General features: G+C 71.0%; 56 protein-coding genes and 1 pseudogene (1 of these 57 only partly in view). 30 read left to right on the forward strand and 27 right to left on the reverse strand.

Annotated features, from left to right (window positions below; all coding sequences use genetic code 11):
* Positions 1-234 precede the first annotated feature (234 nt).
* The 8 genes from AB0M54_RS12090 to hemL all read right to left on the reverse strand — a co-directional run bounded on the left by AB0M54_RS12090 (position 235) and on the right by hemL (position 8669).
* Positions 235-1581, reverse strand: coding sequence for an extracellular solute-binding protein (locus AB0M54_RS12090; protein WP_364470596.1), 1347 nt, complete (start codon positions 1579-1581; stop codon positions 235-237).
* A 111-nt stretch (positions 1582-1692) separates the two neighbouring features.
* Positions 1693-2670 (reverse strand): LacI family DNA-binding transcriptional regulator, encoded by a 978-nt coding sequence (locus tag AB0M54_RS12095; RefSeq protein ID WP_364470598.1) that lies wholly within the window; start codon positions 2668-2670, stop codon positions 1693-1695.
* A gap of 54 nt (positions 2671-2724) precedes the next feature.
* Positions 2725-3678 (reverse strand): c-type cytochrome biogenesis protein CcsB, encoded by a 954-nt coding sequence (gene ccsB, locus AB0M54_RS12100; protein ID WP_364322306.1) that lies wholly within the window; start codon positions 3676-3678, stop codon positions 2725-2727.
* Positions 3678-5192: a cytochrome c biogenesis protein ResB gene (locus AB0M54_RS12105; RefSeq protein WP_364470836.1), complete on the reverse strand. Its 1515-nt coding sequence runs from the start codon at positions 5190-5192 to the stop codon at positions 3678-3680. The genes ccsB and AB0M54_RS12105 overlap by 1 nt, the downstream gene beginning before the upstream one ends.
* A 113-nt stretch (positions 5193-5305) precedes the next feature.
* On the reverse strand, positions 5306-6109 hold the full coding sequence (locus tag AB0M54_RS12110) for a cytochrome c biogenesis protein CcdA (protein ID WP_364322304.1): 804 nt from the start codon (positions 6107-6109) through the stop codon (positions 5306-5308).
* Entirely contained in the window at positions 6109-6663 is a 555-nt protein-coding gene (locus AB0M54_RS12115; RefSeq protein WP_364322302.1) for a TlpA disulfide reductase family protein, read from the reverse strand. The genes AB0M54_RS12110 and AB0M54_RS12115 overlap by 1 nt, the downstream gene beginning before the upstream one ends.
* Before the next feature lie 3 nt (positions 6664-6666).
* Complete coding sequence (locus AB0M54_RS12120) at positions 6667-7320, reverse strand: histidine phosphatase family protein (protein WP_364322300.1); 654 nt, start codon at positions 7318-7320, stop codon at positions 6667-6669.
* Entirely contained in the window at positions 7317-8669 is a 1353-nt protein-coding gene (gene hemL, locus AB0M54_RS12125) for a glutamate-1-semialdehyde 2,1-aminomutase (RefSeq protein ID WP_364322297.1), read from the reverse strand. The genes AB0M54_RS12120 and hemL overlap by 4 nt, the downstream gene beginning before the upstream one ends.
* 113 nt (positions 8670-8782) lie before the next feature.
* Here hemL and AB0M54_RS12130 point away from each other — a divergent pair, with 113 nt between their 5' ends.
* The 4 genes from AB0M54_RS12130 to AB0M54_RS12145 all read left to right on the forward strand — a co-directional run bounded on the left by AB0M54_RS12130 (position 8783) and on the right by AB0M54_RS12145 (position 10479).
* Positions 8783-9124, forward strand: coding sequence for an STAS domain-containing protein (locus AB0M54_RS12130; protein ID WP_364322295.1), 342 nt, complete (start codon positions 8783-8785; stop codon positions 9122-9124).
* A 158-nt stretch (positions 9125-9282) separates the two neighbouring features.
* Positions 9283-9663: a MerR family transcriptional regulator gene (locus AB0M54_RS12135; RefSeq protein ID WP_364470600.1), complete on the forward strand. Its 381-nt coding sequence runs from the start codon at positions 9283-9285 to the stop codon at positions 9661-9663.
* Entirely contained in the window at positions 9645-9992 is a 348-nt protein-coding gene (locus AB0M54_RS12140; RefSeq protein ID WP_364322291.1) for a thioredoxin domain-containing protein, read from the forward strand. Before AB0M54_RS12135 ends, AB0M54_RS12140 begins: the two co-directional genes overlap by 19 nt.
* A gap of 10 nt (positions 9993-10002) precedes the next feature.
* Complete coding sequence (locus AB0M54_RS12145; protein ID WP_364322289.1) at positions 10003-10479, forward strand: NUDIX domain-containing protein; 477 nt, start codon at positions 10003-10005, stop codon at positions 10477-10479.
* A 232-nt stretch (positions 10480-10711) separates the two neighbouring features.
* On the opposite strand, the gene AB0M54_RS12150 is transcribed toward AB0M54_RS12145, so the two are convergent.
* Genes AB0M54_RS12150 through AB0M54_RS12160 form a run of 3 tightly spaced genes read right to left on the reverse strand, consistent with a single transcriptional unit; the run spans position 10712 to position 16397 of the window.
* Positions 10712-11464 (reverse strand): arginase family protein, encoded by a 753-nt coding sequence (locus tag AB0M54_RS12150; protein WP_364470602.1) that lies wholly within the window; start codon positions 11462-11464, stop codon positions 10712-10714.
* The gene (locus tag AB0M54_RS12155; RefSeq protein ID WP_364322285.1) at positions 11464-12012 is read right to left on the reverse strand and encodes a response regulator; all 549 of its coding nucleotides are present in this window, start codon (positions 12010-12012) and stop codon (positions 11464-11466) included. The genes AB0M54_RS12150 and AB0M54_RS12155 overlap by 1 nt, the downstream gene beginning before the upstream one ends.
* Before the next feature lie 2 nt (positions 12013-12014).
* Positions 12015-16397 (reverse strand): HAMP domain-containing protein, encoded by a 4383-nt coding sequence (locus tag AB0M54_RS12160; protein WP_364470604.1) that lies wholly within the window; start codon positions 16395-16397, stop codon positions 12015-12017.
* A gap of 62 nt (positions 16398-16459) precedes the next feature.
* On the opposite strand from AB0M54_RS12160, the gene AB0M54_RS12165 reads away from it, so the two are divergent.
* From AB0M54_RS12165 to AB0M54_RS12175, 3 genes are read left to right on the forward strand one after another with little or no spacing between them, the layout of a single operon-like run.
* A complete protein-coding gene (locus tag AB0M54_RS12165) occupies positions 16460-18532 on the forward strand; it encodes a SpoIIE family protein phosphatase (RefSeq protein ID WP_364470606.1) in 2073 nt (690 codons plus the stop codon).
* Between the two features lie 32 nt (positions 18533-18564).
* Positions 18565-19116: a dihydrofolate reductase family protein gene (locus tag AB0M54_RS12170; RefSeq protein WP_364470608.1), complete on the forward strand. Its 552-nt coding sequence runs from the start codon at positions 18565-18567 to the stop codon at positions 19114-19116.
* A 45-nt stretch (positions 19117-19161) separates the two neighbouring features.
* Positions 19162-19791, forward strand: a complete 630-nt coding sequence (locus tag AB0M54_RS12175) for a dihydrofolate reductase family protein (RefSeq protein ID WP_364322277.1) — start codon at positions 19162-19164, stop codon at positions 19789-19791.
* 4 nt (positions 19792-19795) lie between these two features.
* Here the strand turns inward: AB0M54_RS12175 and AB0M54_RS12180 are convergent, their stop codons facing one another.
* Entirely contained in the window at positions 19796-20314 is a 519-nt protein-coding gene (locus tag AB0M54_RS12180; RefSeq protein ID WP_364470610.1) for a GNAT family N-acetyltransferase, read from the reverse strand.
* A gap of 17 nt (positions 20315-20331) precedes the next feature.
* Positions 20332-21513, reverse strand: a complete 1182-nt coding sequence (locus tag AB0M54_RS12185; RefSeq protein ID WP_364322273.1) for an FAD-binding oxidoreductase — start codon at positions 21511-21513, stop codon at positions 20332-20334.
* A gap of 139 nt (positions 21514-21652) precedes the next feature.
* Between AB0M54_RS12185 and AB0M54_RS12190 the strand changes: the two genes are divergently transcribed.
* The gene (locus AB0M54_RS12190; protein WP_364470612.1) at positions 21653-23716 is read left to right on the forward strand and encodes a S9 family peptidase; all 2064 of its coding nucleotides are present in this window, start codon (positions 21653-21655) and stop codon (positions 23714-23716) included.
* Between the two features lie 138 nt (positions 23717-23854).
* Here AB0M54_RS12190 and AB0M54_RS12195 read toward each other — a convergent pair whose 3' ends face one another.
* Entirely contained in the window at positions 23855-24208 is a 354-nt protein-coding gene (locus tag AB0M54_RS12195; protein ID WP_364322269.1) for an STAS domain-containing protein, read from the reverse strand.
* A 145-nt stretch (positions 24209-24353) separates the two neighbouring features.
* Here AB0M54_RS12195 and AB0M54_RS12200 point away from each other — a divergent pair, with 145 nt between their 5' ends.
* Genes AB0M54_RS12200 through AB0M54_RS12225 form a run of 6 tightly spaced genes read left to right on the forward strand, consistent with a single transcriptional unit; the run spans position 24354 to position 29884 of the window.
* Complete coding sequence (locus tag AB0M54_RS12200; RefSeq protein ID WP_364470614.1) at positions 24354-25193, forward strand: STAS domain-containing protein; 840 nt, start codon at positions 24354-24356, stop codon at positions 25191-25193.
* 1 nt (position 25194) lies between these two features.
* Positions 25195-25602: an STAS domain-containing protein gene (locus tag AB0M54_RS12205; RefSeq protein ID WP_364470616.1), complete on the forward strand. Its 408-nt coding sequence runs from the start codon at positions 25195-25197 to the stop codon at positions 25600-25602.
* Positions 25599-25994 carry an anti-sigma regulatory factor gene (locus AB0M54_RS12210; protein ID WP_364322263.1) on the forward strand — a complete coding sequence of 132 codons (396 nt, stop codon included), beginning with the start codon at positions 25599-25601 and terminating at the stop codon, positions 25992-25994. The genes AB0M54_RS12205 and AB0M54_RS12210 overlap by 4 nt, the downstream gene beginning before the upstream one ends.
* A complete protein-coding gene (locus AB0M54_RS12215; protein WP_364322261.1) occupies positions 25991-27022 on the forward strand; it encodes a SpoIIE family protein phosphatase in 1032 nt (343 codons plus the stop codon). Before AB0M54_RS12210 ends, AB0M54_RS12215 begins: the two co-directional genes overlap by 4 nt.
* On the forward strand, positions 27015-28352 hold the full coding sequence (locus tag AB0M54_RS12220) for a sensor histidine kinase (RefSeq protein ID WP_364470618.1): 1338 nt from the start codon (positions 27015-27017) through the stop codon (positions 28350-28352). Before AB0M54_RS12215 ends, AB0M54_RS12220 begins: the two co-directional genes overlap by 8 nt.
* On the forward strand, positions 28349-29884 hold the full coding sequence (locus tag AB0M54_RS12225; protein WP_364322257.1) for a SpoIIE family protein phosphatase: 1536 nt from the start codon (positions 28349-28351) through the stop codon (positions 29882-29884). Before AB0M54_RS12220 ends, AB0M54_RS12225 begins: the two co-directional genes overlap by 4 nt.
* Here AB0M54_RS12225 and AB0M54_RS12230 read toward each other — a convergent pair.
* Both AB0M54_RS12230 and AB0M54_RS12235 read right to left on the reverse strand, forming a co-directional pair.
* On the reverse strand, positions 29881-30495 hold the full coding sequence (locus AB0M54_RS12230; RefSeq protein WP_364322255.1) for a TetR/AcrR family transcriptional regulator: 615 nt from the start codon (positions 30493-30495) through the stop codon (positions 29881-29883). The genes AB0M54_RS12225 and AB0M54_RS12230 overlap by 4 nt on opposite strands.
* Positions 30496-30517: 22 nt before the next feature.
* Positions 30518-32086, reverse strand: coding sequence for an MFS transporter (locus tag AB0M54_RS12235; RefSeq protein ID WP_364322253.1), 1569 nt, complete (start codon positions 32084-32086; stop codon positions 30518-30520).
* A 151-nt stretch (positions 32087-32237) separates the two neighbouring features.
* Here AB0M54_RS12235 and AB0M54_RS12240 point away from each other — a divergent pair, with 151 nt between their 5' ends.
* From AB0M54_RS12240 to AB0M54_RS12255, 4 genes are all read left to right on the forward strand, one after another.
* Positions 32238-32771, forward strand: coding sequence for a SigE family RNA polymerase sigma factor (locus tag AB0M54_RS12240; RefSeq protein ID WP_364322251.1), 534 nt, complete (start codon positions 32238-32240; stop codon positions 32769-32771).
* On the forward strand, positions 32768-33532 hold the full coding sequence (locus AB0M54_RS12245) for a hypothetical protein (RefSeq protein ID WP_364470620.1): 765 nt from the start codon (positions 32768-32770) through the stop codon (positions 33530-33532). Before AB0M54_RS12240 ends, AB0M54_RS12245 begins: the two co-directional genes overlap by 4 nt.
* A 165-nt stretch (positions 33533-33697) precedes the next feature.
* Complete coding sequence (locus AB0M54_RS12250) at positions 33698-34486, forward strand: hypothetical protein (RefSeq protein ID WP_364470622.1); 789 nt, start codon at positions 33698-33700, stop codon at positions 34484-34486.
* A 234-nt stretch (positions 34487-34720) separates the two neighbouring features.
* On the forward strand, positions 34721-34861 hold the full coding sequence (locus tag AB0M54_RS12255) for an SEC-C metal-binding domain-containing protein (RefSeq protein WP_364322245.1): 141 nt from the start codon (positions 34721-34723) through the stop codon (positions 34859-34861).
* Positions 34862-34988: 127 nt separating this feature from the next.
* Here AB0M54_RS12255 and AB0M54_RS12260 read toward each other — a convergent pair.
* Positions 34989-35219 (reverse strand): annotated as a pseudogene (locus tag AB0M54_RS12260) (IclR family transcriptional regulator C-terminal domain-containing protein); the annotation flags it as partial.
* A 444-nt stretch (positions 35220-35663) separates the two neighbouring features.
* Between AB0M54_RS12260 and AB0M54_RS12265 the strand changes: the two are divergent.
* A complete protein-coding gene (locus AB0M54_RS12265; protein WP_364470624.1) occupies positions 35664-36536 on the forward strand; it encodes a shikimate dehydrogenase in 873 nt (290 codons plus the stop codon).
* Positions 36533-37933 carry an Nramp family divalent metal transporter gene (locus tag AB0M54_RS12270; protein ID WP_364470626.1) on the forward strand — a complete coding sequence of 467 codons (1401 nt, stop codon included), beginning with the start codon at positions 36533-36535 and terminating at the stop codon, positions 37931-37933. The genes AB0M54_RS12265 and AB0M54_RS12270 overlap by 4 nt, the downstream gene beginning before the upstream one ends.
* A 67-nt stretch (positions 37934-38000) precedes the next feature.
* On the opposite strand, the gene AB0M54_RS12275 is transcribed toward AB0M54_RS12270, so the two are convergent.
* On the reverse strand, positions 38001-38225 hold the full coding sequence (locus AB0M54_RS12275) for a DUF397 domain-containing protein (RefSeq protein WP_364322239.1): 225 nt from the start codon (positions 38223-38225) through the stop codon (positions 38001-38003).
* Positions 38226-38317: 92 nt separating this feature from the next.
* Positions 38318-39100: a hypothetical protein gene (locus AB0M54_RS12280; RefSeq protein WP_364470628.1), complete on the reverse strand. Its 783-nt coding sequence runs from the start codon at positions 39098-39100 to the stop codon at positions 38318-38320.
* A gap of 50 nt (positions 39101-39150) precedes the next feature.
* On the opposite strand from AB0M54_RS12280, the gene AB0M54_RS12285 reads away from it, so the two are divergent.
* Positions 39151-39684: an N-acetyltransferase gene (locus tag AB0M54_RS12285; RefSeq protein ID WP_364470630.1), complete on the forward strand. Its 534-nt coding sequence runs from the start codon at positions 39151-39153 to the stop codon at positions 39682-39684.
* On the opposite strand, the gene AB0M54_RS12290 is transcribed toward AB0M54_RS12285, so the two are convergent.
* From AB0M54_RS12290 to AB0M54_RS12300, 3 genes are all read right to left on the reverse strand, one after another.
* Complete coding sequence (locus tag AB0M54_RS12290) at positions 39676-39975, reverse strand: hypothetical protein (protein ID WP_364322233.1); 300 nt, start codon at positions 39973-39975, stop codon at positions 39676-39678. The genes AB0M54_RS12285 and AB0M54_RS12290 overlap by 9 nt on opposite strands.
* Positions 39947-42106 (reverse strand): EAL domain-containing protein, encoded by a 2160-nt coding sequence (locus tag AB0M54_RS12295; protein WP_364322231.1) that lies wholly within the window; start codon positions 42104-42106, stop codon positions 39947-39949. The genes AB0M54_RS12290 and AB0M54_RS12295 overlap by 29 nt, the downstream gene beginning before the upstream one ends.
* A gap of 266 nt (positions 42107-42372) precedes the next feature.
* A complete protein-coding gene (locus AB0M54_RS12300; RefSeq protein WP_364470632.1) occupies positions 42373-43608 on the reverse strand; it encodes an MFS transporter in 1236 nt (411 codons plus the stop codon).
* Between the two features lie 97 nt (positions 43609-43705).
* Here AB0M54_RS12300 and AB0M54_RS12305 point away from each other — a divergent pair, with 97 nt between their 5' ends.
* From AB0M54_RS12305 to AB0M54_RS12320, 4 genes are read left to right on the forward strand one after another with little or no spacing between them, the layout of a single operon-like run.
* Positions 43706-44392 (forward strand): response regulator transcription factor, encoded by a 687-nt coding sequence (locus AB0M54_RS12305; RefSeq protein ID WP_364322227.1) that lies wholly within the window; start codon positions 43706-43708, stop codon positions 44390-44392.
* A gap of 41 nt (positions 44393-44433) precedes the next feature.
* Positions 44434-46167, forward strand: a complete 1734-nt coding sequence (locus tag AB0M54_RS12310; protein WP_364470634.1) for a HAMP domain-containing sensor histidine kinase — start codon at positions 44434-44436, stop codon at positions 46165-46167.
* Positions 46164-47120, forward strand: a complete 957-nt coding sequence (locus AB0M54_RS12315) for a TIM barrel protein (protein WP_364322223.1) — start codon at positions 46164-46166, stop codon at positions 47118-47120. The genes AB0M54_RS12310 and AB0M54_RS12315 overlap by 4 nt, the downstream gene beginning before the upstream one ends.
* A complete protein-coding gene (locus AB0M54_RS12320) occupies positions 47105-47671 on the forward strand; it encodes a hypothetical protein (protein ID WP_364470636.1) in 567 nt (188 codons plus the stop codon). The genes AB0M54_RS12315 and AB0M54_RS12320 overlap by 16 nt, the downstream gene beginning before the upstream one ends.
* Before the next feature lie 69 nt (positions 47672-47740).
* Here the strand turns inward: AB0M54_RS12320 and AB0M54_RS12325 are convergent, their stop codons facing one another.
* The 4 genes from AB0M54_RS12325 to AB0M54_RS12340 are packed head-to-tail and all read right to left on the reverse strand — an operon-like array spanning position 47741 to position 50797.
* Positions 47741-48679 carry a 2,3-dihydroxyphenylpropionate 1,2-dioxygenase gene (locus AB0M54_RS12325; RefSeq protein ID WP_364470638.1) on the reverse strand — a complete coding sequence of 313 codons (939 nt, stop codon included), beginning with the start codon at positions 48677-48679 and terminating at the stop codon, positions 47741-47743.
* Positions 48676-49545 carry an alpha/beta fold hydrolase gene (locus tag AB0M54_RS12330; protein WP_364470640.1) on the reverse strand — a complete coding sequence of 290 codons (870 nt, stop codon included), beginning with the start codon at positions 49543-49545 and terminating at the stop codon, positions 48676-48678. Before AB0M54_RS12330 ends, AB0M54_RS12325 begins: the two co-directional genes overlap by 4 nt.
* A complete protein-coding gene (locus tag AB0M54_RS12335; protein WP_364322215.1) occupies positions 49542-50036 on the reverse strand; it encodes a cupin domain-containing protein in 495 nt (164 codons plus the stop codon). Before AB0M54_RS12335 ends, AB0M54_RS12330 begins: the two co-directional genes overlap by 4 nt.
* Complete coding sequence (locus tag AB0M54_RS12340; RefSeq protein WP_364470642.1) at positions 50036-50797, reverse strand: SDR family oxidoreductase; 762 nt, start codon at positions 50795-50797, stop codon at positions 50036-50038. The genes AB0M54_RS12335 and AB0M54_RS12340 overlap by 1 nt, the downstream gene beginning before the upstream one ends.
* Before the next feature lie 39 nt (positions 50798-50836).
* Between AB0M54_RS12340 and AB0M54_RS12345 the strand changes: the two genes are divergently transcribed.
* From AB0M54_RS12345 to AB0M54_RS12355, 3 genes are all read left to right on the forward strand, one after another.
* Entirely contained in the window at positions 50837-51607 is a 771-nt protein-coding gene (locus AB0M54_RS12345) for an IclR family transcriptional regulator (protein ID WP_364322211.1), read from the forward strand.
* 81 nt (positions 51608-51688) lie between these two features.
* Positions 51689-52156, forward strand: coding sequence for a cupin domain-containing protein (locus AB0M54_RS12350; protein ID WP_364470644.1), 468 nt, complete (start codon positions 51689-51691; stop codon positions 52154-52156).
* A 3-nt stretch (positions 52157-52159) separates the two neighbouring features.
* A complete protein-coding gene (locus AB0M54_RS12355; RefSeq protein WP_364470646.1) occupies positions 52160-53650 on the forward strand; it encodes an NAD(P)/FAD-dependent oxidoreductase in 1491 nt (496 codons plus the stop codon).
* On the opposite strand, the gene AB0M54_RS12360 is transcribed toward AB0M54_RS12355, so the two are convergent.
* The gene (locus AB0M54_RS12360) at positions 53593-53940 is read right to left on the reverse strand and encodes a VOC family protein (RefSeq protein WP_364322205.1); all 348 of its coding nucleotides are present in this window, start codon (positions 53938-53940) and stop codon (positions 53593-53595) included. The two genes, AB0M54_RS12355 and AB0M54_RS12360, sit on opposite strands and share 58 nt — an antisense overlap.
* Positions 53941-54105: 165 nt before the next feature.
* Here AB0M54_RS12360 and AB0M54_RS12365 point away from each other — a divergent pair, with 165 nt between their 5' ends.
* Entirely contained in the window at positions 54106-55611 is a 1506-nt protein-coding gene (locus AB0M54_RS12365; protein WP_364470648.1) for a protein kinase, read from the forward strand.
* Between the two features lies 1 nt (position 55612).
* Positions 55613-55641, forward strand: the start of a protein-coding gene (locus AB0M54_RS12370) for an alpha/beta hydrolase (RefSeq protein WP_364470650.1). Its footprint extends 967 nt past the window's final position; the window shows 29 of its 996 coding nt (coding positions 1-29); its start codon is at positions 55613-55615; its stop codon lies beyond the right edge, outside the window.

A 55641-nucleotide genomic window follows, 5' to 3' on the forward strand; every position in this document is an offset into this window, starting at 1 on the left:
CAACGGCTCTCTCGCCACCGCTCTGAGCGCCTATAGGCAACACCCCGCGACCACTCTGAGCAGGCGCAACGGCTCTCTCGCCACCGCTCTGAGCGCCTATAGGCAACACCCCGCGACCACTCTGAGCAGGCGCAACGGCTCTCTCGCCACCGCTCTGAGCGCGTATAGGCAACACCCCCGACGGCGCGGCGATCACGACCGCCGCCGCCACGGTGGCGGCGAGGAGGCTCGTCATCACGCCGCCCCCAGGATCTCGTTGACCTGCTTCTCGGCCGCGGCCAGCAACTGGTCGACGTCGGCGTTCCGGTCGGTCAGCACCTTCTGCATGGGCACGTCGAGGACGGCGTAGATCTGCTGCGCGAGCGGCGGTTCGAGCTTGAGCGGAATCTTCTCGACCGTGGCCGCGAACGGCGCGAAGTTCTCGGCCGGCACGTTGCCGAACCGCTTGCGGGCGGCCGTCAGCGCCTTGTCGGGTGCAGAGCCGGCCACCCAGAGGTTGGGCTGCGGCAGGCCGACCGGCTCCTTGTTGGCCGAGGCGCGCCGGGCAGTCTCGGTGATCCGGGCCGGGTCGAGGTTCTTGAAGTTGAGCCAGGCGAGCCCGGCCTTGATCTTGGCGGGGCTGAGCCCGGCCTTGAACAGGTAGCCGTCGCCGCCGCCCAGGGTGGCCCGGCCGTCCGGCATCGGGCCGAGCCCGAAGGTCGCGAAGTCGCCCTTGAACTGGTTGACGATGTTCACGATGTCGCTGCCGGTGCCCAGGTACATGCCGAGCTTGCCGCCGCCCATCAGGCGCAGCAGGTCGGAGTATTCGAGCAGTTGTTTCTCGCCCATCGACCGGTCGGTCCAGCGCAGGTCGCGGAGCTGCTGGAGGACCTGCCGGCCCTGGGGACCGTTGAAGGCGGCCGTCCAGGCGTCGCCCTGCTGGACCGCCACGTCGCCGCCGAGCGAGTACGTCTCCGCGGTGAAGTGCCAGCCCCCGGTGTTGGACTTGCTGTAGTCGCCGTACCCGGTCACGCCGTTGCCGAGGGCGGCCAACTTCTTGGCCGCCGCGCGTACCTCGGCCCAGGTCTTCGGGGGTTCGGCCGGGTCGAGGCCGGCCTTCTGGAACAGGACCCGGTTGTAGACCAGGCCCATCGAGTAGTTCTGCGACGGCAGGCCGTAGACCTTGCCCGCGTCGTCGGAGAAGACCCGCATCAGCTCGGGCCGGATGTTCTTCACCGCCGGCACGTCGCCGAGGTGCTCGCTGATGTCGGCGACCTGGCGCTTGCGGATCAGCGCCTGCGGGTCGGTGAAGTAGACGTAGAAGACGTCTTCCAGCTGGCCGCCGGCGAGCTTGGCCGAGAACGTCTGCGGGTCCATCATGCCCTCGCGGGCGTCGATCGTGATGGTCGGGAACTTCGCCTGGAACGCCTGCACGTCCTTCTGGAAGTTCGCCCGGTTGATCGGGTCGGTGTCCGGCGGCAGGCCGTTGACCACGATCGTCACCGGGGCGCCGGCTTCGGCCTGGTCGGCTGGGTCGTCGGTGGAGCACGCGCCGGCCAGGAGCACGGAGGCCGAGGCACTGAGGAATAGGCGTCGTCGCATGAGGGGGGTCCCTCCATCGGAGCGTTCGGTGGAAGCGCTGCGCACGCCGATGTTAGGACCGTCGATGTGATGTAGTCCATAGTTCTGTGCAAGAACTAGATACTTAGGGGCCTATTTGTTTGCACGAGACTGCAAGGGCGCGGTGCTGCCGCGGAGAACCAACTCCGGATCGAAGGTGATCTCATCGGTGACCAGCAGCCGCCCGTCCAGCTGGGCGACCAGCGACGACACCGCCGCGGTGGCCATCTCGCGGATCGGCTGGCGCAGCGTGGTCAGCGGCGGATCGGTCATGGCCATGAACGTCGAGTCGTCGAAGCCGACCACCGAGACGTCGGCCGGCACGTCCAGACCCTGGCGCCGGACCGCCCGGATCGCGCCCAGGGCGAGCGCGTCGCTGGCACAGACGATGCCGGTGACCTGCTGCTCCAGGAGCCGCCCGGCCGCCGCCCGGCCACCCTCGACGCTGAACACCGTGTGTTCCACCGGACCGGCGAACCCGGCCAGCTTGCGCATCGACGGCAGGTGACCCCACGGGCCGAGGACCAGCCCGATCCGCGAGTGGCCCAGGCCGGCCAGGTGGGCGACCGCCTGCCGGACCGCGGCCGCGTCGTCGATGCTGACCTGCGGCACGCCCAGGTTCTCGTCGGCCGCGTTGATCAGCACCATCGGCAGCTTGCGTTCGGTCAGCCGGCGCACCTGCTCCGGGCCGGCGTCGGCGAAGCTGCTGCCGACGAAGACGATGCCGCCGACCTGGGTCCTCAGCAGCATCTGGATGTAGTGCGCCTCGGACACCCCGTCGGAGGTGCGCGTGCACAGCACCGGGACCAGGCCGCGCCGCACCAGCGACACCCCGATCACGTCGGCGAACGCCGGGAAGACCGGGTTGGACAGGTCGGGCAGGACCAGGCCGACCAGCCGGGCCCGCTCGCCGCGCACCGGCCGGGGCCGGGGGAAACCGAAGACGTCCAGCGCGGTCAGCACGGTGTCGCGGGTGGCCTGGGCGACGCCCGGTTTGTCGTGCAGCACGCGGCTGACCGTCGCCTCGGACACCCCCGCGTACGCGGCAACGGCCGCGAGCCTGCTCGTCACGCGCTACAACTTACGCTTCATGCAAATCCTTGCAAGAAGTCATGCAAACAAGGGTCAGCCGGCGTTGGCGTACGAGTGCAGGCCCTCGAAGAACAGGTTGACGCCGAACAGGTTCATCAGCATCGTGGCGAAGCCGATCAGCGCGATCCAGGTGGCCGTGGTGCGCTTGACGCTCGGGGTCGCGCGGGCGTGCAGGTAACCGGCGTAGACGATCCAGGAGATGAACGCCCAGACCTCCTTCGGGTCCCAGCCCCAGTAGCGGCCCCAGGACGCCTCGGCCCACAGCGGACCGGCGATCAGGGCGCCGAACGTGAACAGCGGGAACGCGAACGCGTGCAGCCGGAAGGTGAGCCGCTCGAGCGTCTCGGCGGCCGGGACGCGCCGGCCCAGGGGGTACGGGAACCTCGTCCGGCCCTGGTCGTACCCCGACTTGATCAGGAACAGGGTGGCCGGCACCGCGCCGAACAGCAGGATGCCCGACGCCAGGATGATCGTCGAGACGTGGATGACGTACCAGTACGAGTTCAGGGCCGGGACCAGCGGGCCCACCGGGGTGTACGCGATCAGCCCGTTCGCGCCGAGCAGGACGACCATGGCCAGCGTCACGAACAGGCCCAGGTGCCGGATGGCCGGTCGCCGGCTGAGCACGCCCAGCCACACCACGGAGCCGACGAAGGACACCGACAGGATGAACTCGTACATGTTGCCCCAGGGCATCCGGTCGGCCGCGACCGAGCGGGTGACCAGGGTGCCGAGGTGGAGGGCCAGGGCCAGCGCGTTGACACCGACGCCGATCCGGCCGATCAGGGCGCCGCGGTCGGTGACCGCCTCGTCCTTCCACGCCTCGCGGGCGGTCACCGGCGGTCCGCCGGCGCCGACCAGTTCGCGGGCGGCCGCCCGGCCGATGTGGCTCCGGTTGCCGAAGGCGTACTCGGCGGCGAAGCAGACCATCGCGGCCAGGTAGGCCAGCACGGTGATCGCCATCAACTGGTTCGACAACTCCGCCATCACGCGGTCCCCTCGTCCCCTCGGGCGGCCTTCACGACACCCCGGAACTCGTCGGCGAAACCGGGATAGTCGGTACGTGGCAGGCCGCCGGCCTCCATCACGGTACGCCCGCCCGGGGCACCCTCGATGGCCAGGGGCGACATCCGGAAGAAGACCCGCCGGCGCCGCCCGTAGAGCGACGCCATCAGCCCGAGCAGGCCGAGGACCGCGCCGGCCAGCACGACCGGCAGGGTCGGATCGTCCCGGACGGCCAGCGTGGCGAACCGCTTGGTGCCGAGGAACTCCAGCTTCGTGCCGTCGTCCAGGGTCCAGGCCTGGCCCGGCTTCAGCTCGTGGGGCCGGCCGTCGCCGCTGACCCGCTTCAGCTTGCCGGTGGCGATCTGGCCGCGGTCCAGGGAGTACACCGATCCAGGCACGCCCGCGTCGACCCCGAGGTTCCCGCGGTACGCCGTGAGGAACAGCACCGGGTTGTTCTCGGCCGGGAACACCGACGTCGGCCGGTTGTCGTCACCCACCGTCGGCAGGTAGACGCCCTCGAAGCCGACCTGCAGGTTCTCGTCCCGCCGGTCGGTCTTCGGGTCGATGTTCACGTCCGGGAAGGTCGCGACGCCCTCGCTGGTGAACATGCCGTCGCGCGGCAGGAACGGCACCACCTTGGTCTGCTGCCGGCCGAACCGGTCGGTGTAGCGCAGCATCGGCGCGTACCCGTGGCCGATCAGGCTGACCGTGGCGCCCGAGAGCCGCAGCGGGTGGTTGACCCGGAAGTCGCGGGTGGTCTCCTTGCCGTCCTCGTCGACCAGCACGGTGGCGCCGAACGTCTTGGGCTGCCCGGTCGGCTGGAAGGTGACCGAGAACCTCTCCAGTTCCAGGCAGAACGTCGGAAGATCTTCCGGCCCGACGCGCGCCCCGAGCTTGGACTCGTCGTACTGCGTCACCGCGTTGCAGAAACCACGGTCCTTGCCCTCGACCAGGAGGCGGTTGCCGTGCCAGCCGTACCAGGCGCCGAACCCCACGCCGATCAGCACGGCCAGCAAAGCGACGTGGAACAGCAGGTTGCCGGTCTCCTTGAGGTAGCCCTTCTCGGCGCCGACCGTCCACACGCCGCCCTCATGCTCCCGGAGCCGGGCCCGCCAGAGCCGCTTGCGCAAGCTTTCCGCAACGGTTGCGGCGACGGCCGCGGGCTCACCGGCCTGGTCCGCCGCCGGGGCGTGTTGCGGCAGGCGGTCCAAACGCTTCGGAGCATCCGGGGGTACGGAGCGGAGCGCGCGAAAGTGTTCCAGCAGCCGCGGCGCCACGCAGCCGACCAGCGACGTGAACAGCAGAAGGTAGACCGCGGCGAACCAGACCGACGCGTACACGTCGAACATGCCCAGCCGGTCGAGGAACGGGGCGAGGTCGGGGTGGGCGCGGAAGTAGCCGGCCACCCGCTCGATGTTGACCGAGCGCTGCGGCAGCACCGAGCCCGGGATGGCCGCGATGGCGAGCAGGAAGAGCAGCACCAGCGCGGTACGCATGCTGGTCAGCTGGCGCCACGAGTTGCGCAGGAAGGCCCACACCGGGTTGGCCCGGCGCGGCGGCGGCGCGTCCTGGGCTGCCCGGTCCTGCACGGCGGTCCGTTGCTTGATGGTCACAGCAGCGTCCCGGCGTCGTAGTTGAACGTGGTCAGCAGCCAGATCAGGAAGCCGTTCCAGCCGCCGGTGACCAGCGCCAGCCCGACCAGGATGAGCAGGCCACCGCCGATCCGGGTGACCCAGCGGCTGTGGCGCCGCACCGCCTTGAACACCCCGATGAGCTTGCGGAAGAACAGCCCGAACAGCACGAACGGCACACCCAGGCCGAGGCTGTAGGCCAGCGCGAGCACCACCGCCCGGTCGGTCTGCCCGGTGGTGGTGGCCAGGCCCATCACCGCGCCCAGGGTCGGGCCGGTGCACGGCATCCAGGACAGCCCGAAGATCGCGCCGAACACCGGGGCGCCGGCCAGCCCGGCGTTCGGCAGCTTGTGGATCCGGAACTCGCGCTGCATTCCCGGGACCACGCCGAGGAAGGCCAGGCCGAGCACGATGATCAGCACACCGAGGACGATCTCGAGCTCGCGCTTGTGCTGGAGGGCCACACCGATGTTCGCGGCCAGGGTGGCCAGCAGCGTGAAGACGACCGAGAAGCCGAGCACGAAGAGGCTGGTCCCGGCGAGCACCCTGCCCTTCGTACGCACCGGGGTGGCCACCGCGACCGACCCGGAGTTCTGGGTGTCCGAGCGATCGTTGGTGTCCTCCAGATCAGAACCGGCCAGACCGGTCACATAGGACAGATAACCCGGCATCAGCGGCAGCACGCACGGCGACAGGAAGCTGACCAGGCCGGCGATGGCCGACACGGCGATCGCGAGGATCAGCGGGCCGCTGCCGGCGATGCCCGCGAAGGTCTCGCCCATCAGGGCGTCCTCTCGGCGGCCACCCGCTCGACCAGCGGCCGCAACTCGGTGACCACGGTGGCCCGGCGCAGCGCGACCGCGATCTTGCCCTCACGGTCGAGGATCAGCGTCTGCGGGGTGCTCACCTGGTTGACGTCGAACTTCAGCGCGACCTTGCCGTCCGGGTCGAAGACGCTGGGGTACGTGACCCGGCCCCGCTCGAAGTCCCGGGCCGCGTCACGGTCGTCGCGCGAGTTGACGCCGATGAACGAGACACCCTTGGCCTTGGTCGCCTGGAACGTCTGCTCCAGGTCGTCCGCCTCGGCGCGGCACGGGTTGCACCACGAGCCCCAGAAGTTGACCACCACGACTTTGCCGCGGTCGGCCGCCACGTCGTAGGTGCCGCCGTCCAGCAGCTCGCCGGTGACGTCCTCGACCTGGGGGCGCTGGCCGGCCGGGCACTCGATGACGCCCTGGGTGGTGACGCAGTCGTCGACCCAGCTGTCGCTGCCGCAGCCCGCCAGCGCGCCGCCGGCGAGGACGGCCGTGGTGAGCAGCGCAACGAGGCGGCGCATCGGTCAGGCCCCCTTGGCCGTCCGGGCGCCCGGGGACATGGCAACCAGATGGGCGGCGGGTTCGGAGTAGTCGATGCCGGCGATCTTGCTGCCCTCGAACCGGAACGTCGTCAGGCTGGCCAGGCCGCACTGGCGGCGGCGCGGGTCGTGCCAGAGGCGCTTGCGTTCCACGTACCGCCGGAGGGTCCAGATCGGCAGCTGATGTGAGACGCAGACCGCCTCGTGTCCCTCGGCCGCCACCCGCGCGGCCTGGACCGCCTCGAACATCCGCTTGGCGATGGCCAGGTAGGCCTCGCCCCAGGACGGGGTGATCGGGTCGCGCAGCACCCACCAGTTGCGCGGGTCGCGGAACGAACCGTCGCCCGGCGACACACCCTTGCCCTCGAAGTAGTTGGCGCTCTCGATCAGCCGCACATCGGTGGCGACGTCCAGCTTGTACTGAGCCGCGAAGGGTTCCGCGGTCTCCTGCGCGCGTTCCAGCGGGCTGGCCACGACATGGGTGACGTCGCGGTCCTTGAGCACCTCGGCGGCCGCCTTGGCCATCTGCACGCCCAGTTCCGACAGGTGGAAGCCGGGCAGCCGCCCGTACAGAATCTTGGTCGGGTTGTGCACCTCACCGTGGCGCAGCACATGGACGACGGTGGTGGACTCGCTCATCGACTCTCCCCCATGGCGGCCGCCGCGGCCCGGGCGGCGGGTGGCAACGCCTCCGCGATCGTCTCCAGCGCGGCCTCGTCCAGCGCCGCCGACACGAACCACGACTCGAAGGCGCTCGGCGGCAGGTAGACGCCCCGGGACAACATCTCGTGGAAGAACGCCTTGAACGCCCCGGCGTCCTGGGTCTTCGCCGTCTCGTAGTCGTGCACGTCGGCGCCGGTGAAGAAGATCGAGAACATGTTGCCCGCGTACGAGAGCCGGTGTGGCACCCCCGCGACGGTCAGCGCGTCGGACGCCAGCGCACCGACGGTCGCGGACAGCTCGTCGAGGCGCTTGTAGACGCCGTCGTCGGCCAGCCGCAGCGAGACCAGGCCGGCGGCGCAGGCCAGCGGGTTGCCCGAGAGCGTGCCGGCCTGGTAGACCGGGCCGGCCGGGGCCAGCCGGGACATGATCTCGGTGCGGCCGCCGAACGCCGCCGCCGGCAGACCGCCGCCCATCACCTTGCCGTACGTGTAGAGGTCGGCGTCCACCGGATCGAGGCCCTGCCAGCCGTTCCGGGTGACCCGGAAGCCGGTCATCACCTCGTCGACGATCAGCAGCGCGCCGTCGGCGTGGGCGATCTCGGCCAGCCGCTGGTTGAAGCCGTCACGCGGCGGCACCACGCCCATGTTGCCGGCCGCCGCCTCGGTGATCACCGCGGCGATCTGGCCCGGCCGCTCGGCGAACACCGCCTCGACCGCCGCGACGTCGTTGTACGGAACCACCACGGTGTCGGCCGCCGACGCACCGGTCACACCGGGCGAATCGGGCAGGCCCAGCGTGGCCACCCCGGACCCGGCCGCGACCAGCAGCGCGTCCACGTGACCGTGGTAGCAGCCGGCGAACTTCACGATCGTCGACCGGCCGGTGAAGCCGCGGGCCAGCCGGATCGCGGTCATCGTCGCCTCGGTGCCCGAGTTGACCAGCCGGACCTGGTCGATCGGCGTCCGGGCGACGATCTCGGCCGCCAGCTCGACCTCGCCCTCGGTGGGCGTACCGAAGCTGGTGCCCTTGGCCGCGGCGGCCTGGACCGCCGCGACCACCTCGGGATGGGCGTGGCCGTGGATCAGCGGCCCCCACGAGCAGACCAGGTCGACGTAGCGGCGGCCGTCGGCGTCGGTCAGCCACGAGCCCTTCCCCGATCGCATGAACCGGGGCGTGCCGCCGACCGCGCGGAACGCACGCACGGGTGAATTGACCCCGCCCGGCACGATGGCGCGGGCGCGGTCGAACAGGGCCTGGGAAACCGGGGCGTCCTCCGAGTAGGGGAACGGCTCGGCGCGGTATGAGGTGGTCACAGCGTCATCCATTCTGGCAGCGGCGTACGACGGAAGTGGCAAGAGGGTTGTTCATGTCACCTTGGGTGACCCGCGTGGGGCGCTCTCAACAGGAAGTCCGTGGCGGCTCGCGATAGGGTGAAGCGGTGGAGCGACCGGAGCTGTCCATCACGGTGCAGCGTGCCCCCGACGAGCTGACTTTCGTGCTCGCCGGTGAGATCGACGTGCTCACGGTGGCCAAGCTGAGCGCGCTGGTGAACGAGGAACTGGCCGACCCGCCCGCCCGGATGGTCCTCGACATGGCCGGTGTCACCTTCTGCGACAGCCAGGGCCTGGGCACCCTGGTGGTGCTCAGCCGCAAGGCCCAGCATGCACGCTCGGTGCTCAGCCTGGCCAACGTCGGCGACTTCCTGATGCGCGTGCTCGACATCACCGGCCTGCGTTCCGCCCTGATGATCAGCAGCGCTGTTCCGCCACTCCGGCCCTAATCGCGCGGGGAGATGTTCTGGGAGTGTCCGGGCGGTGGGTTGATGCGCTGAGTGCGCGGCCGCCCCGGTGGGGTCGCTTTGGGCCTTGCTTGGGCTCCCCTTTCTTTTCTTGGGGTTGTTATTGCCTTGACGTTGGTGTCACGGCATAACGTCGACGCATGCTGATCGGGGAGCTGGCCGCTCGGGCCGGGACGTCGGCCCGCACGCTGCGTTACTACGAGCAGCACGGGCTGGTGCGAGCGTCCCGGGACGCGCGCGGCTACCGCTGCTACGACGACGCCGAGTTGCGGGTGGTTGGCGAGATCCGGTCGTTGCTCGACTCCGGGTTCGCCCTGGACGACATCCGGCCCTTCGTCGCCTGCCTGCGCGCCGGCAACGAGGCCGGTCACGTCTGCCCCGACTCGGTGGCCGTGCTGCGCCGCAAACTGGCCGAGGTCGACGGGGTTCTCGATCAGCTCCACGTCGTCCGCGACCGGCTGCACACCCAGCTGGCCGAAGCAATCGAGGAGCGCACCATCCGATGCCAGATGACCTGCTGAAAGTCGTCACCGACGCCACCTTCGCGGACGAGGTGCTGCTCAGCACCACCCCGGTCCTGGTCGACTTCTGGGCCGAGTGGTGCCCGCCCTGCCGCCCCCTGGCCCGGACACTGGCCACCCTGGCCCCGTCGTTCGCGGGCCGCATCGTCTTCGCCAAGCTGAACTCCGACGAGAACCCGGAATCGACCCGCGCCTACCGCGTGATGTCCATGCCGACGCTCCTGCTCTTCCGGGCCGGCCGCCCGATCACCACGATCGTCGGCGCCCGTCCCGCGGCCTACCTGCGCGCCAAACTCACCGAGGCCGTCGAGCCCTACGCCAACCACTAACGTTGGCCGGGTGTATGCCCGCCGATCCGCTCGTGTGCTGCTCGTCGACGGCCACGACCGGTTGCTGCTGCTCGGCAACCGGTTCTCGCACGGCGAGGTGTGGCTGACGCCCGGCGGCGGCAAGGGCCGGTTCGAGCCGCTGGCCAAGGCGGCCGCGCGCGAGCTGTTCGAAGAGGTCGGCCTGACCGTCGACCGGCGCGACCTGGGTGCGCCGGTCGCGTTCACCTCCGGGTACGCCGACCTGAGCTTCGCCAAGGGCACGTTCCGCGACGACTTCTTCTTCCACCGCGTCGACCACCACGACATCGACACCAGCCGCATGGAGGACCTGGAGCGCGGCTTCCACACCGGCCACCGCTGGTGGAGCCTCCCCGAACTCCGCTCCGCGACCGAGACCATCTACCCGTTCGGCCTGCCACCCCTGCTGACCGACCTGCTGGCCGGCCGCCGCCCCACCACCCCGGTCCAACTCCCCTGGCACCACTAGCGAGCTTCCAGCGTGGAGGTCCCGCCGGCCGCCGTTCGTGGCAGTGGTAGGCCCTGACGGCATTCCGGGCCGCAACGCCGCGCTGCTCTACCACCGTTCGTGGCAGTGGTAGGCCCTGACGGCGCCGCCGGTCCCCACACCGCTCGCGTCCCTTACCGCACCACCCGTTAGCCAGAGGGAGCCGGCGACGGTGAGGACGAGCATCAGCGCAGACCGCCGCCCGGAAAGCTCTCTAGAACGCGCGGGTCAGGTCCTCGATGAGGGCGGCTCGGGTCTGTTGGACGGCCGGGTCGGAGGTGGGGTGCCAGGGGCAGGCGATGTCGAGGGCGACCACGCGGTTGGTGTCGACGATGCGGCGGACCGCGTGCAGGACGTCGGCGGCGGCCGGGCCGTCGGGGGCCTCGAAGAGCAGGCCGGGCAGTTCGCCGGGGTCGATCACGTCGAGGTCGACGTGGACGATCAGCGGGCCCTCGGGGAGTTTCGCCACGTCCAGGTCGGTCACGCCGGTGCGGAGGATCGCGCTGGTGCGGAGGAACTCGGCCTCGGCGGGATCGAGGTCGCGGGCGTCGACCAGGACGCTGCGGGCCTCGGCGACCGGGCGTACGCCCAGCGGGGTGGCCAGGCGGTCGGCGTGGGCGCCCTGGAGCAGGCGCAGGGACAGGCCGCCCAGGTAGCCGGAGGTGCTCGTCTCCAGGGTGTGGACGTCGCCGTGGGCGTCGAACCAGATCACCGCCGGGTCGTGGCCGGCCCGCTGGGCGCCGGCCAACGTGGCCATCGCGACCAGGCAGTCGCCGGAGAGCACGATGGTGTCGCCGTCGGCCTTGATCTCGGCGGCGATCGCGTCGGCGGCCGTGTCGTGCAGGGCGACCAGGCGGGACCAGAGGTCGCCCTGGGGCAGCTCGGGGGTGATCGCCGAGACGGCCGCGGTCACCGGCAGCAGGTCGTCGGCCAGGCGGTGGTCCTGGTGGTACGGAACGAGGATCATCAGTGGCCCCAGCGCGCCTTCTCCAGCAGTTCCAGGGCCTCGACGGCGGCGTTGTCGCCGTTCGCGCGCAGCACCCGGGCGGCCTCGTCGACCGTCTCGGTCAGTTTCTGCCACTGCGCGTCCCGCTCGCGGGTCGCCTCGCCCTGGGCCTTGAGCTGCTGGGTCTTGGTCCACAGCTCGACGAAGATGGACACCTTGGCCCGCAGCACCCACGGGTCGAACGGCTTGGTCAGGTAGTCGACCGCGCCCACCGCGTACCCGCGCAGGGCCAGCTGGGCGTCCCGGTCGGCCGCGGTCAGGAAGAGGATCGGCACGTGCCGGGTGCGTTCCCGCCGCTTGATGTGGCTGGCCGTCTCGAAACCGTCCATGTTGGGCATCTGGGCGTCCAGCAGGATCACCGCGAAGTCGTCGGTGAGCAGCTGTTTCAGTGCCGCCTCACCGCTCTCCACGGCCACCGCCGTCACCGGCAGGCCCTGCAGGATGGCCTCCAGGGCGAGCAGGTTGTCCCGCCGGTCGTCCACCAGCAGCGCTTTGGCCCGGTCAGCCACGCTCAGCCACGCTCCGTCTCGGTCTTGTCGGCGTTGACCCAGCGGGCCATCAGCTCGATCAGCTCATCCAGGTCGACCGGTTTGGTGATGTAGTCGCTGGCGCCGGCGGCCAGCGCCGACTCCCGGTCGCCGGGCATCGCCTTCGCGGTCAGGAAGACTACCGGCAGGTCGCGGAAGCGCTGGTTGCGCCGGATCCCGCGGGTCGTCTCGTAGCCGTCCTGGTCGGGCATCATCGCGTCCATCAGCACGATGTCCACCTCGGGGTGTTCGGCCAGCTTGCGGACGCCGTCCACGCCGTTGTCGGCGTAGAGCACGTTCAGCCCGTGCATCTCCAGCGCGCTGGTCAGGGCGAAGACGTTGCGTACGTCGTCGTCCACGATCAGCACGGTCGCGCCGTCGAGCTGGCGGCTGGCCGGGGTGACCACGTGCTTGTCCTCCGGCCGCGAGTTGATCAACGGGAAGTCGAAGGTCGGCGGCGAGGTGCGGGGCGGGGTCACCGCGGCCGGTGGCGGCAGGAGCGGCGCGGGCATGGCATCGGGTACGAACGAGTCGGGCATGAACAGCGTGAAGGTGGAGCCCTCGTTCGGCACCGACTGGACCACGATCTCGCCGCCCAGCAGCGCGGCCAGTTCCCGGCTGATCGACAGCCCGAGCCCGGTGCCGCCGTACTTGCGGCTGGTCGTGCCGTCGGCCTGCTGGAACGCCTCGAAGATCAGGCTGAGCTTCTCGTCCGAGATGCCGATGCCGGTGTCGGTGACCGCGAACGCGACCACCTGACCGGCCTGGCGCAGCGACGGCATGTCGAAGTCGGTGCCCGCCTCGGCCGCCGTGATGCTCAGCGTGACCAGGCCGTTGTCGGTGAACTTGACCGCGTTCGCGAGCAGGTTGCGGAGGATCTGCTGGAGCCGCTGCGAGTCGGTGACCAGCACCGCGGGCAGGTCGGTGGCCAGGTCGACCCGGAACTCGAGGCCCTTCTCGTCGGCCTGCGGGCGGAACGCCTGCTCGACGTAGCTGCGCAGGCCCTCCAGGTCGACCTGGTCGGGTTCCACGTCCATCCGGCCGGCCTCGATCTTGGACAGGTCGAGGACGTCGTCGATCAGGGACAGCAGGTCGGAACCGGCGCTGTGGATCGTACGGGCGAATTCGATCTGCTTCTCGGTGAGGTTGGCGTCGGGGTTGTCGGCGAGCAGGCGGGCCAGCAGGAGCAGCGAGTTCAGCGGGGTCCGCAGCTCGTGGCTCATGTTGGCGAGGAACTCGTTCTTGTAGGCCGACGTACGCGTGAGCTGTTGGGCCTTCTCCTCCAGGCCGAGCCGGGCCAGTTCGATCTCGCGGTTCTTGGTCTCGATGTTGGCCTTCTGGTCGCTCAGCAGCTTGGCCTTGTCCTCCAGTTCGGCGTTGGTGCGCTGGAGCTCGGCCGACTGGTCCTGCATCTCCCGGGCCAGCCGCTGGGACTGGGAGAGCAGCTCCTCGGTGCGCCGGTTGGCCTGGATGGTGTTGAGCGCGACGCCGATGCTGGCGACCAGCCGCTCGAGGAAGGTGAGGTGCAGGCCGGAGAACGCCGCCACCGACGCGAACTCGATCACGCCGAGCATCTCGCCCTCGAACACCACCGGCAGCACGACCAGGTCGTTCGGCGGCATCGACATCAGCCCGGACCGCATGGTCAGCACGCCGTCGTGCGTCGCGCGGACCCGGATGGTCCGCCGGCTGACCGCGGCCTGGCCGACCAGGCCCTCGCCGGGCCCGAACGTCACCTCGTGGTTGCGGGCCACGTAGCCGTACGAGGCGGCCAGCCGCAGGCGCATCACCGCCTGCTCGTTGTCGACCAGAAAGAACGCGCCGAGCTGGGCGTCCACCAGCGGCGTGACCTCGGTCATGATCATCCGGCAGACCTCGCCGGGGTCGCGCTGGCCCTGCAGCAGACCGCCGATGCGGGCCAGGTTGGAGTCGAGCCAGCCCTGCTCCGCGTTGGTCTTGGTGGTGTCGCGGAGCGTGACGATCATCTGGTTGATGTTGTCCTTGAGCTCGGCGACCTCGCCCTGCGCCTCGACCGACACGCTCTGGGTCAGGTCGCCGCGGGTCACCGCGGTGGACACCTCGGCGATCGCACGCAGCTGGATGGTCAGCGTGGCGGCGAGCTGGTTGACGTTGTCGGTGAGGTCTTGCCAGGTGCCCGAAACACCCTTGACCTGGGCCTGACCGCCGAGCTTGCCCTCGATGCCGACCTCCCGGCCGACCCGGGTGACCTCGGTGGCGAACGAGCTGAGCTGGTCGACCATCGTGTTGACGGTCTCCTTCAGCTCGGCGATCTCGCCCTTGGCGTCGACCGTGATCTTCTGGCTCAGGTCGCCCTTGGCCACCGCGGTGGTGACCGAGGCGATGTTGCGCACCTGGGCGGTCAGGTTGGAGGCCATGTAGTTCACGTTGTCGGTGAGGTCGCGCCAGGTGCCGGCCACGCCACGGACCTGGGCCTGACCGCCGAGCTTGCCCTCCGAACCGACCTCGCGGGCCACCCGGGTGACCTCGTCGGCGAACGAGCTGAGCTGGTCGACCATCGTGTTCACGGTGTTCTTCAGCTCGAGGATCTCGCCCTGCGCGTCGACCGTGATCTTCTGCGACAGGTCACCCTTCGCGACCGCCGTGGACACCTGGGCGATGTTGCGCACCTGGGCGGTCAGGTTGGTCGCCATGTAGTTCACGTTGTTGGTCAGGTCGCGCCAGGTGCCGGCCACGCCGCGGACCTGGGCCTGACCGCCCAGCTTGCCCTCGGAACCCACCTCGCGGGCCACCCGCGTGACCTCGTCGGCGAACGACGACAGCTGGTCGACCATCGTGTTGACGGTGGACTTCAGCTCGAGGATCTCGCCGCGGGCGTCGACCGTGATCTTCTGGCCCAGATCGCCCTTCGCCACCGCGGTGGTGACCGAGGCGATGTTCCGCACCTGGTTGGTCAGGTTGGTCGCCATGTAGTTCACGTTGTCGGTGAGGTCGCGCCACGTACCCGCGACGCCCTTGACCTGGGCCTGACCGCCCAGCTTGCCCTCCGAACCCACCTCACGGGCCACCCGGGTGACCTCGTCGGCGAACGACGACAGCTGGTCGACCATGGTGTTCACGGTGTCCTTCAGCTCGGCGATCTCGCCGCGCGCGTCGACCGTGATCTTCTGGCTCAGGTCGCCCTTGGCCACCGCGGTGGACACCTGGGCGATGTTCCGCACCTGGTCGGTGAGGTTGTTGGCGAGCTGGTTGACGCTCTCGGTGAGGTTGCGCCAGGTGCCGGAGACGCCGCGGACCTGGGCCTGGCCGCCCAGCTTGCCCTCGGTGCCGACCTCGCGGGCGACCCGGGTCACCTCGTCGGCGAACGACGACAGCTGGTCGACCATCGTGTTGACGGTGTCCTTGAGCTCGAGGATCTCGCCCTGCGCGGCCACCGTGATCTTCTGGGACAGGTCGCCGGTGGCCACCGCGGTCGACACCTGGGCGATGTTGCGGACCTGGCTGGTCAGGTTGGAGGCCATCGAGTTGACCGAGTCGGTGAGGTCCTTCCAGGTGCCGGCCACGTTCGGCACCTGGGCCTGGCCGCCCAGCTTGCCCTCGGTGCCCACCTCGCGGGCCACCCGGGTCACCTGCTCGGCGAACAGGCGCAGCGTGTCGGTCAGCCCGTTCATCGTGTCGGACAGCGCGGCCACCTCGCCGCGGGCCGAGACGGTGATCCGCTGGGTCAGGTCGCCGCGGGCCATCGCGGTGGCCACCTGCGAGATCGACCGCACCTGGTGGGTCAGGTTGGAGGCCATCGTGTTCACCGAGTCGGTGAGGTCCTTCCAGGTGCCGGCCACGCCGCGGACGTCGGCCTGGCCGCCCAGCTCACCCTCGGTGCCCACCTCGCGGGCGACCCGGGTCACCTCGTCGGCGAACGACGACAGCTGGTCCACCATCGTGTTCACGGTTCGCCCGATTCGCAGGAATTCACCCCGGAGGGGTCGCCCGTCCATCTCGAGTGCCATGTGCTGGGACAGGTCGCCGTCGGCCACGGCCACGATCACCCGGGAGATCTCGGTGGTCGGCCGGCCCAGGTCGTCGATCAGCGAGTTCACCGAGCGCACCGAGTCGGCCCACGCTCCGTCGAGCCCCTCCTCGTCGAGGCGTTCGGTCAGCCGCCCGTCCCGGCCGACGATTCGGCTGATCTTGCGTACCTCCAGCGTCTGCCGCTCCTGAAGCGACACGACCTCGTTGAACGCATCAGCCACCTCGCCCGCGGTGCCGGACCATCGCGGCAGGCGTACCTTGAGATCGCCACGGCGCACCCGCCGCAGCGCCTCAGCCAGTTCGCCGAGCAGAGCGCCGTCGTCGGGCGCGCCGACGCTGACCTGTTTGGCCGCAGTCATGCTGTCCTCACTCGCTGTCCACCGACATAGGGTGCTTCATCATCCCTCGCCCGAGCGGGTCAATGCGAGACACAGCTTTGTGCATCGAGCCGGGATCAGGAGAGGATGCTGACGTGTCGGTTGAAGCGGGCGCCGTGAGCGCGCTGGTCCGCCGGGTCCGGTTGCCCAACGACCGGCGCACGCCTGCCGCCGCCCGCGCCCTGGTCCGCTCGGTGCTCGAGGAAGCCGGTCTGGATGCGCTGCTCAACGAGGCTCTGTTGCTCACCACCGAGCTTTCCACGAACGCGGTGGTGCACGCCAACACCGAGCTCGACATCGAGGTCACGGCCGATAACGAAGGCCTGACCGTCACCGTCACCGACTTCGCGCCGGGCCCGGTCGAGCAGCTCGCGGTCGGCCCGCGCAACGAGACCGTGGACATCGGCGAGGTTGCGGAGCGTGGCCGCGGGCTGCTGCTGGTCGACCATTTCGCCAGCCGTTGGGGCACTGTTCACGAGGGCACCGGCAAGGGTGTCTGGTTCCGGCTCGAGGCCAGGGCCGGCGGTACGGCGGTGGCCACGGCCGTTCCCACTGGTGCCGCGCCCGAGGCCGACCTGCCCAGCGTCGGCGCGCTCGCCACGCTGCTGGAGGTCCGGCCCGAGCGCAGCACCGAGGAGGGTCTCGCCGACTTCGCCCTCGAGCTGCTCTCCCGCCTGGCCCGGCTGACCGGCGCGGCCGGCGGCGTGGTGCGCCTCGACCGCGGCGACGGCACCGGACGCCAGATCATGGCCCGCTACGGTCGCGCGCCCCGGGACGACGCGGCCACCATCCGGGTCGGGCTCACCGTGCAGCGGCCGTACGCCGGCGAGCTCGAGCTGGATGCCTCCCCCGACGGGTACGGGCGCCCGCTCGCCGAGATCGTCGCCGAGCGCCTCGCGCTGCACCTGGAGAACGACCGGCTGCGCCGCGCCGACCTGCGCCGGCAGACCTGGCTGACCTTCCTGGCCGAGGCCAGCGAGCTGCTCGCCCAGTCGCTCGACGTCAACCTCACGATGGCCCTGATCCCCCAGCTGGTGGTGCCCCGGCTGGGCCAGTGGTGCGCGGTGCACACCACCGACGCCTGGGGCCGGCTCCAGCTGGCCGCGGCCACCCACGCCGACGAGGCGGCGGTCGCCCAGCTGCACGCCACCCTGGCCGAGACCGGTACCGACTCGATCGTGGCCCGGCTCGAGGAGGCGTCCCGGCTCGGCACGCAGGTGATGTTCGGCACGCCCGCCGAGGGCTTCGCGGTGCCGCTGGTGGCCCGGGGCCAGCGCCTCGGCACGCTGGCGATCGGCCGCCACCTGACCCACCGGCACGACGCCGACGAGGTCGCGGTGCTCGAGGACGTGGCCCGCCGGGCGGCCCTGGCCATCGACAACGCCCGCATCCACGACGAACGGCGCAAGGTCGCGCGTACGCTTCAGGCCTCGCTCCTGCCCCCGGCCCTGCCACACGTCGACGGCGTCGGGTTCGCCGCCGAGTACGTGCCCACCGGCAGCGAGGTGGGCGGCGACTTCTACGACGTGGTGGCGTCGGAGAACGGCTGGGTGGTGGTGGTCGGCGACGTCTCCGGCAAGGGCGTGCAGGCGGCCACGGTGACCGGCCTGGTCCGCGACGTGATCCGGATCCTGGTCGACGACGGCAAGCCGATGACCGAGATCCTCTGCCGGGTCAACCGCACGCTGGTGCAGCGGGGCGGCGGCCGGTACTGCACGCTGGCGATGGCCACGGTGGTCCAGGAGAAGGACGGCACCCTCTCGGTCTGCCTGCACCTGGCCGGCCACGATCGGGCGGTGCTGGTACGGGCCGACGGCAAGACGTCGTTCGTGGGCGAGGGCGGCACGGCGCTCGGGCTGCTCGAGACGATCTCGTCGCCGGACGCGCAGATCACCCTCGATCCGGGCGACTCGCTGATCTTCTACACCGACGGGGTGACCGAGCGGCGGCGCGGGCGCGAGCTGTTCGGCACGGCCCGGCTGCGCGAGGCGGCGGCGCCGCTGGCCGGCTACCCGGCCGACGTGATGGCCGCCCGGCTGCGCTCCACCACGATCAACTACTCGGTCGAGGAGCCGCGCGACGACATCGCGATCCTGGTCCTGCGCAACGACGCCTGAAACTGTCGTACGCCGGTGGCAGGCTCGTCGGCATGCCGAAGACCTCGTACTACACCGCGACCACGCTCGACGGCTACATCGCCGACGCCGACAACTCGCTGCAATGGCTCTTCGAGGCCGACTCCGGCGACAACTCGGAGTTCGCCGACTTCTTCGCCTCGGTCGGCGCCTTCGCGATGGGCCGCACCACCTGGGAGTGGGTCATCGATCACGAAGACCTGCGCGCCGATCCGGGCAAATGGCACGGCTACTACGGTGACGTCCCGGCCTGGGTGTTCAGCAACCGCCCGCTCGAGCCGGTGCCCGGCGTCGACGCCCGGTTCGTCCGGGGTGATGTGCGCCCGGTGCACGCCGAGATGACCGCCGCCGCGGCCGGGAAGGACATCTGGCTGGTCGGCGGTGGTGAGCTGGTCGGGCAGTTCGCCGACGCCGGGTTGCTCGACGAGTTGATCGTCGGCGTCGCCCCGGTCACGCTCGGCGGCGGCGCTCCGCTGCTCCCCCGCCGCCTCGAGTCGTCCCGGCTGACGCTGACCGGGGCGCGGCAGGTGCATCAGTTCGCCTATCTGACGTACGCGGTCAGTTAGACGTTTCGGCCGTATTTGTCCGCTGCGGGTGGCATCGTGATCGTCGTGAAGACGCAGTACTACACCGCGACGAGCATCGACGGATACATCGCCGACTCGGACAATTCGCTCGACTGGCTGTTCGAGGTCGACGAGGGCACGGACAACCCGTTCGGCGCGTTCTTCGCCGGGGTGGGCGCCTTCGCGATGGGCGCCACCACCTACGAGTGGATCCTGGCCAACGACAACCTGCTCGACGAGCCCCAGAACTGGCACGACATGTACGGCGGCGTGCCGTGCTGGGTCTTCACCCACCGTGACCTGCCGCCGGTGCCGGACGCCAACATCTTCTTCATCAGCGGCGACGTGAAGCGCGTCCACGAGGCCATGGTGGTCGCCGCCCAGGGCAAGAATGTTTGGCTCGTGGGTGGCGGCGACCTGGTGGGCGAGTTCGCCGACCAGGGGCTGCTCGACGAGATCATCCTGGGCGTGGCGCCGGTCACCCTGGGCGCCGGGGCGCCGCTGCTCCCCCGCCACCTGTCGGCCCACCAGCTCGCGCTCACCCAGGTCGCCCAGATGGGCCAGTTCGCCTATCTCAGCTATGCCGTCGGCTCGCTGGCCGACTTCGGCCGCCACAAGGCCGCCGAGGTCCTGAGCAGCCACGACCCGTCCGAGCCGGCCGCGATCATCCGTTAGAGCGTCACACCAACAGCTTGCGGTAGACGCGGTAGTCGGTGGGGACGGCCAACATCGGGGCGAGCGCGGGATAGTGCTCTTCGATGGCGCCGATCCTCGTCTGTTCGTACCCCAACCGGGTGTACCAGGCGTGCAGGAATTCCTTCGACGCCAGCCTGCCCCCGCGTGGGACCAGCAGCTCGAGCTGCATGGCGCGGCGGCCGGTGGCCCGCACCGCCGACTCGACCCAGGCGACCAGGTCACGGCCGATGCCCTGGCCCCGCCGCGCGGGGTCGGCGGCCAGCAGGCCGAACTCGCCCGTCTGGTCATCGAGCAGCTGGACCCGGACCACCCCGGCCAGCCGGCCGTCGCGCCGGTCGGCGACCAGCTCACCGGCGACCAGCAGCGACGCGACCTCGTTCGGGTCGGTGCGGGTGGCGCCCGCGTGCCACAGGCCGCGTTCCGACTCGTCGTAGACCAGGTTCACCAGCCGGGTGATGTCGTCGACGAGGGCGGAGTCGGCGGCGGTCAGGCGTTCGATCATCGGACCATCAAACCGCGTCAGAACAGCTCGCGGCGACCGGCCATGTCGACCTCGCGGGCGATCGCGGGTGGCGCGCCGATGATCACCGCGCGGCCGCTGCGGGCCATCAGCACGCTGCGGACCGAGTCGACGATGCCCTCGACGCGCTGCGGTTCGAGGTCGCCGGGCAGCACGGCGTGGACCGTGCCGACGCCGGCCGAGCCCCGGATCGGCACCGCGCCGCCGGCCGCGTCGCGCAGGGCGTACACGGCGGCGTGGAGGTCTTCGATGCGGACCGAGATGCGTAGCGCGACGTCCTTGACGCCGAACGGGTAGCGGCCCCACCAGGTCGGCGCGATCTCGGCGACCTCGGCGCCCGGGCCCAGGGACCGGGCCAACCGGCCGGCCCGCTCGACCACCGACTGGGCCCCGCCCTCGAGCAGGACCGAGACCGCGCCGGGCGGTTGGGCCGTGGTGCGGCCGCCGGGCGCGGGCGTGGGCAGGTCGACCTCGACCGCGCTGGGATCGACCTGTTGGGCCAGGGCCTCGTCGACCAGGTTGTGGACCTGGAGCGGGGTGGACACCGGCACCGAGACCCAGCGCCGGGCGGCCGGCAGCGGTTCGAGGCGCAGGGCCGCGGAGAGGAGCACGCCGTCGAAGTCGTCGCCGACCAGCTCGGCCTCGCGCCTTTGCCCGTCGGCGTCCACATAGCCCACCCCGGCGACCTGGCCGGCCGGGGCGCCGTACTTGTGGCGCAGCGGGCCGGACTCGTTGGTGGCGAGCATGCCGCCGACGGTGGCCGATCGGGACGGCGGGTCGACCGCCAGCCGCTGGCCACGCAGGGCCAGGGCGGCCTGGAGCGCCCGCACCGGGGTGCCCGTGCCCACCTCGGCGGACAGTTCGGACGGACGGTGGTTCCACAGGCCGCCGAGGCGCCCGGTGTCGACCAGGAGGTCGACGCCGGCCGGTGGCGTACCCCAATCGATCTTGCTGCCGGACCCCCGCGCCCGCGCGGCGAGCCCCCGCTCCGCCGCGATCCGCAGGGTGTCCTCGACCTGACGCGCGGTGGCGGGCACGGTGACGAAGCTGACCCGCCGGCCGCCGACGGTGTCGATCGACCGGGCGGTACGCGCGAAGTCGGGACCGCTGATGTCGGCCAGCGCGCGCAGCACCGGCTCACGGCGTGGTGGTAACGGAGGCGAGCCATTCGTCGCGGGCATCACACATTCCCCTGACATCGATGACCCCGAAGATCGTCCATTCTGGCGTATCGTACACATGTTCTAATCGCCCCGGGGAGAGCTGTTCATGCGACTAGTCACACCTGACATGGGTGAACTCGCCGGTATCCTGAGCGGGGTGACGAGCAATGTGCCTTCGGCCGCCCGTGTGCCCTCGGAGCGGACCTTCCACGGCGACACGGTGACGGACGACTATTCCTGGCTGGCAGATAAGGACAACCCCGACACGATCGCCTATCTGGAGGCCGAGAACGCCTTCGCCGAACAGGCCACGGCCCATCTGGCCGGCCTGCGCGAGACGGTCTTCGGTGAGATCAAGGCGCGTACGCAGGAGACCGACCTGACCGTCCCGGTCCGCAAGGGCGAGTGGTGGTACTACACCCGCACCGAGGAGGGCAAGCAGTACGGCATCCACTGCCGGGTGCCGGTCCGTCCAGGTGAGACCGATCCGCCGGCCGAGGGTGCGGCGGGTGAGCAGGTGCTGCTCGACGGCAACGTGCTGGCCGAGGGCAAGGAGTTCTTCCAGCTCGGCGCGTTCGACGTGAGCCCCGACGGTCACTGGCTGGCCTACTCGACCGACTTCACCGGCGACGAGCGGTTCACGCTTCGGGTCAAGGACCTGCGCTCCGGCGAGGTGCTGGCCGACGAGGTCACCGATACGGGTTACGGCAGCGCCTGGTCGCTCGACGCGTCGGTGCTGTTCTACATCACGGTCGACGAGGCCTGGCGTCCCTACCGCGTGTGGCGCCACATCATCGGCCGCCCCGCGTCCGACGACATCAAGATCTTCGAAGAGCCCGACGAGCGCTTCTTCGTCGGCGTCGGGCTCACCCGCAGCGAGAAGTTCATCCTGATCGACGCCCACAGCAAGACCACGTCCGAAGTACGAGCGATTCCCGCCGACACCCCGACAGCCGGGCCGGTGCTGGTCGCCCCGCGCCGGCAGGGCGTGGAATACAACGTGGAGCATCACGGGCACCGGTTCCTGATCCTGCACAACCACGAGGCCGAGGATTTCGCGCTGGCCTACACGTCGGCCGACGCACCGGGTGAGTGGGTCGAGCTGATTCCCGAGGAGCCCGGCGTCCGGCTCGAGTCGGTCGACTCGTTCCAGCGACACGTGGTGATCTCGCTCCGCAAGGACGGTCTGACCGGGCTGCGGGTGATCGCCGACGGCAGCACCGAGGCGTACGACATGGAGTTCCCCGAGCCGCTCTACAGCGTCGGGCTGACCTCCACCCCGGAATACGACACGTCGTCCGTGCGGATCAGCTACACCTCGATGACCACGCCCGAGTCGGTGTACGACGTCGACCTGATCACCCGCGCGATGACGCTGCGCAAACGCCAGCCGGTGCTCGGCGGCTACGACCCCGAGGGGTACGAGCAGTTCCGCGAGTGGGCGGTGGCCGACGACGGCACCAAGGTCCCGATCTCGATCGTGGCGCGCAAGGGCACACCGCGCGACGGCACGGCGCCGTTGGTGCTCTACGGCTACGGGTCGTACGAATACAGCATCGACCCCTACTTCTCGATCGCCCGGCTGTCGCTGCTCGACCGCGGGGTGGTGTTCGCCATCGCCCACATAAGGGGCGGCGGCGAGATGGGGCGGCGCTGGTACGACAACGGCAAGATGCTCGCCAAGAAGAACACCTTCACCGACTTCGTGGCCTGTGCCCAGGCCGTGGTCAAGCACGGGTGGACGTCGGCCGACCGGCTGGTCGCCCGCGGCGGTTCGGCGGGCGGGCTGCTGATGGGCGCGGTGGCCAACCTGGCCCCCGAGGCGTTCGCGGGGATCGTGGCGCAGGTGCCGTTCGTCGACCCGCTGACGTCGATCCTCGACCCGTCGCTGCCGCTCACCGTCACCGAGTGGGAGGAGTGGGGCAATCCGCTCGAGTCGGCTGACGTGTACGCCTATATGAAGGCCTACAGCCCTTATGAGAACGTCCGGGCGGTTCGGTACCCGCGGATCCTGGCCATGAGCGGGCTCAACGACACCCGGGTCCTCTACACCGAGCCGACGAAGTGGGTGGCGCGGTTGAGGGCGGTGGCGCCGGAGGGGTCCTATCTCCTGAAGACGGAGATGGGGGCGGGCCATGGCGGGCCCAGTGGGCGCTATGACGCGTGGAAGGAAGAGGCCTTCGTGGCCGCCTGGATCCTGGATGTGGTGGGGCTGGCCTAACCCCCCGCCGCCCCGGGGGAGGTGTGCGATGAACAACCCCGCGCTGTGAGGGAGCAGCGCGGGGTTGGGAGACGCGCGGCCGTCCAGCCGCACGACAAAGCCCCCCTCGGTCGAGGGGGGCTTTGCTCGAAGATCGGGCTAGGCGGTCGGGCTTTCCTGGGCGTCGACCGCCTCGTCCACCGAGGGGTAGGTGTGCAGCACCTCGACCAGGCCGCTCACCTCGAGGATGCGCAGCACGCCCCGCTGGGGGGCGGCCAGGCGGACGACACCGCCGGCGTCGTCGGTGCTGTTCTTGGCGCGAACGAAGACCGACAGGCCCGTCGAGTCGCAGAACGACACCTCGGCCAGGTCGAAGACCAGGCGGTTGCGACCCTTTTCGAGCAGGTCGCTGATCTGGTCCTGGAGCTGGGGGGCGGTAGCCATGTCGAGCTCGCCGGCCACCGAGACCACGACGACGTCGCCGCGTTGTTCCGTTTGCACCGTCAGGGACATTCAGGACCTCCCAGTTCTGTGCAGACGGTACTCCACGGACCTCGTGGCGTGCAGCACGGGGCGTTAGTTGGCTTACAGCAAGTATTAGCAGGTCCGGTGATAGAGTCCCGCCGTCGGATAGGGGACCACAGCTGGGGAGGCCGCAGTGGGGCTGAGTTCGGACGAGGCGAGTCGCTTCGCCGGCCTGTTGAAAGGACAGGGCGACGAGCTGATCCGCCGCTGGACGGACAGCGTCACCGCCTCTCTTCGCGGCCGGCTGAGCCATGCCGAGCTGGAACGTCAGATCACCGAGCTGCAACGCGGCTTCGGGGCGGCGTTCGAGGCCGGCGCGACCGACCTCGAAGGCGACGCCTCGGCCGAGTTGCGGGGGCTGCTCAGCGACTTCTCGGCCACCCGGGCCCGGCAGGGTTTCTCGGCCAACGAGACCGCGGTCAGCGTGTTCGCGCTCAAGGACGCGGCCTTCAGCTTGCTGGAGGCGAACGACGGCACCACCCTGCGTGACTACCTGGCGTTCTCCGGGTTCGTCGACCAGGCCGCCCTCCACACGGTCACCAGCTATGTCCGGGTTCGGGAAGAGCTGATCGCCGACCAGGCCGAGCAGTTGCTGGAGCTGTCCACCCCGGTGGTCAAGCTCTGGGACGGCGTGGTCGCGGTCCCGCTGGTCGGCACCCTCGACTCGGCGCGCGCCCAGGTGGTCATGGAGCGGCTGCTGCAGACGCTGGTCGACACCGGGTCGCCGTACGCGATCATCGACATCACCGGCGTGCCGGCGGTCGACACCCAGGTCGCCCAGCACGTGCTCAAGACCGTGGTGGCCGCCCGCCTGATGGGCGCCGAGTGCATCATCTCGGGCATCCGCCCGCAGATCGCCCAGACGATCGTGGCCCTCGGCATCGAGTTCGGCGACATCGCCACCAAGTCCTCGCTGGCCGACGCCCTGAAGCACGTCATCAAGCTCAACAGCGCCCGGCTCAAGGGCCGCTGACGTGGAGCGCGTCCCGGTTCTCAAGATCGGCGACGTCCTCCTGGTGTCGATCCAGATCGACATGGAGGACCAGGTCGCCCTCCAGCTCCAGGAAGATCTCGCCGACCGGATCGTGGCCACCGGCTGCCACGGCGTGATCATCGACATCAGCGCGCTGGACATCGTCGACTCGTTCGTGGGCCGGACGCTGGCCACCATCGCGTCGATCTCCCGGGTGCTGGACGCCGAGACCGTGGTGGTCGGCATGCGCCCGGCGGTGGCGATCACCCTGGTCGAGCTGGGCCTGTCGCTGCCCGGCATCCGCACCGCGCTGAACGTCGAGCTGGGCATGGAGATGCTCGCCCGGGCCGCGGACGAGGCCGAACCTGAGGAGGGCGACGACGAGGAACTGCCGGTGCCCACGCCATGACCGATCGGCTCGCGGTCGCCTCCGACCAGGACGTCGTCCGTGTCCGCCAGCTGGTCCGGACCACCGCGGTGACCGCCAAGCTCTCTCTCGTCGACCAGACCAAGCTGGTCACCGCGGCCAGTGAGCTGGCCCGCAACACGCTGGTCTACGGCGGCGGGGGCACCGTCGAGGTGAGCTCGGTGGACAACGGCCGGCGTAAAGGCATCAGGATTGTTTTCGCGGACCAGGGCCCGGGCATCCCCGACCTGGACCTGGCCCTGACCGACGGCTACACCACCGGCGGAGGGCTCGGGCTGGGTCTCTCGGGCGCACGCCGGCTGGTCGACGAGTTCGATATCGACACCAAGGTCGGCGAGGGTACGAGCATCACCGTGACCAAATGGTGCCGATGAGCGGAGCCGCCGTGTCGTCATTGCCCGAGGGTCTGATGGACGACGGCGTCTGGTTCCGCGTCGAGGAAGCCGCGTCGGCCTCGGGCGTACGACGGGCGGCGGAGCGGCTGGGCACCGAGCTGGCACTGCCCGCCAAGCCGATGGCCGACCTGGCCATCCTGGTCGCCGAGGCGGCCGGCAACCTGGTCAAGCACGCCGAGCAGGGCGTGATGCTGGTGCGTACGGTGCGGGACGCGGCCACCGCCGGGGTCGAGGTGATCGCGGTGGACCGCGGGCCGGGCATGGCCGACGTCGCCCGGGCGGCCTTCGACGGGCACTCCACGGCCGGCACGCTGGGCATCGGGCTGGGCGCGATCCTGCGCCAGGCGACCTGGTCCGACCTGCACTCCGTACCCGGCAAGGGAACCGTGCTCGCCGCCCAGGTCTGGCCCGCGACGGCGCCCGCACCGGCCTGGGCCGACGGCCTCACCCGGCCGTTGGCCGGCGAACCGGCCTCGGGCGACGGGTACGCCGTACGCGTCGCCGAGGGCCGGCGGCAGGTGCTGATGGTGGACGGGCTGGGACACGGCCCGCTGGCCGCGGCGGCCGCTCACGAAGCCGTACGCGTCTTCCGGCTCGCCGCCCCCGCACCCCCCGCGACCCTGATCGACGCCCTGCACCGCGGCCTCTCGCACACCCGCGGCGCCGCCGTGGCGGTGGCCGAGATCGACGAGGCCGCCGGTGTCGTGCACTACGCCGGCCTGGGCAACATCTCCGGGTCGATCCACGCGCTCGACGCGCCCCGCCGCGGCCTGGTCTCGCTGCCCGGCATCGCCGGACACCAGCGGCGGCAGGTCCGCGCCTACGACTACCCGTTCCCGCGCGGTGCCGTGCTGCTGATGCACTCCGACGGCGTGGTCGACCGGTGGAACCCGGCCGACTACCCCGGCCTGCTCAGCCGCTCGCCGCAGGTGATCGCGGCGACCGTGCTGCGCGACGCGGGCACCCGCCGGGACGACGCCGGCGTGCTGGTGGCCCGGCATGAATGAGGTCCTGGCCCGCATGCGGCTCCGGGTTCAGCAGGACATCTTCGCCGTCCGCCACCTCGGCCGCGAGGTCGCCCGTGAGGTCGGCCTGGTGGGCCAGGACCAGACCCGGCTGGCCACCGCGCTGAGCGAGGCGGCCCGGGTGATGGTGGCCGGCGGACAGGTCACCACCGTGGCGTTCCTTCTTCGCCGAGACCCTGCACCTACCCTTCTGGTAGAGATGACGGGACCAGGTGACGCCGTCTCGCTCGCCGAGCAGTTGCGGGCGGTCAACCGGCTGGTCGACACGATGGAGGTCGGTGATGGCGAGACGGGTACGGTGGTGCGCATGGCCCGCCGCCTGCCGGCCGGCGCCCATCGGCTGAGCCTCGATTCCATGGACGAGATCCGCTCCCGCCTCGACGCACACCGCCCCGGCAGCCCGCTGGACGAGCTCGCGGTGCAGAACCAGCAGCTCATCGCCGCCCTCGACGAGGTGCGGGCCCAGCGTGACGATCTGGCCCGGCTGAACGCCGAGCTCGAGGAGACCAACCAGGGCGTGATGGCGCTCTACCACCAGCTCTCCGAAGAGCTGGAAGAGACCAACCGCGGCGTCGTGGCGCTCTACGCCGAGCTGGACGAGAAGTCGGTGCAGCTGCGCGCGGCCAGCGAGGCGAAGACCCGGTTCCTGGCCAACGTCAGCCACGAGCTACGGGCGCCGGTCACCGCGATCATCGGGCTGGGCCGGCTGCTGACCGACGACGGCTCGGACCAGCTGACCAGCGACCAGGGCCGCCAGGTCGACCTCATCCGCACCTCCGCCAGCGACCTGCTGTCCCTGGTCAACGACCTGCTCGACCTGGCCAAGGCGGAGGCCGGCCGGATCGAGCCCGCGCGGACCGACGTCGACCTGCGGGCGGTCTTCGGCCAGTTGCGCGGCACGCTGCGCCCGCTGGCCACCCGGCCCGAGGTGACATTTGTCGTCGACGAGCCGGGCCTGGCCTCGATCCGCACCGACGAGGTGCTGCTGGTCCAGGTGCTGCGCAACCTGCTGACCAACGCGATCAAGTTCACCGCGGCCGGCTCGGTGCGGCTCAGCGTCACCCAGGTCGACCAGGACGCCGTCTTCGAGGTCGCCGACACCGGCACCGGCATCCCGCCCGAGCTGCACGAACGCGTCTTCGAGGAGTTCTACCAGGTGCCCGGCAGCCGGGCGCTGAGCGGCAAGGGCACCGGGCTCGGCCTGCCGTACGCCCGGCGCCTGGTGACCATCCTCGGTGGTGGTCTCCGGGTCACGTCCGAGCCCGGGAAGGGGAGCACCTTCACCGTCGCCCTGCCGGTCGGTGCGCCGTGACGCCCGCCACGATCCTGGTCGTCGACGACAGCGCCACCAAGCGCTACCTGCTGGTCAGCTGGCTGAGCCGGGCCGGGTTCTCGGTGCTGGAGGCCGAGACGGGCACCGAGGCGCTGGCCCTGCTGCCCGATTCCGACGTGGATCTGGTGGTGCTCGACGTCAAACTGCCCGACATGAGCGGCTTCGACGTCTGCGAACGCATCAAGACCGATCCGGTGTACGGCGTGCTGCCGGTGATCCACGTGTCGGCCCACGCGGTGGACGTGGTGGACCGGGCGCACGGCCTGAACCGCGGCGCCGACGCCTACCTGGCCGAGCCGATCGAGCCGGACGAGCTGATCGCGACCGTGCAGGCCGTGCTGCGCTACTACCGCGCCCGGCAGCGGGCCGAGACCCTGGCCGCGCGCATGATCACGCTGGCCGAGACCACCCTGGAGATCAACTCGGCGCGCACCCTGGGTGGTCTGCTCCAGGCCGCCGCCGTGGGCGCGGTCAGCATCTTCGGCGGTCCGGTGGTGGTGCTGGCCGAGACCTCCGAGGGTGTCAGCCTGGCCGCCACGGGCAGCCCCCCGGAAGTCATCCCGTGGTCGCTGGACGAGCGCAACGTGGCCGTCGGCTCGCTGGTCCGCACCGACCAGCCCGCCGACTGGGACGTGGCCGAGTGGCCCGAGGGCGAGACGGTGGCGGTGGCCGTGGCCCGGCTGCGCGTCGACCGGCCGCCGGTGTACGTCGCGGTGCCGAACAGCGCCCAGATGCCCGGCTTCCCGGTGCTGCGTCAGCTCGTCCAGGCGATGGCGGCGGCGGTGGAGGCGCAGCGGTCGTACGACGAGGAGCACCGGATCGCGATCATGATGCAGCGCAGCCTGCTGCAGTCGCGGCTGCCGGTGGTGCCCGGCCTCGAGCGGGCCGTCCGGTACGAGCCGGCCGGCAACCAGACCGAGGTCGGCGGCGACTTCTACGAGATGACCATGGTGAACGGCCGTCTGCTGGTGGCGATCGGCGACGTGGCCGGGCACTCGCTGCACGCGGCCACGGTCATGGCCGAGATCCGGCACGCCGTGCGCGCCTACGCGGTCGAGGGCCATCCGCCGGGCGCGGTGCTCGACCTGGTCAATCACTTCATGCGTACGGTGCTGCCGACCGACTCGGCCACGGTCTGCCTGTTCACGATCGAGCCGGCCACCGGTCACGTCCGCCTGGCCAGCGCCGGGCACCCGCCGCCGCTGCTGCGTACCCCCGACGGGGTTCGTTTCCTCGACACCCACGGCCCGCTGCTCGGCATCAACGCCGACCGTCCCGCCGACCTCGAATTCGTGCTGCCGCCCGGCGGGACGCTGGTTCTCTACACCGACGGCCTGGTCGAACGCCGCGACGCGGACATCGACGTCGGCCTGGCCGCCCTGGCCCGGTGCGCCGCCGAGATCGAGGCCGACCTGGACGACTTCTGCAGCCGCCTGCTCGACCGGCTGGCCGGCAACGGGCAGCGCGCCGACGACATCGCCGTCGTCGCGCTGCGCCGAGCCGCTTCCTAGGTCGCCGCGCCGCGCAGGAACGCGTCGACGAGTTTCTCGGCGAAGCCCTCACGCGGGACGTTCGGGTTCCAGTTCAGCCAGTTCTGCACCATGGTGGGTGAGCTCAGCATCAGCAGGCTGAGCTCGATGTCGAGGTCGGCGCGCAGCTCGCCGTTCTCGATGCCGCGGCGGAGCACGGCCCGCGTCAGGTCGCGACGCGGCTCCATCACCGCCGCGAAGGCTTTGCGCAGTTCCTCGTCGCGCACCAGGTCGGGGAGCAGACAGGCGGTGACCTTGCCGTACGCCTCCATGCGCTTGCCCCGGTTCGCGGTGGCCAGGGCGATCAGGTCGCCCCGGATCGACTCGCCGGGCGGCTGCACCGGCGGGCCCTTCATGGTGCGGACCGCGTCGACCAGCATGGCTTCCTTGTTGGGCCAGCGGCGATAGATGGTCGCCTTGCCGACCCCCGCCCGCGCCGCGACCGCCTCCATCGACAGGGCGGAACCGGCCTGCCCCTCGCTGAGCAGGTCGATCACGGCACTCATGATGGCCTCGTCGGCCTTGGCGCTGCGGGGCCGACCTGGAGCCTTGCGCTCCAGGTCGGTTCCGGTTTCCGCGCTCGCGGTCGTCATGGCATCCATTGTTGCCTGCGCGTTACGCCTCGACCAGAGCGACGCCCTGCTCCTCGGCCAGGCTCTCTTCGGTGGTCGGCGCGGGCGCCTGGGCGGGGCGCTTGCCGGGCAGCCAGATCGCGGCCGCGGCCACGCCGAGCAGGGCGACCACGACGCCGCCGATCGACGCGTAGTGCATCGCGGTGATGAAGGCGTCGTTGGCGGACTGGATCAGACCGGAGCCGGCCGCACCGGCCTGCTCGGCCACGCCGTACGCGCCGGAGATGGACTCCTCGGCGGCCGTGCGGGCCGCCGGGGGCAGACCGTCGGCCGCGCCGTCGAGGTTGCTCCGGTAGACCGAGCTGACCACGGCGCCGATCGCGGCCACGCCGAGCGCGCCGCCGACCTGCCGGATGGTGTTGCTGACGGCGGAGCCGACACCGGCCTTCTCCCGCGGCAGGGCGGCCATGATCGACTCGGTGGCCGGCGGCATGACATTGGCCATGCCCACGCCCATCAGGAAGAACAGCCCGCCGACGATCCAGATCGGGGTGGTCGCGCCGATGAAGATGAACCCGGCCAGGCCGGCGGTCACCAGCAGCAGGCCGACCGTGCTGACCGCCTTGGGGCCGAACCGCTGGACCATGGCCGCGCTGCGCGGCGCGAACACCAGCTGGCCGACCGCGAACGGGACGAACAGGGCGCCCGAGGCGAGCGGGCCGTAGTCACGGACCAGCTGGAGGTAGAAGGCGCTGAAGAACATCGCGCCCATCGCGGCGAAGAAGATCAGGCCGATCACGCCGGTGGAGGCGGCGAACTGGCGGTTCTTGAAGAGTTTGACGTCCAGCGCCGGGAACTCGCGGCTGCGCTCCCACAGCACGAAGCCGGTCAGCACGACGGCCGCGCCGAGCAGCGTGCCCCAGGCGCGCGGGTCGCCGAAGCCTTCCTCGCCACCCTCGATCACGCCGTACGTCAGCAGGCTGAGGCCGACCACCGAGAGCAGCACCCCGCCGATGTCGATCCGGCCGGGCTTGGGGTCGCGGGACTCCGGCACCAGCACGGCGACCATGACGATGCCGAAGATCACGACCGGCACGTTGATCAGGAAGACCGAGCCCCACCAGAAGTTCTCGAGCAGCAAGCCACCGACGATCGGGCCGATCGCGACGCCGAGGCCGACGGCGCCGGCCCACACGCCGATGGCGCGGCCGCGCTCGCGCGGGTCGAAGACGTTCGCGATGATCGACAGGGTGGCCGGCATGATCGCGGCGGCGCCCAGGCCCATCACGGCGCGGGCGGTGATCAGCTGGCCGGAGGTCGCGGCGTAGGCCGACACCAGCGACGCGATGCCGAAGATGGACAGGCCGATGATCAGGCTGAGCCGGCGGCCGTAGCGGTCGGCCAGCACGCCGGCGGTGAAGAGCAGACCGGCGAAGACCAGGGTGTACGAGTTGATCGCCCACTCGAGCTGGCTCTGGGTGGCGCCCAGGCCCTGGTCGGGGTCGGCGATGGTGCGCATGGCGACGTTCAGAACCGTGTTGTCCAGAACCACCACCAGCAGGCTGATGACGAGGACGCCCAGGATGGCCCAGCGCCGGGGATGTCCGTTCATGGTGTTCTTCTCTCATTTTCGATACGAGACTGATCCGTATTCCTGACGAAGACTAGATCGCCTCCCACTCGATACGGAACGGGCTCGTATCGAATGTGTCTCTCCTCACGTCCGTTCGAACCCTCGGCGGCTCTGATCCGTACCTCTGTCCGTGCGGGCCGATCGGGAAGGCGCCTACCAGGCGTTCTTCGAGCAATATCACGCCGATCTGGCGCGTTTGGCCTACCTGATCACCGGTGACGCCGACGCCGCGGCCGACATCGCGGCGGACGCGCTGGTGGAGATCTGGCGGCACTGGCGCCGGGTCACCAGCGCCGACAATCCGCTCGGGTACGCCCGGGGCGTGCTCGCCAACACCGCCCGCGGCTGGCTGCGCCGGGAACGCCGGGAACGGCTGGGCCTGCTGCGCAGCCGGCTGACGACCGACGAGTACCGCGGACCCGACGTCCCCGCGGTGCTCGACGTCCGGGCCGCGCTGCGGCAGCTGCCGCTCCGGCGGCGCGAGTGTGTGGTGCTGCGCTATGCGTTCGACGTGCCGGAGAAGGAGGTGGCGGCGATTCTCGGGATCTCGGTGGGCGCGGTGAAGAGCCACACCTCGCGGGGCGCCGACCAGCTGGCCACGCTGCTGCGCAAGGCGGGCCACACGGCCGACTTCGGGCTGCTGCCGGTGCTGGAGCGCCGATGAGCCACTCCGACGACCGGTTGCGCTTCGAGCTTCGGCAGGCCGCCGACGCGTACGAGCCGGACAGCGCGATGATCGCCCGGCGCGCCGCCACCCGGCGTGCGGCCGCCGCCCGCCGCGACCGGATCCGCCCGGCCGCCGTCGCCCTGGCCGTCGTGGCCGTGGCCGTCGGCGGGGTGATCACGGTGCGGCTCGACCAGGACTCCCCCGAGCCGCCGCCCCCGGGCGCGGCCGTCCGGCCACCGGCCGCCGCCCCATCACGGACGCCGGCCGGGAAGGCGCCCAAGCCGAGCCCACCGGCCGCGACCAGCCCCGATCCCGTCACCGAAGACCCGGACCGGCCGCCGGCCGGCAGCAAGGCGCCGAAGAAGCCGCCGGCCACGCCCAGCCTGGTCACCGTCTCGGGGATCGTCGACCAGGCGTCGGTGGCCACCTGGACGCAGAACACGGTCACCATCAAGGCCGACAAGCCGACCTGGGTCTCGGTGACCGTGCGGGTCGAGCGGACCAGGGACGCGGCCCGGGCCGGCTGGTTCACCACCGTGCCCAACTCGGACCTCACGTTCACCGCGAAAGACACCGCGGACGCGCTGCTGTACACGTACACCCTGAAAGAGGGAGCCAGGCTACGGCCCGGCACCTACGTCTTCGCGGCGCAGTTCTCACACGGCGCCGGACGTGGGCCGAGTGGCGACACCTTCACCGTGGACGCCCGCTCCGGGAACGCCGACGCCACCTCCCGCGGCGACTTCATCGGAACTTAAGGAAGTCGAGAGCAACCTTCCCGACCGCTTTCCACGGCTCCGGAAATTCTTGAACGAGCCGGCTCCGGGCGTCCGTATCGATCGACGTAGAACGCCCTAGCGAAGAGGTGGAAGAACATGAACGGCTCGTTGCGCAGGCAGGGAAACCGCCGCTGGTGGAAGCCCGTGACAATTGGCGCCGCGGCGCTGGCCGTGACCGCCGGTGGGCTCGGCGTGGCGATGGCCTCGGAGGGTGACTCCGCGGATGCCCCGTTCGGCGTAATCTCCTGTCCTGACGTGGCCGGTGCGCTGCCGGCCATCCCGGCTCGCGCCCAGGCCGAGGTGGACCGCAACCTGGCCCTGTTGCAGACCCAGATCAACGAGGCCAACGCCCGGCTGTCCCGCGACGGCGACCAGGGCGGCCCCAACTTCGTGAACAACGCGATCCTGACTCCCCTGAAGGACAAGCGGATCAGCACGATCGACCGGATCGCCATCTCGATCGGCCGGGCCGGCGAGAAGCCGCAGGGCCTGGACGCGCTCGCGGCGTGCTCGGTCTCCGACGAGGCCGCCCCGCCGGCCGAGGAAGCCCCGCCCGCCGAAGAGGCCCCGCCCGCTGAGGAGGCCCCGCCGGCCGAAGAGGCGCCCCCGGCCGAGGAGGGTGACAACGCGGACGCTCCGTTCGGCGTGATCTCCTGCCCCGACGTGGCCGGCCAGCTGCCGGACGTCCCGGCGTCGGCCCAGGCCGAGATCGACCGCAACCTCGCCCTGCTGCAGACCCAGATCGACGAGGCCAACGCCCGCCTCTCCCGCGACGGCGACCAGGGCGGCCCCAACTTCGTGAACAACGCGATCCTCGGGCCGCTGGAGGACAAGCGGGTCGCCACGATCAACCGCATGGCCACCGCAATCGGCCGCACCGCGGCGAAGCCGGTCGGACTCGACGCACTCGCCCCCTGTGTGTTGAACGACTGAGCCGCCGCCCGTGAGATCGGCGATCATCGTGGCCGCGCGGTGGTCGCCGATCTCTGGCCCATCCACTAAATGACCTGCGTCGTGACGGACCCTTCGGCTAGCCTTCCGGCGCAACGTCGACCCTGGGAGGCAGCCATGCACCGCGACCACGACGCCGAGGCGTCCTTTTGAGCCGACCAGCAAGCGTCGCCGGGGGTTCCCTCTAGCGAGACGCAGGTCAAACGCGGCGACCGGGTGGTCGGCGCGGACAAGGAACTGATCGAGAAACTCGGCGGCAACGACCCGTGCCCGTGTGGTTCCGGGCGGCGGTTTCCGCCGGTGCTGCCGTCGGGGCGGCCGGTTCGACGACGCCAACGGGCACTACTACGTGCGTGACTGAGGCGTCTCCCGCCCGAGGGCCCGCGCCACCACCTGGAGCGCGGGCCCGACGGCTCTCGGGTGGACGGCATCGGCCCGGCCCGAAACCCCCACGGCAAACCCGCATTCCGGGTACGACCACAGCCAGCCCGCCGCGCCCCCGGCCGGACTCCTCACACTCGTAGGCGATGCCGCCGGCCCGGATCCGGGCCAGTTCCCGCCGCAACTGCCGCGCATCGGTGATCGTCTGCGGCCCGGCCGCCACGAGCGGCGCCTCGCAGATCTCATCCACGGCGTCCTCGCCCCCCGCCGCCAGCAACGCCTTCCCCGCCGCACCCGCATGCGCATGCCCACCCCCTTTGCTCTGCGTACTCATACTCACCCCCCAATCGACCTGGGAAAACGTCTCGAAGGGGGTTTCGCGGACCTCATTCCGGGCCGGCGGCTCGGCCGAGGCGTTCGGGGCAACCGGGCCGGAATCGGCGGGTGACCTGGGGTTTTCTCCCGCGGCAGCCTGGCCTGGCGGCGTCCGGCTTGGGGGGTACGTATGAGTGCTCAGAGCAAAGGGGTGGGGTGGTGATGAGGTAGGTGACGCGGGGGCCGTCGAGCGTCGCCAGGTGGGCAGTGAGGGTGGTGGCGGCGGCTGATGTCGGACACGCGCTGGGCGCGGGGGGAAGTGTCGAAGGTGGACAGGACGGCCGCCACGCGGGCCACGACGACGTCGGGGTTCCGCTGAGCGGCACGGTCCATCGCGTCTCCTTGACAAAGGGTGCGCCTTTGCCGGTTACTAACGTACCAGTTAGTACATCAAGGAGCACGAATGCCGACGACACGGTGCGGCCTGATCGGCGCGGGCATCGCGACCTCGCTGTCCCCCGCCCTGCACGAGGCCGAGGGCCGGGCCCACGGGCTCGATCTGACGTACGCGCTGATCGACGTCGACGACCCGCACACGCCGCACGACCTGGGCACCCTGCTCGCTCGCGCCGAGGCGGCGGGGCTGGCCGGCGTCAACGTGACCCACCCGTTCAAGCAGCAGGTGGTCGGCCTGCTCGACGACCTGTCGCCGCAGGCCCGGGACATCGGCGCGGTCAACACCGTGGTGTTCCGGGACGGCCGGCGGTTCGGCGACAACACCGACGCGTACGGGTTCGCGCAGGCGTTCCGGCGCGGGCTGCCCGGCGCCGAAATCGAGCGGGTAGTGCAACTCGGGGCGGGCGGCGCGGGTGCGGCCTGCGCGTTCGCTCAGCTTGCTCTGGGCGTACGCCACCTGACCGTGATCGACCCCGACGAGGAGCGACGGGGCCGGCTGGCCGAAGCCCTCAGCGCGCGTTTCGAGATCGACCGCATCGCGGTCGCGCCGCCGGACCGTCTCCCGGGCGCGCTGGCCGGCGCGGACGGCCTGGTCAACGCCACCCCGGTCGGCATGAGCGCACAGCCGGGCCTGCCGCTGCCGATCGACCTGCTGCGGCCGGGGCTGTGGGTCGCCGACATCGTCTACATGCCCGTGGAAACGCCGCTGCTGCGCGCCGCCGACCGGCTCGGCCTGCGCTCGCTCGGCGGCACCACGATGTGCGTCTTCCAGGCCGCGGCCGCGTTCGAGCTGTTCACCGGGCTCGTGCCGGACACCGGCCGAATGTTCGACCACCTCAACCGTCTGCTGACCCACCCCGCCCCCGGAGGTGTCCGATGAGCAAGCCCCTGACCCGCCCGCCCGACGCCGAGCCCGTCCTCCGCGACCTGCCCGAACCCCTGTCCCTGCGACGGATGATCGGCCCGGGCGTGGTCGCCGTGGGGATCGGCCTGGCCGCCGGCGAGATCATCCTGTGGCCCTACCTGACCGCGATCGGCGGGCTCGGCCTGCTCTGGCTGTCGATCACCACGCTGCTCGTGCAGTTCGTGATCAACATGGAGATCGAGCGTTACACGCTGGCCACCGGGCAGACCGCGGTCGCCGGCTTCTCGCGCTGGTGGCGGGGCTGGGGCGTGATCATCTGCCTGGCCGGCGCGTTCCAGTACGTGTGGCCGGGCTGGGCGACCAGCGGCTCCACCGTCTTCACCTACCTGGTCGGCGGCGGCAACCCGGTGTGGATCACCGTGGTGGCGCTGGTGCTCATCGGCGTACTCCTCAGCATCTCGAAAGTGATCTACAAGACGATCGAGCGGGTGGAGGCCGTCAAGGTCGGACTGACCCTGTTCTTCCTGGTCGTCGTGGTGGTGTTCGTGATCTCGGCCGCCACCTGGGGCGAGGGCGCGCGCGAGGCGGTCACCGGCTTCGGGCAGATCCCGTCGGCGATCACGTTCACGCTGATCCTGAGCGCGATCGGGGCGGCCGGCGCCGGCGGCGTGCACAACCTGGTGCTCAGCAACTGGATCCGGGACAAGCGGTACGGGATGGGCGCGCACGTGCCCCGCCTGATCTCCCCGATCACCGGCCAGGAGGAGGCGTCCGGGGCGGCCCGCTACACGTTCCCGCAGGACCCGGAGAACCTGTCGCGCTGGCGGGTGTGGTGGAAGCGGACCAACACCGAGCACCTGGTGGCGTTCCTGCTCGTCTGCTTCCTGACGATCACGATCATGAGCCTGCTCGCGTACGAGACCCTGTTCGGCCGGGACGACCTCAAGAACGACCCGTCGTTCCTCCGCATCGAGGGTGACGTGCTGGCCGCGTCGGTCGGCACCTGGCTGAAGATCCTGTTCTTCGCGATCGCCGCGGTGTCCCTGTGGGCCGCCGCGATGGGCCTGCTCGACGTGATCGGCCGGGTGGTCAGCGACTACGTCTCGTCCTTCGTCTCCCAGCGCGTCAGCGAGTCGAAGCTCTACCTCGCCGTGGTGTGGGGCGAGATCGTGCTGGGGTCGATCATCCTGCTGGCCGGCTTCACCCAGCCGCTGGGCCTGCTGATCGTCTCGACCTGCGCGGCGTCGGTGGTCACGCTGCTCTACTCGTGCCTGCTGGTGAAGCTCAACGTACGCGACCTGCCGGCCGCCATCCGCCTGCGTGGCTGGCGCCTGTTCGGGATCTTCGCGGCGATCGCCTTCTACGGCTTCTTCGCGGTCGCGATGGTCGTCACCCAGCTGCAGAAACTCTGAGGCGCAGAAGCTCTGAGGTGGCTGAGCGGCGGGAGCGCCTGTGGCCGGGCGCTCCCGCCGCGGTTCGTCACTCGATGAAGCCGAACTCGTCGGCCTTGCACCCAGCGACGAACGCCGCCCATTCCGCGTCGCTGAACGTCAGCGCGCCGGACTCGGGCGATGTGCTGTTACGAACTGCGATGCCGCCCTCCACCGCGGCGACCTCGACACAGTGGCCGGCGGCGCCGCTGAACGAGCTCTTCCGCCACTCACCCACGCCGTCCAACTCCTCAGCACCGAGAAACACACTCATCCGAACCGCCTCCGACAATCGCTAGTTGTAGTCCCCTGCCGGTGCACTAGTCAAGCCGCAACTGGTCGCTGGTCAACGGACAGGAAGTGCGATCACGTCAGCCAGCGGGACCGCAGGGCCGGGACGAGCTCGGCCTTGCGGTCGTCGAAGGTGGCCTCGGTGTGGTGAAACGCCTCCACAATGGCCTGGAGAGGGTCGGACTCGGCGGCGCCGAAGAGGGCCGGGACGGCGAACGACGGGCGATGGATGGGCGGGCGCGGGCCGGTGGGCTTGCCGAAGGACACGTAGCCGACGAAGTTTCTGGTCGCGCGCGGGTGGATGTGGTCGTAGGCGGCTTCCGGGGTGTCGAAGGGTGGCGGCAAGGGGTCGCCGCTCTCCAGCGCCGTCAACGCCGCGGCCGCCGCGGGATCGCCGGTCAGGTCGGCGATCTCGAAGGCCTGGCGGGCCAGCCAGGTGGCGATCTCGCGCTGGGCCGACGGCGGCTGGGCGGCGAGCTCATCGAGCAGGTCCCGGTGGGAACGGGCCATGTTGCGGGCGTTGCCGGTCAGCTCGCGCAGGCGTGGGGTGGGCGCGCGGCCACCCCACTCCCGGCGTTCCGCCGCGGCTTTCTGCTCGGCTCGCACGGCGGCCAGCCGTTGCTCCACCTCTTCCCACTCGTCCGACACCGGCGGCTCGGTCTCGTGCCAGGTCATCGTGAACGGGACCGAGCCGGTGTGCAGGCCGGTGATCATCGCCAGGGCATCGGGGACGCCGGCGCCGCAGAGGCCGTTGCGCTGGCCGCCGGACGCGCGGCTGACGTCGGGCATCTCCCCGGCGATGGTCAGGTTGATGAAGCGGTAATGGACGTGGATCTCGCCGTCGAACAGCACAGTCACGCCGACATGATGCCGAAAAATCGGATGACAGCGTGGGTAGCGTCCGAGACATGATCCTGCGTGAGGAAACCGCCGCCGATCACGATGCCGCGCGTGAGGTGCAGCGGGCGGCGTTCGGTGGCGCCAAGGGCGACGTGGTCGCACGGCTGCTCGATGCGCTGCGACGCGATGATCCGAAGTGGACGGGCGTGGTCGCCGAGGACGGCGGCGAGGTGATCGGGCACGTGCTGTTCACCACGAGCCTGCTGGACGCGCCGAGCCGGCTGGTCGACGTGCGGGTGCTCAGCCCGATCGCGGTCGCGCCGGACCGGCAGCGGCAAGGGGTCGGCAAGCGGCTGATCGAGTACGGGGTGGCGCTCATGGAGGAGCGCGGCGTACCCCTGGTGTTTCTGGAAGGAGACCCGGCCTACTACTCGCGCCGCGGCTTCTCGCCCGGTGGCGACCACGGGTTCCGGAAGCCGTCGCTGCGCCTCCCGGACGTGGCGTTCCAGGTGGTCAAGCTGTCCGCGTACGAGGAGTGGATGACCGGGACGCTGGTCTACCTGCACACCTTCTGGGACCTGGACTGCGTCGGCCTACGGTGACGGCCGCTCGTCGTCGAGGAGCGGCGCGAGCTGGGTCAACAGCTGCTGGGTGCTGACGTTGGGCGGCAGGTCGACGGTCAGGCTGAGGCCCGGGCCGCGCACGGTCAGCGTGGTCGGCTCGCCGGCGGCGCGACGGGGCTGACGCAGGCGCCACTGGCGGAGCGACGAGGCCAGCCGGGGCGCGTACTGCTTGAGGGTGGCCAGCGTGACGATGCTCGCGGCCACGTTGACGCCCTCGATGGCGATCACGATGCCGGCGGCGTCACGCACCCCTTCGTAGGGAAGAGCCACCTCTCGCAGCACTTCCTCGGGCAAGTTCAATCGCACGTGGTTCGTCGTCACCGTTGACACGGGCGGCAATCTCCTTGCGGGTCTCGAGCGGCAACCGCCGGAGCCGGGCGGCGGCCGGTTCGCCGGTGATGTAGCCCTGCACGTGGCGGATCTTCTGCTCGGCGATCTGCCGAAGGGTGACCGGCGACTCCGCGTCGACGCCCTCGACGATGACCACCCGCGGCGCGTGGGTCTCGCCCCGGTCGAGCGCGTCCCGGGCCATCGCCACCACGAACGAGAGCTCCAGCAGGGCCTGCCGGTGGTGCAGGATCGCCCGGTCCACCTTGATCTGGGTCAGCGGCAGTTCGGCCATGCGGGACAGGGAGGCGTACGCGGCGCCGAAGTCGTCGACCGCGAAGCCGACACCGATGTCCCGCGCGATCTCCACCAGCCGGTTGTGGAAGTAGGCGTGCGGCTCGTCCGGCCACTGCTCGCCGGCCCGGGGCTCGATCGGGTCGCGCTCGGAGATCTCCAGGGTGACCGCGGCGGGGTCGAGGTTGGCCGCGGCGATCGCGTCGCGGACCGATTCGATGTACGGGTCGCTGAGCAGCGCCCGCACCGACACGTTGACCGACACCGGCTTCGGCACATCCCAGGGGCCTTCGGCGTGCGCGCGGGCGTACGCCATGAGGGCCTTCTCGGTAATGATCTTGTCACGGGCGACCACGAAACAGTCGCCCCAGACATCCGGCACCTGGAGCATCGCCGCGGGCGCGCGCGGATCTTCCAGGGACCGCCGGGCGAGCGCCTCATAGCTGTGCACGCCGACCCGCTGAGGCGTGGGCCCGATCGTGACGACCGGCTGGAAGACGATCTCCAGCGACCGGATGACCTCTTGATATTGCTGGTAGCAGCGCTCGAACATGGGCGTGGGCAGCCGGCCGAAGGTGGCCCGGAGGGCGGTCAGGGCCGACACCTCGGCCTCCAGCGGATGGGTCGCGAAGTCGGCCCGCCAGACGGTCTCGAGCACCTTCGCCACCAGTTGCCCGGCCGCCGCCAGATCGGGCCGGGGGTTGACCACGACCAGGACCAGCACCTTGTCGGCCGCCCGCTTCACCGGCGTGCACAGCAGGGTGAGCCCGGTGAACTCGACGGTGTGGCCGAACCACTCCGGGTTGGTCGGGAGGACCGACTCCTCGGCCGGCTGGATCAGGTGGCGCAGGTCTTCCAGGTCGAAGCGCGGGGTGGCGTCGACCGTCTTGATCTCGGCCGCGGTGTATTCGAGCAGCGCCACCGAATCCGCCTCGGTCGCCGACCGGATGTGCTGAACATTGGCCGGGAGCGGCTCGGAACTGCCCGACGCGGTCGACGTGCGGGCGGCGTGCGAGATGCGGTCGATCAGCGCCAGAATACCGGCCGAGTGGGCGTCGAGCGGGTTACCCAGCGGCGTCAGGTCGACACCGACCGGCACCGAGGACACCACCGACGGGCCGACGCCGGACTCGTCGGCCTCGGGGCGGGTCAGGACCGTGGTGCCGCCCCAGCACTTGGTCACGACCCCCGGGGTCGGGTCGAGCGCCTGCTCCTGGACGTAGTTGCTCATCGCCTGGAACGTCACCTGGCCGCGGCGGTCGACCGCCTGGCCGCGCAGGCCGCGGAGCACGTGATGGGTCAGCACGCCGTGGCCGAGCGCGGCGTCCTCGCGGGTGGTGCCGTTCCGCGCGCAGGCCATCAGGGCGCTGTACCGGGCCTCCGGCCGGCCCTCGTGACTGATCATGTCGATGGTCTGCTCGGTGGTGGCGATCAGGCTGCCGGCCCGGCAGCAGTCGAGGATCAGCAGGGCGGTGCCGGGGAAGCGGCCCAGGACGTGCCGTTTGAGGTACGACATGCGCAGGCCCGCATCCGGGTCGTGCGCCAGCACGCGATCGTCGAGGTCGGGCGTGACCAGGTAGACGTCGGTGCCGCGGCTCCACTCGGGCTCCATGGTGTGCCCGGCGAAGTAGACCAGCAGCACGTCGTCGTGGCCGGCGTCGTGCACGGCCCACGAGAGGGAAGCCTTGAGGTCGGCGACGCTCGCCTCGGGACCCAGGTGGAGTCGAACGTCGGCCGGGTCGAACGTGCCGATCTCGGGATCACAGAGAATATCCCGCACTGAGCGTGCATCTTTTTCGGCGAAAAGAAGGGACGGAAGGCCGTCATCGAGCGCGGTGTTGTCGACGCCGATGATCACCGCAATGCGCCGACCGGCCACCTCAGAACGTCCCTGGAGTTCAGGCCATCCACCATGGAGGGCCGCCCAGAGCAGGGTACCGGTCGATCACCAAGGGTCAAACTTGATCAATCAATCTCGGGCCGAACGGGCGGCCAACGTTGCCCGGTGATCGCGACCAGTGGTAGGGCCGCCCGGCATCGCGGCCCCTATACGGAGGCCGCGTCGCTGTCGGCGTGGGCGATGCTGGTCATCGAGCGCCACAGCAGCACCACGAAGGCGGCTGACCCGGCGAAGGCGAACCAGAACGGCGCGGTCACGCCGAAGTTGGTGGCCAGGGTGCCGCCGATGACCGAGCCGACCACCAGGCCGCCGTACACGCAGATGGTGTTCACGCTGGTCACGCGCCCCTGCAACGCTTCCGGGACGGCTCGCTGGCGCACCGTGATCGACGTGGTGCCCCAGATGAAGGCGTGCGCCCCGAAGACGAAGAAGATGGCCAGCGCCACCGGCGCCGAGGTGGTCACGGCCAGGGCCAGGTGGGTCAGGGTCTCGAGGATCAGGCCGGCCCGCATCACGTTGCCCAGGCTGACGCGGGCGGTGATCCAGCCGTACAGGGCGGTGCCGAGCAGGCCGCCGACCGCCGACGCCGCGGTCATCAGGCCGAAGCCGATCGCGCCCAGGCCCAGCCGCTCCGACGCGTAGAGCACCAGCACCGACCAGGCCGCGCCGAACGTGAAGTTGAAGATCAAGATCGTCAGGACGAGGGTACGGACGGCAGCGTGCCGGATCGTCCACGCGAAGCCCGCCCGGACGTCCTGCCAGACCGACGCCCTCGCGGACGGCGTGGCCGGCGGCAGGGTGAGCCGGGCCAGCAGCAGCAACGCCGCCACGATGAGCACGGTCTCGGCGACGAACGGCCAGACCCAGCCGGCGGCGAACAGCGCGGCGCCGATCGGTGGGCCGGCCAACTGGTTGAGCGTCAGGAAGCCGGTCTGCGTGCGGGCGTTGGCGATGGCCAGGTCGGCCCGGGGCACCAGCATCGGCGTCAGCGTGGCCGTGGTGTTGTCGGCGAACACCTCGGCCGTGGCCAGCAGGCCCAGTCCGATCAGCGCGCCGGCCACCGTGAGCCGGTCGGTGGCCAGGGCCGCGACCAGCCCGAGCAGCACCAGGAAGCGGACCGCGTTGGCGACCAGCACGATGCGCCGCCGGTCGAGGCGGTCGGAGAGCACCCCCGCGTACAGCCCGAAGACCATCGGCGGCGCCCAGCGCAGCAACGCCGCCATCGACACCAGGAACGGCTCGTCGGTCAGCGCCGCCACCAGCAACGGCCCGGCCGCCGCGGCGATGCCGTCGCCCAGGTTGGTCAGCCAGGACGAGGCCAGCAGCCAGCGGAACGGGGAACCCAGCCGGGATGGAACCGCGCGGTCAACCAGCCTGCTCACCGCGAGACGGTATCCGGCATTTCGCTGACCAACCAGCCGTTTTAGGAACCTGTTAGGTTCACGCCGCCCGCTCGATGGGGCGGTTATGGTCGTCGCCGTGTGTGCATATCTGCTGGTCGCTGAGGATGACCGGGGTCAGGCCGAGGTGCTTCGGCGCTATCTGGCCGCCGACGGTCATGACGCGGTCGTGGTGCACGACGGGCGGGCCGCGCTGGAGCAGGTTCGGCGGCGCACGCCGGATCTGCTGGTGCTCGACGTCATGATGCCGGGGCTGGACGGGTTGAGCGTCTGCCGCATTCTGCGCGCGGAATCGGAGGTGCCGATCCTGATGCTGACCGCGCGGGCCGACGAGAGTGATCTGCTGACCGGCCTGGACGGCGGCGCCGACGACTATCTGACCAAGCCGTACAGCCCCCGGGAGCTGACTGCCCGGGCCCGTGCGCTGCTGCGGCGGAGCGGTGGGCGTACCCAGGAATCGGTGTTGACCGTCGGCGGGATCACCGTCGACGTGGGCCGGCACCTGGTGCACGTGGACGACCGGCTGGTGGAGTGCACGCCGGGCGAGTTCGCGATCCTCGCCGTCATGGCCGGGCAGGCCGACCGGGTGTTCACCCGCGGCCAGCTCCTGAAGCACACCCGCGGCGTGGAGCGGGATTCGGTGGAGCGCAGCATCGACGTGCACGTGCTCAACCTGCGGCGCAAGATCGAGCCGAGCCCGCGGCGGCCGGCCCGGCTGGTCACCGTGTACGGGATCGGCTACAAGCTCACGGCCGGCCCCGCGTGACGCGGGTGCCACCGCACCGCAGCCTCATCTTCCGTCTCCTGATGGCGTCGCTGACCATCGCCGTGGCCGCGATCGTGGCGACGTCGTGGCTCGCGTCGCAGTCCACGTCGCAGACGATCAGCCAGCAGATCGGGCAGTCGCTGAGCGACGACAAGAGCGTGTACGACGAGTTGCTCGGCTACGCCGCGACGCACCGGGACTGGTCGGGCGTCCAGCCGGTGATCGCCGCGCGGGCCGCGAAGCTCAACCGGCGGATCACCCTGATGACCGGGAACCGGGAGGTGATCGTCGACTCGACGGCCGGGCCGGCGCTGGCCACGGCACGTCCGTCGGCGACCGTCGACCCGCTGTCGGTGGATCTCGGGCTGTCCGGGCGTACCGAACGGATCGATCCCCGGATCATCGGCCCCTACCGCCTGACGCCGGCCGAGCAGCGGGGGATGCGCGCCACCCTGGAGGCGTCCCTGGAGTGCCTGCGCCACTTCGGCAGCGACGGACAGATCGTGACCGGTCCGCACAACCGGCCCAAGCTGGTCATCACCGAGGTGGGCAAGCCGGAGTACACCTGCCGGCTGCTGCCCGAGGCGACCCGGTCCGAGACGCGGGCGCTGAACTCGCTGCGGAAGCTGATCGCCACCTGCGCGACGGAGAACTACGACGAGGTCTGGGTCGCGCCGGACCTCACGGTCCGGGTTCTGGACACGGCCCGGGGCACGTTCGACCCGGCCCGGTCGGCGCGGGCGGCCGGATGTCTGGAGAAGGCGCGGCGTACGCAGCTCGAGCCGTACACCGCTCCCCCGGCCCTGCTCTTCGTGACCGACCCGGCCGACCCGACCGCCCGGCCCGGCTTCCCGCTCACCCGCCAGAACCTCATTCGCACGGGTACGACCACAGCCGTCGTGCTGATCCTCGCCGTACTCGTCACCATCGTGGTCGGCGGCCGGCTGGTGCGACCGCTGCGCGCGCTGGCCGAGGCGGCCCGCCGACCGGCCGTCAATCAGCGGGTGCCGGTCACCACCCGGGACGAGATCGGCTACCTGGCCACGGCGCTGAACGAGCTGGCCGAGCGCCGCGAGCAGTCCGAGCAGCAGCGCCAGGCCATGGTCAGCGACGTCGCGCACGAGTTGCGGAACCCGCTGACCAACCGCAGCTGGCTCGAGGCGGTGCAGGACGGTCTGGCGACGGTGGACGGTCCGCTGCTCACCCTGCTGCACGACGAGACCGTGCACCTCCAGCACATCGTCGACGACCTGCGTGACCTGGCCGCGGCCGACGCCGGCAGCCTGCGCATGCACCCCGAGCCGCTGCACGTGGCCGACGCGATCGAGCAGGTGGTCGAGGCGCACCGCCCGAACGCCACGGCCGCCGGGGTGCGGCTGGCCACCGACGTCGCCGGTGACCCGGTGGTGGTCGCCGACCCGCTGCGGCTGCGGCAGCTCGTCGGCAACCTGCTGTCGAACGCGATCCGGCACAGCCGGCTCGGCGGCACGGTCACCGTCCGGACCGCCGCCGGCGTCGGTCGCCTCGACCTCGCGGTGGCCGACACCGGGGCCGGCATCGCCCCGGACGACCTGCCGAAGGTGTTCGACCGGTTCTGGCGGGCCGACGAGTCGCGCAACCGGGCCACCGGCGGCAGCGGCCTCGGCCTGCCCATCGCGCGCAAGATCGCCGAGGCGCACGGCGGTGGCCTGACGGTGGAGAGCACGCCGGGCGCCGGGACGACCTTCACGGCTACCCTTATGTACGAACCAGTACATCAAGGAGCCCAGCCATGACCCGCCGGACGATCGCCACGGTCTGCATGTCGGGGACGCTCGACGACAAGCTGGCCGCGGCCGCCGCGGCGGGGTTCGACGGCATCGAGCTGTTCGAGAACGACCTGGTGGTGTCGCCGTGGTCGCCGGCCGAGATCCGGGCCCGCTGCGCCGACCTGGGCCTGAGCATCGACCTCTACCAGCCGTTTCGCGACTTCGAGGCGGCGCCGGCCGCCCTTGCCGCCAACCTGGCCCGGGCTTCGGTCAAGTTCGAGGTGATGGCCTCGCTGGGCGTGGACACCATGCTGGTGTGCAGTTCGGTGTCGCCGGCGGCGGTCGACGACGACTCGCTCGCCGCGGATCATCTGCGCACGCTGGCGTCCCGGGCGGCCGACCGCGGGATGCGCATCGCCTACGAGGCGCTGGCCTGGGGCCGGCACGTGTCCACCTGGGACCATTCGTGGCGGATCGTGCAAGCCGCCGATCATCCGGCTCTCGGGCTCTGCCTCGACTCGTTCCACGTGCTGTCCCGGTCGGCCGACCTCACCGGCATCGAGGACATCACGCCCGGCAAGATCTTCTTCCTGCAGCTGGCGGACGCGCCCCACCTGCGGATGGACGTGCTCCAGTGGAGCCGCCACCACCGGCTCTTCCCCGGGCAGGGTTCGTTCGACCTGCCGGATTTCGTCCGCCGGGTGCACGCCGCCGGGTACGACGGCCCGCTGTCGCTGGAGGTCTTCAACGACGTCTTCCGGCAGTCCGACCCCGAGCGGACGGCCGTCGACGCGATGCGCTCCCTGCTCGCCCTGGAGAACCGGCTCCCGGCCGCGCCCGACCTGCACTCCCACGCTTTCACCGAGTTCGGGGTGGACGGGCGCTCCGGGCCCGAGCTCCAGAACGCGTTGCGCGGCCTCGGTTTCACGCACACCGGCCAGCACCGCTCCAAGCCGGTCGAGCTGTGGGAGCAGGGCTGACCGGCGTCGACCACCTCGGGCTGGCGCAGCCGTTCGACCACTTCGACGAGGCCGGGCTCTTCTACCGCTCGGTGCTCGGCCTCGACCAGCTCACCACCGAGGAGTACGCGGCGCCGTTCGGGCTGATGCGCTCACGGGCCTTCGCCACCGGCGGCCGCACGATCCGGCTCGCCCTCACGGTGGCGCTGCTGCGCCGCGGCGACTGGGCGCCCGCGGTCGTCGACCCGCAGCACGTCGCCTTCGCCACCGGGGACATCTTCGCCACGGCGGCCGCGATCGGCCCGGCCCTGGCCGTGCCGGACAACTACTACGACGACCTGACGGCCCGGTTCGCCCTGCCCGCCGAGACCGTGGAACGCCTGCGCCGCTTCGGCATCCTCTACGACCGCGACGCGGCCGGCGGCGAACTGCTGCACCTCTACACCCCGGTCCACGGCGGCCGCGTCTTCTTCGAGATCGTCCAGCGCTCCGGCGGCTACGACGCCTTCGGCGAGACCAACGCTCCGGTACGGATGGCCGCCCACCGCCACCTGCGCCTCGCATCGCGTTAGATCGTGCCTGGACCTCGCCGGTCCCCCTCCTGGCCGGCGAGGTCCAGAGCCATGTCGACGATCAGGACATCACGCCGGCACCGGGAAGGTCGCGCCGATGGCCATGCCGGTGATCCATTCCGGCACCGGCTCGTAGCTGTCCCAGACCAGCGGGAGCCCGGCCGCCGCGTGGCCGACCAGCCAGGTGCGGATCTCGTGGCCGCCGCTGCCCGCCTCCTCCTCCAGCTTGTCGTGGCCCAGCTCGACGATCGGGCCGAGGTCGCGGGTGTAGAGCTGGCGCAGGAACCAGCGGTCCCAGTCGGCGTTGACCGGCGCGTCCGGGTTGCCGGCCATCGCGCGTACCCGTGGCTCCCGGACCGCGGCGAAGGCGCGCGCGTCCTGCCGGCCGTGGATCAGCGACGAGCGGCGCTCGCCGACCACCGACGGGTCGCGCGGGTCGTTGGACGGCAGCCAGTGCGACAGCCCGCCGCTGGCCACCACCAGCACCCGGCCGGGGTCCGGGGCGTGCCGGATCGCCTGGCCCAGCGCCTCGCCCAGCGCGACGCAGCGGGCCAGGCTCGGCAGGGGCGGCGCGGCGGTGTTCAGGACCAGCGGCACCAGCGGGATCCCGGCGCCGCCGGTGGCCATCTCGTAGCTCTGCACCACCCCGTGATCGACGGTCAGCGCGTACGACAACGACACGTCGAACCCGGACTCGGCCAGCCCGTCGCGGATCGCCCAGCCCAGCCCGGACGCGACCGGCACCGGACCGGCCGTGCTGCCGAAGTCGCCGAAGCCGGTGGCCTCCTCGACGCCCAGCACGAACGGCGGCATCTGGTCGTAGAAGTTGGCGTGGAAGTGGTCGGGCCCGATCACCACCACCGCGTCCGGCCGCAGCTCGGTCACCGCGGCGCCGACCTTTGTCGAATCGGCCAGGAATCGCCCGCCCGGTTCGCCGTCCCGCGCCGGCGGCAGCAGGGTGGCGAACGGCGAATGGGACATCCCGGCGAAGCCGATGATCTCGCTCATGACAGGTCCTTGCCGTGGAGCAGAAAGGATCGGTGCGCCTCGAGGTATTCGCCGACCTTCTCCCACTGCGGCCAGTGGCCGGCGTCGGCGATCACGTGCAGCCGGGCGTCGGGCAGCCAGCCGAGCAGCAGGTCGGCCTCGTCCAGGCCGCCGGTCGGGTCGTGCTCGGTCCAGAGCAGCAGCGTCGGCGCGGCCACCCGGGAGACCCACTGAGGACTCCACGCGTAGTCCTTGCGTACCGCGGGATCCTGAAGCACCAGGGTGTTGGTGATCGCCTGGAGGAACCCGGGCCGGGTGTAGACGGCCTGGCGCAGCCGGACCAGCTCGTCGGTGACCATCTCCTTGTGGTGGAAGAGGAACTCCACCCGCCGCCGCACGGTCTCGTCGCTCGGGTCGCGCACCGCGGCCATCGTGCTGTCCCGCATCCGGGCCATCACCTCGGGCCTGTTCGCGATGTTGCCCGGGGTGTTCAGCACCAGCCGGTCGACCCGTTCCGGGTGATGGGCGGCGGTCCAGGCGACCACCCAGCCGCCGAGTGACTCGCCGGAGAGGTGGGCGCGGCCGATGCCCAGCGCGTCCATCAGCCCGATCAGATGATCGGACAGGACATCGATGGTGTACGGCCGGTCCGGCGTGTCCGACCACCCGTGCCCGACCATGTCGTACGCGGTGACCCGGAAGTCGGCCGCCAGCCCGGCCAGGTCCCGGGCGTACGCCTCGAGGTGACCGCCCGTGCCGTGCAGCAGGATCAGGTCCGGGCCGTCGTTCCCGGCCCGCAGCACGCGGGTACGAACACCGCCCACATCCACGAACCGCAGCTCGTGCTCGACCGTGGCCAGCTCGCCCCAGATGCTCACATGGGTCATGTCCCCGCCCCTTCCCGGGCTTCCTTCATCGTGACCAGCCCGGCGCTCTCCCGGCGGGCCACCCCGAACAGGCTCAGCAGCCGCGAGTTCTCGATCGTGAGGAACTCGACCGGCTCGTCGGCCGAGTCGTTGTAGTGCCGGTGCCAGGTCCACGGCGGGGTGTAGACGAACGCGCCGGTCGACCACTGTTCGACCTCGTCCTCGACCTCGGTGTGGCCGGTTCCGGAGATCACGAAGTGCACGGTCTCGTGGTAGTGCCGCTGCATGTCCGAGCTCAGCCCGGCCGGGATGGTCTGCCGGAACAGCTCGAACGTGGTGGTCGGCAGCTTCCCGGCGATCCGCAGCGTGGTCGGGTTGTGCACCTGGGCGGCCGGCAACGTCTCCAGCTCGCGATCATGCACCACGATCGGGCGGGCTTCGCCCGGCCGCACCGCCGACGAGATCGCGCCGAGGAAGTCGGCCAGGTCGAATCCGGGTCCGGACGTCGTCATCAGGGAGTCTCCGTTCTGCCACCGTCGACCGTGAGCACGGTCCCGTTGACGTAGCTTGCGGCAGCCGACGCGAGGAACGTGACGGCCGCGCCGACCTCCTCGGGCCGGGCCGCCCGGCCCGCCGGCACCGTGGCGACGTCGGCCGCGTCCAGCTCGGCGTAGGTGGCGCCGGTGGCGCCGGCGCGGGCGGCCAGGATCTGGTGGCGCCGGTCGGTCGCGGTCGGCCCGGGGGCCACGCAGTTGACCGTCACGCCCCGGTCCGCGTGCTCGCGGGCGAGCAGCTTGGCCGCGCTGGTCACCGCGGCCCGCAGCACGACGCTGGTGGCCAGGTCGGGCTGGGGCTGGCGGACCACCGTCGAGGTCACGAACACCACCCGGCCGAACCCGCGCCCGGCCATCGCCGGCAAGGCCGCGCGGGCCAGCCGCAGCGGACCACGGAGCAGCAGCTCGAACGCGTCCTGCCAACCGTCGTCGGTCACGTCGAGGATCCGGGCCGGGGGCGGGCCACCCGCGTTGAGCACGAGCACGTCGGCCGCCGTGGTCAGCCGCGGGAGGTCGGTGGCCAGGTCGGCGACGACCGTGCTGATCCCGGCGCCGGTGCGTTCGGCCAGCGTGGCCGCGGCCCGGTCCAGCGCCGCCGGGCGCCGGCCGACCAGCACGACGTCGTGCCCGGCCCGGGCCAGGCCCTCCGCGGTGGCGAAGCCGATGCCCGAGGCGCCGCCGCCGACGAGCGCCGTTCTTCTGCTGACTGGCTCCCCCATAGCGCCTAGCCTGACCGTCATGACCTTTCGGGACCTACAGTGAGTCCCGCTGAGCGGGACGCGGGGGTCGGCGGGCTCGATCGGGCCGCCGCGATCCTCGGCGCCTTCGACGAGCACCACCGCGAGCTGACCCTGGCCGCGCTGGTCACCCGCTCCGGGCTGCCGCGCTCGACCACGCACCGGACCGCGGACAAGATGCTCCGGCTGGGCTGGCTGGACAAACCGGCCGAGCGGTACCGGATCGGCAACCGGCTCTTCGAGCTGTCCGGCCTGGCGCCGGTGCGGCACGAGCTACGCGAGGCGGCGCTGCCGTTCCTCCAGGACCTGTTCCACGCCACCCGGACGACCGTGCAGCTCGGGGTGCTCAGCGGCATCCAGGTGCTGCTCGTCGAGAAGATCACCGGGCATCGGCCGATGCCGATGTTGTCGCAGGTCGGGGCGTTGCTGCCGGCGTACTGCTCGGCGCTCGGCCGGGCCATCCTGGCGCACAGCGACGAGGCCACCGTGCAGGCGGTGATCGACGGCGGGCTGGAGCGGCGTACGCCGCGGACCATCACCTCGGCCACCGCGCTGCGCCGGGAGCTGGCCGCCATCCCCGATCGCGGGCTGGCCGTCGAGCGCGAGGAGGGCAACATCGGGATGAGCTGCGTGGCGGCGCCGATCTTCGGCCCGCTCGGCGGGGTGGTCGCCGCCGTCTCGGTGACCGGGCCGGCCGCGCTGATCCGGGCCGACCGGGCCGGGCCCGCGGTGCGCCTGGCCGCGGCGGCGGCCTCGCGGGCGTACTCCAGCACCAGTTTTCCGTCCCGCTGAGCGGGACCGTCGCTAGGCCGTTTTCGGCCGGGGCCCGCACGCTGTGAGCCGGCGCACATCGGCGAAACATGGAGGTAACCCGTGAGTCTCGGCGGTGGATACATGCTCAGCTCGCGCAAGGGGACCCAGATCCCGGCGATCGGGCTGAACATCACGATGAAGGCGAACGGGTCGGCCACCCGGGACGCCTACTCCCTGTTCGAGTACGCGATCCCGCCGGAGACCAACGGTCCGCCGGCCCACATCCACACCCGCGAGGACGAGTCGTTCATCTGCCTGGCCGGCCGGCTGGACGTGTCCCTCGGCGGCGAGGAGTTCACCCTCGAGTTCGGTGACTACCTCTACCTGCCCCGGAACGTGGTGCACACCTTCCGCAACCCGTACGGCGACGAGGCCCGGGTCATCTCGGTGGTCTCGCCGGCCGGCCTGGAGGCGTACTACCAGGCGCTGGGCGAGCTGCCGCCCGGGCCGAAGGACATGGCCACGCTCAAGCCGATCATGGAGGAGTTCGGGATCGAGCTCCAGCTGCCGCCGGGCGGGGGGCACTGAGCCATGCGGGTCGGGATCATCGGCGCAGGGGTGGCCGGGCTGGCCACCGCCAAGACGCTCATGCAGGCGGGGCACGAGGTCGTCGTCTATGACTCGGCGCCGGACGTGGGCGGCGTGTGGAGCCGTACCCGCCGCTATCCGGGCCTGACCACGCAGAGCGCCAGGTCGACCTACGGCTTCTCCGACTACCCGATGCCGAAGGACCTGCCCGAGTGGCCGTCCGGGGCGCAGGTGCAGTCGTGGCTGGCAGCGTACGCCGAAGAATTCCGGATCCCGACGCGTCTCAACGCACGTGTCTCACGCGCTGCGCCGGTGGATGGCCGATGGGCGGTGACGCTTGATTCCGGCGAGGTCGATGTCGTAGACCGGCTGGTCGTCGCGAACGGCGTTTTCTGCGAACCCACCATGCCGGATCTTCCGGGACAAGAGGCGTTCATCGAGGCCGGCGGCGAGGTGATGGCCGGCACCGAGATGCATGATGCGTCACTGGCCCGCGGCAGGAACGTGCTGGTCGTCGGCTACGGCAAGTCGGCCTGTGACGTGACCATGCCGCTGAGCCAGGAGGCCGCGAGCACCCACGTGATCGCCCGGCAGCTGCTGTGGAAGATACCGCGCAAGATCGCCAACGTGATGAACTTCAAGATGCTGCTGCTCACCCGGATGGGCGAGGCGCTGTTCCGCTACCACCGGCTGCGCGGCGTCGAGAAGTTCCTGCACGGCCCGGCCGACCCGGTGCGCCGCAGCATGCTGAACTCGATCGGCACGGTGTCCCGCCGCCAGTTCAAGCTGGACAAGCTGGGCCTGGTGCCGCGCGGCACGATGGAGGGCATCGTCAAGGGCGCGATCGGCCTGGCCACCGAGGGCTTCTTCGAGGGCGTCGAGCAGGGCTCGATCGTCGTGCACCGGGACACCACGATCACCCGGCTGCGGCCCGGTTTCGCCGAGCTCTCCGACGGCACCACGCTCCCGGCCGACCTGATCGTCTGCTCGACCGGGTTCAAGCAGAGCGTGCCGTTCCTCGACGTGCCCGGGCTCCAGGACGACCGCGGCAACTTCCTGCTCTACCGGCAGATCCTGCCGCTGTGCGCCGACGGGCTCTACTTCAACGGCTACAACTCGTCGTTCTTCAGCCCGCTGAACGCGGAGATGGCCGCGGTCTGGATCGCGGCGCACCTGGCCGGCGCGGTGCCGCTGCCGGCCCCGGACGAGATGCGGACCCAGGTCGAGAAGCAGATCGCCTTCATGGACGAGGCCACCGACCGGCACCACGGTCACGGCACCAAGATCATCCCGTTCTCGATGAAGAACGTCGACGAGGTGCTCGGCGACCTCGACCTGAACATCAGCAAGCGGGTACGCGCGTCGCACTGGCTGAACCCGATCGACCCGTCGGCCTACCGCGAGGTCACGCCGGCCCTGGTGGCCCGGCTCCGGGCTCAGTCGCCGGCGGGCATCCCGCCGAGGCCGACCTCGTTGCCGTCCGGGTCGCGGTAGATGAGCTTGCGGACGCCGTTGTCGTAGGTCTCCTGGGACTCGGGCTCCAGGCCGCGCCCCGAGATGCCGGCGACGACGGTGTCCAGCTCGTCCACGAAGAGGGTCAGCTTGCCGTGGCCGGCGTGCTCGGGCAGCAGCTCGATGTAGATCGAGGCGCGCTCGGCCAGATCCCACACCGCTTCGTGGTCGTTCGGGCTGAAGTCGGACGGCTTGCCGACGAAGCGTTCGTACCAGGCCGAGGCCTTGGCCAGATCGGTCACCGGGCTGCACGCGAAGAGATTCCAGGCCATGCCACTGATGGTAGGCGGTTGAACCGTGCCGGAATCCTCCCGTTGTGTTGCCCGGGGGGATGAGACATGCACGACCAGGCAGGAAGCGGGGGGCAGCCGTCCACAGCGGGTGATCGACACGCGTCGTTCTCGTCCGGCGCCCACGTCGGACGGTACGGTTCCGTCGTGCCGCAGAGCCACGCTGCCGTGATCGCGCAGCGCTACCGGTTGGTGGCCCTCGTGGGTGAGGGCGGGATGGGTCGTGTCTGGGCGGCGCGCGACGAGCTCCTCGGGCGGGACGTGGCGGTCAAGGAACTGGTGCTGCCCCGCGGACTCACCGAGGCCGAGCAGGAAGATCTTCGCGTACGCGTGATCCGGGAGGCCCGCGCCATCGCCCGGCTCGACCATCCGAACGTGGTCCGCGTCTTCGACGTCGTGCACGAACGCGGCGAGCCGTGGATCGTCATGGAGCTGGTGCCGTCCCGGTCGCTGTTCGACATGGTCAGCACGGACGGCCCGATGCCGCCGGTCCGGGTGGCCGAGATCGGGCTGGGCGTGCTGGCCGCCCTGCGCGCCGCGCATCAGGCCGGCCTGCTGCACCGCGACGTCAAACCGGGCAACGTCCTGCTCGGCTCGAACGGCCGGGTCGTGCTCACCGACTTCGGGCTGGCCACGGCGGCCGGCGACAGCTCGATGACCAGCACCGGCGTGGTGCTCGGGTCGCCGTCGTACCTGGCGCCGGAGCGGGCGCTCGACGACCCGATCGGTCCGGCGGCCGACCTGTGGTCGCTGGGCGCGACCCTCTACACGGCCGTCGAGGGGCGCCCGCCGTACTCGAAATCGTCGCCGATGGCCACGCTCGCCGCGCTGGCCAGCGAGCCGCCGCGGCCGCCACAGCAGGCGGGCGTGCTCAAGCCCGCCCTCGACGCCCTGCTCCAGAAGGATCCGGCCCGGCGCGCCGGCGCGGCGACGGCCGACACGCTGCTGCGGGCGGCGCTGACCGGCCCCTCCCCGCGACGGGCCGGCTTCCCGGTCAAGAAGGCCGGCCTGATCGCCGCCGCGGCGATCATCGTCGCGGCCGGCGCGTTCGCGCTCCGGCCCCTGGTCTTCGACCGCGCCGATGCCCAGCGCGGTCCGGCCTTCATCCCGTCGCCGGCGCTGGCGCCGGAAGCGCGGCCATCGCCCTCGACCATCCCGCCGAGCGCGGCCGTCGCGCCGGTTCCGTCCGTCCCGCCGGCCACACCGAGGCCCGCGGCGCCGAAGCCGTCGACCGCGAAGCCGCCGGTGTCGAAGCCGACCAAGACGAAACCGGTCGCCCCGCCGGCCACCGCCGGCGCGCCGATCGAGAACATGCAGACCGGCACCTGCCTGCACCTTCCGGCCGGGGGCGGCACCCTGCAGCTGTGGGCGTGCGACAGCTCCGACGGCCAGAAGTTCAGTTTCGCCGCGGACGGCTCGATGCGTGTGCTCGGCAAGTGCGTCCAGGTGCAGAACACCGGCGACGGCGCCGGGTTGATCGCCGCCACCTGTTCCGGGGCGGCCACCCAGAAGTTCCGCTACGAGAGCGCGTACGACCTGGTCAGCGTGGCCGCCGAGAAGTGCGTGGACGTGCCCGCCGGAGACGGCAACAATGGCGTCCCGGCGCAGCTGTGGTCCTGCAACGGCACCGGCAACCAGAAGTGGCGTCACTGACATGCGCATCATCACCAAGCCCACCCGGCC

It is taken from the genome of Actinoplanes sp. NPDC051470 (assembly GCF_040682035.1).
Lineage (GTDB): Bacteria > Actinomycetota > Actinomycetes > Mycobacteriales > Micromonosporaceae > Actinoplanes.

Coding starts and splice junctions, on each gene's coding strand:
- AB0M54_RS12335 (WP_364322215.1), bottom strand. CDS start 50,036: ATGACGACGTCCGGACCCGGATTCGACCTGGCCGACTTCCTCGGCGCG.
- AB0M54_RS12325 (WP_364470638.1), bottom strand. CDS start 48,679: ATGAGCGAGATCATCGGCTTCGCCGGGATGTCCCATTCGCCGTTCGCC.
- AB0M54_RS12355 (WP_364470646.1), top strand. CDS start 52,160: ATGCGGGTCGGGATCATCGGCGCAGGGGTGGCCGGGCTGGCCACCGCC.
- AB0M54_RS12140 (WP_364322291.1), top strand. CDS start 9,645: ATGCCAGATGACCTGCTGAAAGTCGTCACCGACGCCACCTTCGCGGAC.
- AB0M54_RS12135 (WP_364470600.1), top strand. CDS start 9,283: ATGCTGATCGGGGAGCTGGCCGCTCGGGCCGGGACGTCGGCCCGCACG.
- AB0M54_RS12315 (WP_364322223.1), top strand. CDS start 46,164: ATGACCCGCCGGACGATCGCCACGGTCTGCATGTCGGGGACGCTCGAC.
- AB0M54_RS12270 (WP_364470626.1), top strand. CDS start 36,533: ATGAGCAAGCCCCTGACCCGCCCGCCCGACGCCGAGCCCGTCCTCCGC.
- AB0M54_RS12090 (WP_364470596.1), bottom strand. CDS start 1,581: ATGCGACGACGCCTATTCCTCAGTGCCTCGGCCTCCGTGCTCCTGGCC.
- AB0M54_RS12120 (WP_364322300.1), bottom strand. CDS start 7,320: ATGAGCGAGTCCACCACCGTCGTCCATGTGCTGCGCCACGGTGAGGTG.
- AB0M54_RS12165 (WP_364470606.1), top strand. CDS start 16,460: ATGCGAGACACAGCTTTGTGCATCGAGCCGGGATCAGGAGAGGATGCT.
- AB0M54_RS12160 (WP_364470604.1), bottom strand. CDS start 16,397: ATGACTGCGGCCAAACAGGTCAGCGTCGGCGCGCCCGACGACGGCGCT.
- AB0M54_RS12265 (WP_364470624.1), top strand. CDS start 35,664: ATGCCGACGACACGGTGCGGCCTGATCGGCGCGGGCATCGCGACCTCG.
- hemL (WP_364322297.1), bottom strand. CDS start 8,669: ATGGATGACGCTGTGACCACCTCATACCGCGCCGAGCCGTTCCCCTAC.
- AB0M54_RS12235 (WP_364322253.1), bottom strand. CDS start 32,086: ATGAACGGACATCCCCGGCGCTGGGCCATCCTGGGCGTCCTCGTCATC.
- AB0M54_RS12210 (WP_364322263.1), top strand. CDS start 25,599: ATGACCGATCGGCTCGCGGTCGCCTCCGACCAGGACGTCGTCCGTGTC.
- AB0M54_RS12115 (WP_364322302.1), bottom strand. CDS start 6,663: ATGCGCCGCCTCGTTGCGCTGCTCACCACGGCCGTCCTCGCCGGCGGC.
- AB0M54_RS12275 (WP_364322239.1), bottom strand. CDS start 38,225: ATGAGTGTGTTTCTCGGTGCTGAGGAGTTGGACGGCGTGGGTGAGTGG.
- AB0M54_RS12185 (WP_364322273.1), bottom strand. CDS start 21,513: ATGCCCGCGACGAATGGCTCGCCTCCGTTACCACCACGCCGTGAGCCG.
- AB0M54_RS12215 (WP_364322261.1), top strand. CDS start 25,991: ATGAGCGGAGCCGCCGTGTCGTCATTGCCCGAGGGTCTGATGGACGAC.
- AB0M54_RS12245 (WP_364470620.1), top strand. CDS start 32,768: ATGAGCCACTCCGACGACCGGTTGCGCTTCGAGCTTCGGCAGGCCGCC.
- AB0M54_RS12230 (WP_364322255.1), bottom strand. CDS start 30,495: ATGACGACCGCGAGCGCGGAAACCGGAACCGACCTGGAGCGCAAGGCT.
- AB0M54_RS12360 (WP_364322205.1), bottom strand. CDS start 53,940: ATGGCCTGGAATCTCTTCGCGTGCAGCCCGGTGACCGATCTGGCCAAG.
- AB0M54_RS12105 (WP_364470836.1), bottom strand. CDS start 5,192: ATGCGTACCGCGCTGGTGCTGCTCTTCCTGCTCGCCATCGCGGCCATC.
- AB0M54_RS12170 (WP_364470608.1), top strand. CDS start 18,565: ATGCCGAAGACCTCGTACTACACCGCGACCACGCTCGACGGCTACATC.
- AB0M54_RS12110 (WP_364322304.1), bottom strand. CDS start 6,109: ATGGGCGAGACCTTCGCGGGCATCGCCGGCAGCGGCCCGCTGATCCTC.
- AB0M54_RS12310 (WP_364470634.1), top strand. CDS start 44,434: ATGGCGTCGCTGACCATCGCCGTGGCCGCGATCGTGGCGACGTCGTGG.
- AB0M54_RS12340 (WP_364470642.1), bottom strand. CDS start 50,797: ATGGGGGAGCCAGTCAGCAGAAGAACGGCGCTCGTCGGCGGCGGCGCC.
- AB0M54_RS12150 (WP_364470602.1), bottom strand. CDS start 11,464: ATGATCCTCGTTCCGTACCACCAGGACCACCGCCTGGCCGACGACCTG.
- AB0M54_RS12180 (WP_364470610.1), bottom strand. CDS start 20,314: ATGATCGAACGCCTGACCGCCGCCGACTCCGCCCTCGTCGACGACATC.
- AB0M54_RS12195 (WP_364322269.1), bottom strand. CDS start 24,208: ATGTCCCTGACGGTGCAAACGGAACAACGCGGCGACGTCGTCGTGGTC.
- AB0M54_RS12285 (WP_364470630.1), top strand. CDS start 39,151: ATGATCCTGCGTGAGGAAACCGCCGCCGATCACGATGCCGCGCGTGAG.
- AB0M54_RS12330 (WP_364470640.1), bottom strand. CDS start 49,545: ATGACCCATGTGAGCATCTGGGGCGAGCTGGCCACGGTCGAGCACGAG.
- ccsB (WP_364322306.1), bottom strand. CDS start 3,678: ATGGCGGAGTTGTCGAACCAGTTGATGGCGATCACCGTGCTGGCCTAC.
- AB0M54_RS12220 (WP_364470618.1), top strand. CDS start 27,015: ATGAATGAGGTCCTGGCCCGCATGCGGCTCCGGGTTCAGCAGGACATC.